This is a genomic window from Corallococcus sp. AB032C (genome assembly GCF_003668935.1).
Classification (GTDB): Bacteria; Myxococcota; Myxococcia; order Myxococcales; family Myxococcaceae; genus Corallococcus; species Corallococcus exiguus.
In genome coordinates, this window is the sequence record NZ_RAWP01000057.1 from 1 (window position 1) to 56,497 (window position 56,497).

Here is a 56,497-nt window from a genome sequence, read left to right on the forward strand (position 1 = left end):
GTCCGGTGGGCGTCCCGCTGGGCGAGCGCCGCGCCGATGAAGCCGGAGAACAGGGGGTGGGGGGCGAAGGGCTTGCTCTTGAACTCAGGGTGGAACTGGCAGCCCACGAAGTACGGGTGGTCCGCGAGCTCAATCATCTCCACCAGGTTCAGCTCCGGGTTGTGGCCGGAGATGACGAGCCCGGCCTCCTGGAGGCGGCCGCGGTAGGAGTTGTTGACCTCGTAGCGGTGGCGGTGGCGCTCCTGGATGGACTCCTGGGCGTAGAGCTTGTGCGCGACGCTGCCGGGCTTGAGCGCGCAGGCGTAGCTGCCCAGGCGCATGGTGCCGCCCTTGTCCTGCACCTTCACCTGGCTCTCCATGAGCGTCACCACGGGGTTCGCGGTGTGCTCGTCGAACTCCAGGCTGTTGGCGCCCTTCAAGCCCAGCACGGTGCGGCTGAACTCCACCACGGCCATCTGGAGGCCCAGGCAGATGCCGAAGAAGGGAATCTTGTTCTCACGCGCGTAGCGGACCGCGGCGATCTTCCCTTCGGTGCCGCGCACGCCGAAGCCGCCGGGCACGAGCACCGCGTCCACGCCCTCGAGCGTCTTCTCCGGCCCTTGAGCCTCCACGTCCTGGCTGTCCACGAAGCGCAGCTTCACGCGCACGTCGTTGGCGATGCCGCCGTGGAGCAGGGACTCGTTGAGGCTCTTGTAGCTCTCCGTGAGGTTCACGTACTTGCCCACGATGCCGACGGTGACTTCACCGCGCGCGGGCTCGTAGATTTTCCGGACGATGGTCTCCCACTTCTCCAGGTGGGGGGCGCGGCCCCAGATGTTGAGCACCTCCGCCAGCCGCTCATCCAGGCCCTGGCGGTGCAGCTCCAGGGGCAGCTCGTAGATGCTGCGCACGTCCGGGGACGTGAACACGTTGCCGTTGTCCACGTTGCAGAACATGGCGATCTTGTCCTTCAGCTCGCGCGAAATCTCCCGGTCCGTGCGGCACAGGAGGAAGTCCGGCTGGATGCCGATTTCGCGCAGCTTCATCACCGAGTGCTGCGTGGGCTTGGTCTTCACCTCACCCGCGGCGCCGATGTACGGCAGCAGCGTCAGGTGGATGTAGACGGCGTTCTGGCTGCCCACGTCGTAGCGCATCTGGCGGATGGCCTCGAGGAAGGGCAGGGACTCGATGTCGCCCACCGTTCCGCCGACCTCCACGATGACGACGTCCACGTCCTGGGCGGCCTGGCGGATGCTGGCCTTGATCTCATCCGTGATGTGCGGAATCACCTGGACGGTCTTGCCCAGGTACTCGCCACGGCGTTCCTTGGTGATGACCGCGTTGTAGATGCGGCCGGAGGTGAAGTTGTTGAGGCGGCTCATCCGGGCGTGGGTGAACCGCTCGTAGTGGCCCAGGTCCATGTCGGTCTCGCCACCGTCCTCGGTGACGAACACTTCGCCGTGCTGGAAGGGGCTCATCGTGCCCGGATCCACGTTGATGTAGGGATCCAGCTTGATGAGCGTGATGTCCAGCCCGCGGTTCTCGAGGAGGGCGCCAATGGATGCGGAGGCCAGTCCCTTCCCCAGCGAGCTGACCACGCCGCCCGTCACGAAGATGAACTTGGTTTTCTTGGAGCGCATGTCCCTTCCTGCCAAGAGGGCCAGGGGGCGTCAAATATTCTCTGACGCACGGACGGCCGGCTGGCCCCGACCCGCGAGGTCAGCCCTTCACTGCGCGTCCCAACCCCCCGGACGGGCCACGGCGAACTGCTGGGCGGTGGGCTGGCCGACGCGGAACTGGCGCAGGTCGCACCCCCGGCAACTCCAGCCTTCCCAGCCTTTCTTCACGACCTGGTGCAGGCAGGCGTCGTAGTTGGGACAAAAAAGATTGCGCTGGTCATCCACCGTCTCCTCGTCACGGAGGGCAGAGGGCAGCGGGATGGGACATGGCGTGATGGACACGGAAGTTCTCCGGCAGGCGACCCCTACGGTCGTGGATGGCACTTCCCCCCGGCGGCCACGAACCGGTGGGTGGACAGGACATTCCCGGTAGGGAGGGGGACGAAAAAAGTCGCCCCCGCCGGCAAGGACGGGGGCGACTCGTTACCGCAGGCGTCACTTCCGCCGGGGACAACCCGCGTTAGCAGGCCACCGCGACGGAGGTGGACGCCTTGATCTTGCTGTCGTTCAAGGCATCACCTCCTTTCTTGCGGCAGCAGAGATAATGCGCGCGCCCATTTCTCGCCATGGAGATGGCGGGGTGGGAGGAGGTCGTCCGGGGAACGAGCTTTCAGGCGGCGACGACCTGACGCTCCACGAGGCGGCGGTACAAGCCGTCCTGCGTCATGAGGGTGGAGTGGGTGCCGCTCTGCACCACGCGGCCGTGCTCCATCACCAGCACGCGCTGGGCGTTGGCCACGGTGGACAGGCGGTGGGCGATGATGAGCGTGGTGCGGCCCTGCATCAGCCGGTCCAGGGCGTCCTTCACCAGGTGCTCGCTCTCCGAGTCCAGGGCGGACGTGGCCTCGTCCAGGATGAGGATGCGCGGGTCCTTGAGCACGGCCCGCGCGATGGCCACGCGCTGCTTCTGGCCGCCGGACAGCTGCACGCCGCGCTCGCCCACCTCCGTGCGGTAGCCGTCCGGGAAGCGCTGGATGAAGTCGTGCGCGTTCGCGGCGCGGGCGGCGGCCTCCACCTCCGCGTCGGTGGCGTCCGGGCGGCCGTAGCGGATGTTGTCCGCGATGGAGCAGGAGAAGAGCAGGGGTTCCTGGGCGACCATGCCCACGTGGCGCCGCAGCCAGCTGGGGTCCAGGGACTTCAGCGGGCGGCCGTCCAGGAGCAGCTGGCCCTGGAGCGGATCATAGAAGCGGGACAGGAGGGCGGCGAGGGTGGACTTGCCGGCGCCAGAGGAGCCCACCACGGCGACGACCTCGCCCGCGTTGACGGTGAGGTCGATGCCCTGGAGCACCGGCACGTCCGGGCGCGTGGGGTAGGCGAAGTGCACGTCCCGCAGCTCCACGCGGCCTTCGACAGTGGCGGGGCGCTCGCCCTCGTTGGCGGGGATGGCGGGCGCGCGGTCCATCAGCTCGAAGACGCGCTCGGCGGCGCCGGAGGCGCGCATGAAGTCCGCCCAGAGGTCCGCCAGGGAGCCCAGGGAGACGGCCACGAGCATCGTGTAGATGAGGAACGAGGTGAGGGCGCCCACGGAGAGCTCGCCGTCCACCACCAGCCGGCCGCCGTACCAGAACACCACCACCGCGGCGATGTAGCCCGCGCTGGACGCGCCGCCCATGAAGGCGGCGGACTGACGCGCGCGGTTGCGGGCGACCTCGTAGGCGTTGCGCACGGTGTTGCCGTAGCGAGCGACCTCCGAGGGTTCCGCCGCGAAGGAGCGCACGGTGCGCATGCCGGACAGGCTCTCCTCGGCGACCTCGCTGGCCTTGGCGAGCGCGTCCTGCACGTTGCGCGACAGCCCGCGCACGCGGCGGCCGTAGACCATGCCGCCCACGGCGACGACGGGCACGATGGCGAGCATGAGGAAGGTGAGCGAGGGCGAGGTGTAGAAGAGCAGCACGATGCCGCCCAGGGCCTGCACGGCGTTGCGCAGCCCCTGGGAGATGTTCGCGCTCACCGTGTTCTGGAGCACGGTGGTGTCGGAGGCGAGCCGGCTGGTGAGCTCTCCGGTGCGGTGCGTGTCGAAGAAGGCCACCTCCTGGTCCATGAGGCGCCGGAAGAAGTCATGGCGCAGGCGCATGACCACGCGCTCGCCGGCGTTGGTGAAGAGGTAGAAGCGCAGGGCGGTGGCCACGCCCTGGACCAGGAAGACGGCCAGCATGACGAGCGCGGCCCTGTCGATGAGGCCGCGGTTCTTCGCGTTGAGGGCCTCGTCGATGAGGATGCGGACGCCCTGGGGGTAGACCAGGCTGGCGGCGCTGCTGATGAACAGGAAGAGGGTGGCGACCAGCAGCGTGCTCCGCTCAGGGCGGGCGAGCGCCAGCAGGCGGCGCCCGGTGACCCCGGAGGAGTGGCGAGGTGTCGAAGCGGTAACGGAGGGAGGCACCGGCGGAGCCTACCGGACTGTCGGGGGACGTGCAGCCCGGACGGTGTCCGCAGGGCCGGGATGCAGGCGGGTGGCCTGGGTGGTATTCCAAGGCACGTTCCACGCGAGGAGGGGCCATGGAGAAGCGCGTCTTTGGCAACACCGGGGTGGCGGTGCCCGTCATCGGACAGGGCACCTGGCAGATGGAGGACGACAACGCGGAGGCCGCCGTCCGGGCCCTGCGCGCCGGGCTGGACCTGGGGCTCACGCACCTGGACACCGCGGAGCTCTACGGGCAGGGGCGGGTGGAGGAGGCGCTGGTATCGAAGGCCATCGAGGGCCGGCGCGAGGAGGTGTACCTCGTCTCCAAGGTGATGCCGTCCAACGCGACGCGGAGGGGCACGGTGGCCGCCTGCGAGCGCAGCCTGAAGCGCCTGGGCACGGACCACCTGGACTGCTACCTGTTGCACTGGCCCGGTTCGCACCCGCTGGAGGGCACGGTGGAGGCCTTCGAGGAGCTGGTGGCGGCCGGGAAGATCCGCTCCTGGGGTGTGAGCAACTTCGGGGTGGAGGAGCTGGAGGAGGTGCTGGCGCTCGCGGGCAAGGGGCGCATCGCGTGCAACCAGGTGCTGTATCACCTGGAGGAGCGCGCCATCGAGCACGCGGTCATCCCGTGGTGCGAGGCGCAGGGCGTGGCGGTGGTGGCCTACAGCCCCTTCGGCAACGGGCAGTTCCCGTCACCCACCAGCGCGGGCGGCAAGGTGCTGGCGTCCATCGCGAAGGCGCACGGCGTGACGCCCTTCCAGGTGGCGCTCCAGTTCCTGGTGCGGCGGCCGTCGGTGTTCGCCATCCCCAAGGCGAGCAACGCGGCGCACGTGCGAGACAACGCGAGCGCCGCTTCGCTGAAGCTCACGGAGGACGAGCTCCAGCGCATCGACGCGGCCTTCCCGAAGGGTGACGAGCCGGACGAGCTGCCCGTCATCTGACGGCAGCGTGCTCGCGCATCACGGCTTCCACGCGGGCCACGTCCTCCGGCACGTCCACCGCCACGGTGCGCCAGGACACGCTGGCGCAGCGGATGCGCAGGCCGTGCTCCAGGGCGCGCAGCTGCTCCAGCTTCTCCGCCTCCTCCAGTGGGGTGGGGCTGAGCTCAGCGAGCTGGAGCAGCGTGTCCCGCCGGTAGCCATAGAGGCCCAGGTGGGCCCAGCGGCGCACGGGTGTGCCGGGCTCGCGGGCGTGCGGCACCGTGGCGCGGCTGAAGTAGAGCGCGTCGCCGTTGAGGGCGAGCACGGCCTTCACCACGTTGGGGTTGTCCACCTCCTCCGCCTCCAGGGGACGCACCAGCGTGGCCATGTTCACGGCTTCGTCCTGGAAGAGCTCCGCGAGCACCTTGAGGGCGGCGGGGTCCACGAGCGGCTCATCTCCCTGCACGTTCACCCACACCTCCACGTCCGGACGGGCGCGGGCGACCTCCGCGATGCGGTCCGTGCCGGTGGGGCAGGTGGGGCTGGTCATCACCGCCTTGCCGCCGAAGGACTCCACGACGTCGCGGATCCGCGTGTCGTCGGTGGCCACCCACACCTCGTCGAAGGCGCTGGCTTCCTGACACCGGCGCCAGACGTGTTCGATCATCGGACGGCCGGCGATGAGGGCGAGCGGCTTGCCAGGGAAGCGGGTGCTGGCATGGCGGGCGGGGATGACGGCCACGGTGTAGGAGGCGGGCATGGGCGGCATCTATCAGATTCAGGACGTCCCGCCGCGCTCGGGGAGGGGCTGACTGGCGCCCACCACTGGCCAGAACTGGCGCCATGCCTAGCTTCCGGGGCGACATGAAGAAGGTCATCCACATCGTTGGCGCGCGTCCCAATTTCATGAAGGTGGCACCCATTCACCGGGCCATCTCCGCGCGTACGTCCCTGCGGCAGCTCGTCATCCACACCGGCCAGCACTACGACGCGAAGATGAGTGACGTCTTCTTCGCGGACCTGGGCTTGCCTCCGCCTGAAATCCATCTGGGCATCGGCTCTGGCAGCCATGCCGAGCAGACGGCGAAGATGATGGTGGAGATGGAGAAGGTCTTCCTCCAGGAGAAGCCGGACCTGGTCTCCGTGGTGGGCGACGTGAACAGCACCATCGCCGCCGCGCTCGTCACGTCCAAGCTGGCGATTCCGCTGTCCCACGTGGAAGCGGGCCTGCGCAGCTTCGAGCGGCACCAGCCGGAGGAGATCAACCGCGTCGTCACGGACCGGCTCTCCGACCTGCTGCTGACGCCGTCGCGCGACGCGGACGCGAACCTCTTGAAGGAGGGCATCGACCCGAAGCACATCCACCTGGTGGGCAACGTGATGATCGACTCGCTCCTGTCGTCCAAGGAGAAGGCCGACCAGCTGCCCACGCTGAAGAACCTGGGCCTGACGCCGAAGGGCTACGTGGTGGCGACGCTGCACCGGCCGTCCAACGTGGACAACCCGAAGCTGCTGGCGGGCCTGCTGGGCGTGCTGATGGACGTGGCGAAGGAGCTGCCCGTCGTGTTCCCGGTGCACCCGCGCACGCGGAAGATGATCTCGGAGCAGGGGCTGGCTTCGAAGCTGGAGCAGACGCCGGGGCTCAAGCTGGTGGACCCCATGGGCTACCTGGAGTTCCTGTCCGTCACGTCGCAGGCGAAGCTGGTGATGACGGACTCGGGCGGCCTGCAGGAGGAGACCACCGCGCTGAACGTGCCGTGCCTCACCATGCGCGAGCAGACCGAGCGCCCCATCACCGTGGAGGTCGGCTCCAACGAGGTGGTGGGCACCGACCCCGCGCGCATCCGCGAGGCCGCGAACCGCGTGCTGTCCGGCGACTTCAAGAAGGGCCGCGTGCCCGAGCTGTGGGACGGCCGCACGGGCGAGCGCATCGCGGACCTGTACTCGCGCTTCCTGGGCGTGGAGACCAAGCGCGCCTTCGGGTGAGCTGACGCGTTCGTGAAGCAATCAGGCCGCCGGGTGCTCGCGTCTTCGTGCGCGGGGGCCGGGCGGCCTTCGTGTTTCAAAGCGTGGTAGAGCGTCGGGTCCGCCATGCGTGAAGACTCCGAGAGCGCTCCGGCCGTGCCCGACGGCTACGTCGACATCCCGTTCGTCGTGGAGCCGAACTACGCGGGGTGGCGGTTGGACCGGTACCTCTGCGAGAAGATCCGCCGCATGGACCTGGAGCGCGTGCGGGGCATCATCCTGCGTGGCGTCCTGTGTGACGAGTACCGGCTCAAGCCCTCCACGCCCGTGTATCCGGGGCTCACCTTCCGCATTCGCCGCCCCGCGAGCCAGGAACCCGTGACGCCCACGGAGCTGCCCGTCGTCTTCTCAGATGACTGGCTGCTGGTGTTGGACAAGCCGGCGGGGCTGCCCATCCACCCCACCGCGCGCTACCACAAGGGCACGCTGGTGACGCTCCTGCGCGAGCGCTTCGGTGAGCGCTTCGCGGAGCCCGCGCACCGGCTGGATCGCGAGACGAGCGGGCTGGTGGTGTGTGGCCGCACCACCGAGTCCTGCCGTGTGCTGGGTGGACTGTTCCTGTCGCGCGATGTGCACAAGGAGTACCTGGCGCTGTGTGAGGGCCAGCCTTCCGAGGACACCTTCGTCGTGGATGCGCCCATCGCGGAGGGCACGGATCTGATCCGCATCGCCGTGCGCATCGACCCGGTGGTGGGCAAGCCCAGTCGTACGCGCTTCCAGGTGCTTCAGCGCTTCACTCATGGCGGCGCGCCGTTCGCGCTGCTGCGCTGCTTTCCGGAGACGGGACGGCAGCATCAGATTCGCATCCACCTGCGCGAGGCGGGTTTTCCCCTGGTGGGCGACAAGATGTACGGGCCGGATCCGGGTTACTTCGACCGGTTCAGCAAGCACTCGCTGGAGCCGGAGGCGTGGGCCCGGCTGCGGTTGCCGCGCCATGCGCTCCATGCGGAGCGCATCACGTTCCCGCACCCGGGCACCGGGGAGTCCGTCACCTTCGCGTCGCCGCTTCCCGACGACTTGAAGGACTTCATCGCCGGGAGTTGATCGGCCCGGCCAGTTCACGCAGGAACGACGCGACCACCTCCGCCAGGCGCTCGGGTTGGTCATACGGGAGGCCGTGGCCGGCGTCCGGTATCTGTTCGATTCGCAGGCGTGGGTTGAGGCTCCGCAGCTCCGTTGCCATCTCGAGCGTGACGACGGGGCTGCTGTCCCCGATGACGAGGAGGATCGGGACGTCAATCGCGCTCATCACGTCGCGGTACTCGGGGTTGGGCGGCGTGAGGACGTCGAAGGCTTCCAGGTGGGTCTTCAGTCTCGCCTCGGCGAGATGCTCGATGAGCTCAGGCGAACGATGTGGCTGCCGGGCTCGGGCCTGTGCAACGAGCTCAGGTTTGCTGAAGCCGAGGGTCCGGCGGTGTTGTTCGGCGACGTCGCTGGCGTGCACCTCGCGTTGGCGCTCGGGGCTCAAGAACGTCGGGTCGACCAGGATGACGCCGCGGAGGCCCGCCGTCCCTCGACTTGCGACCACCGCGGCGGTCATGCCGCCCATCGAGTGGCCCAGCAGCACCGGACGCGAGAGCTCCAGGCCTTGGATGAGCCCCGCGACGTCGTCCGCGTGATCGTCGTACCGGTAGCCGTGGTGCGGCGTGCTCGAATCGCCATGCCCTCGGGCGTCGGGCATGACGACGTCGAATTCACCTTCGAGCACGCGCGCCACGGGAGTCCAGCAGGCGCCGCTCCCAATCAATCCATGGAGCAGGACGACGGGAGGTTTGGCGCCTCCCGTCCGGAGGTAGTGGAGGTCGATGCCGTTCGTTTCACAGACTCCACTCGCCCAGGTCGTCATGGGGCTCAGTGAACTTCAATCAGCCTGCCTTGCGGAGATTCTTCGCTCCGGGTACCACGCGCAACAGTTGCTCGGGCATCCGGTCCACGACCTGCTCCGTGAAGCGGGCGAAGATACGGAAGAGTACCGGCAACAGCACCAGCGTCAGCGCGCAGGCGGAGATGGTTCCGGACACGATGACGATGGCCAGGGGCTTCTGCATCTCCGACCCGATGCCGTTGCTCAAGCACGCCGGCACCAGGCCCAGGGCCGCCAGCGCTGCCGTCATCAACACAGGGCGCAGACGTTCGCGGCTGCCGTGGAGGATGGCGTCATCCAGTGACTCTCCGGCCTCTCTCCGCTCCGCGATGGCGCTCATCACCAACACTCCGTTGAGCGACGCCTGTCCGATGAGCGCGATGAAGCCCACCGCCGCCGCCACGCTCAGGGGCATGCCCGCCCAGTACAGACCGAACACGCCTCCCATCAGCGCGAAGGGCACGTTGAGCAGCGTCACCACCGCGCGGCCGAAGGAGTTGAACGCCTTGAAGAGCAGCAGCAGCGTGAGCACCAGCGCCACCGGCAGCACGGTGAGGAGCCGGTCCATCGCGCGCTCCTTGCTTTCGAACTCGCCGCCCCATTCGACGCTCATTCCCACGGGGGGCGGGGCTTCCTTCTGGAGCAGCGCCTGTGCGTCCTTCACGAAGGAGCCCAGGTCCCGGCCTCGCACGTTCATGCGCACGCCGATGTAACGCCGGCCGTTCTCGCGGTTGATGGAGGCCCGGCCGAAGCCGGTCTTCACCTTGGCCAGCTCGTTCAGCGGCACCAGCACGCCTCCCTCCACGGGCACCCGCAGGTGGGAGATCTTCTCCACGTCGTCCCGGCTGGACATGGGCAGGCGCATCACCACGTCGAAGCGGCGCTCGCCCTCCCAGAACTCGCTGAGCGGCCGGCCGCCCACCGCCGTCTGGAAGACGTGCTGGAAGTCGCCCAGCGACATGCCGTGGCGGGCCAGCGCTACCCGGTCCGGGGTCACCTGGATGCTGGGCACCTCACCGCTCTTCACGATGCCCAGGTCCGCGACGCCGTCCACCTTCGACAGCGTGCGCTTCACCTTCTGCGAATACTCCTGGAGCACCTGGAGGTCGTCGCCGAAGAGCTTCACCGCGAGCTGGCCCTGCTGGCCGCTGATGCTCTCGTTCACGTTGTCGCCGATGGGCTGGCTGAAGCTCACCTCCATGCCCGGGACCTCCGACACGGAGCGCTGGAGGACCTCCAGCACGTCGTCCAGTTTGGGTGTGCTCTTGGGCCACTCGGCGGGTGGCTTGAGCTTCACGAAGAACTCCAGGTTGTTGGTGAGCTTCGCGTCGGTGCCGTCCTCCGGGCGGCCGAGTTGACTGAGCACTCCGTCCACCTGCGGCGCCGCGCGCAGCAGGCCTTCGATTCGCGGCACCAGCTTGCGGCCCTCCGACAGGGAGATGTTCGAGGGCATCGTGAAGGTCAGGTAGAGGCTGCCTTCATTGAGCGCCGGGAGGAACTCGCTGCCCATGCGCGGGACGAGCGCTCCAGCGAAGAGCAGGCCCGCCGTGCACACCGCGACCACGGTGCCCGGGTGCTTGAGGCTCCAGGTCAGCACGGGGCCGTAGGCCTTGTCCGCGGCTCGCAGCACCGGTGATTCCCTGTGCTTCACCGGCTTGCGGTAGACGAACGACGCCAGCACCGGGATGAGCGTGACGGAGAAGACGAGCGCGCCCAACAGCGCAGCCACCACCGTGTTCGCCATGGGCGCGAAGATGCGGCCCTCCACCCGCTGCAACATGAAGATGGGCAGGTACGCCGCGATGATGATGAGCAGTGAGAACACCGTGGGGCGCACCACCGCCTTCGTCGCGCGCTGGATGCGTTCGAGCGGGGTTTCCCCCTCGTACTGGTGGCCGGACATGCGCGCCAGGATGCTCTCGATGATGACCACGCCTCCGTCCACGATGACGCCGAAGTCCACCGCGCCCATGGACAGGAGGTTCGCCGACATGCCGCGCATCTTCAGGTAGATGAACGACGCCAGCAGCGAGAGGGGAATCAGGACGCCCACGACGATGGCGGCCCGCAGGTCCAGCAGGAAGATGAAGAGGACCAGCGTGACGAGCAGCGCGCCCTCCAGGAGGTTGTGGCCCACCGTGCGCAACGTCGTGTTCACCAGGTCCGTGCGGTCGTAGAACGGATCAATGTGCGCGTCGTCCGTCTGGAGGCGGCCGTTCACCGCGGTCACCGCGTCACGCACGCGGGAGAGCACCACGGAGGGGTTCTCTCCCCGGCGCATCAGCACGATGCCCTGCACCACGTCACCGTCGCCGTCGCGGCTGACCACGCCCTGGCGGGGAGACCAGCCCTCGTTCACGTCCGCCACGTCCTTGAGGAACACGGGCGTGCCTTCGTGCGTGGCCACCCGCACGTCGCGGATGTCTTCCAGCGAGCGGAAGAGGCCCTCGCTGCGGATGACGAACTGTTCGGAGCCTCGCTCCAGCACGCCGCCGCTCGCGTTCTCCGAGCCGTCCTTCAGCGCGTCCTCCACGTCATCCAGCGTGAGGCCGAACGCCGCGAGCTTCACGGGATCCGGCTGGATGTGGATCTCCTTGAGGAGGCCTCCGTAGCTGACGACGTCCGCGACGCCGTCCACTCGCAAGAGGCCCGGCCGCACCACCCAGTCCTGGAGGGTGCGCAGCTTCATCGGGTCGCCCTTCGCGCCCTTGAGCGTGTAGCGGTAGATCTCTCCGATGGGCGTGGCCAGCGGGCCCAGGGAGGGCGTGAGGCCCTCCGGCAGCTCCGCGTCACGCAGGCGCTCCAGCACCTGGGCTCGGGCGAAGAGCACGTCGGTGTTGTCGTTGAAGCTCAGCGTCACGAACGACAAGCCGAACATGGAGAGGTTGCGCAGGCGCGTCAGGCCCGGGATTCCGTTGAGGGCGCGCTCCAGCGGGAGGCCAATCTGTCGCTCCACCTCTTCGGACGGCTGGCCCGGGTAGAGCGTGATGACGTTGACCTGGGTGTCGGTGGGGTCCGGGAAGGCTTCCACGGTGAGGTCGGTGAAGCAGAACCAGCCCCAGATGGCGGTGAGCAGCGTGAGGAACACCACCGCCGCGCGGTTCTTCAGACTGAAGTCGACGAGCTTTTCGAACATGGGCGTCTTTCGTTCCGTCGTGGGGACTTCAGTCCGCCAGTTCGATCTGGTTCTCCAGCAGCAGCGCGCCCCGGGCGACGAACCGGTCTCCGGAGGCGAGGCCTCCGCGCAGCTCCACCTCTCCGTCGCGGCGGCGGCCCGGCGTCACGGCGACCCGCTCCAGGCGGTTCGAGTCACGGGCGACGAAGACCACCGAGCGCGCTCCGTCCGTCACCACCGCGCTGTCCGGGACCCGCACGCGCTTGACGCCTTCGGGCGGCGTGGGCGTCACCTCCACGAAGGCGTTGGGGCGGAAGCGGCGGTCGTTGTTGGGGACTCGCACGCGCACCTCCACGGTGCGGCGCAGCGGATCCACCACCTCGGCGACGCGGTCCACCTTGCCGGCACGGACGATGCCGTCTCTCGTGGTGACCGTGACGTCCTGGCCGGGGGACATGTCCATCGCGTCCGCCTCCTGGAGATCCGCGACCACCATCACCTGATCCAGGTCCGACAGACGCACGAGCGGCTTGTCGCGGTCCGGCGTCACCTCCTGGCTGGCGACCATGTCCAGGTCCACCACCGTGCCGGAGCGCGGCGCCGTCACCCAGAAGAGGTTCTCGCCTCGGGAGGACACGCGGAGGCTGCCTTGCTTGGCTTTGGCGGCCTCCAGGGAGAGTTCGGCCTGGCGAAGCTCCGTCTGCGCGGCGAGCAGCTCCTTCTCCGGGGCGGCTCGCAGGGCCACCAGCTCCTTGAGGCGGTCCGCGTTGCGGCGCTTCTCCGCGAGCTCGGCTTCGGCTCCGCGCTGTTCGCGCACGAGCTCCGCGTAGGCCCCGGAGCGCACGCTGAAGAGGTCGTCACCCTGCTTCACTCGGTCGCCGGGACGCACGCGGACCTCTTCCACTCGGCCCGCGAGCGGGGCTCCCACGGAGGCGGTGCGTGCCTCGTCGAACTGCACCCGTGCGGGGGAGGGGAGCGGCGTGAGGGCGCTGCCCTCGGTGGCCACGGCGAGCTGCACGTAGTGCCACTGTGGCGCGCCGTCTGGCAGGTGCACCGTTTCGCCCTTCACGGTGGGGCCGCTGATGGCGGTCTCGCTGTCCGCGATGGAGTCGGTGGGGGCCAGCACGTAGAGCAGCACACCGGTGCCCAGCAGGCCCGCTCCCGCGAAGGCCATCCAGACCGGGGCTCGGCGCGAAGAGGTGGTGGTGGACGTCGGGGCGGCGGAGGTGTCGGGGGTGTTCATGGGGGCTTTCGGAAAGAGAGAAGATCAGGAGCGGGGGTTGATCAGCGCGTCCGGTGCGCGGGGGCCGACGGCGCTGGCACGAGCGATGGCGATGGTGAGGCGGTAGGCGGTCTGATCCAGGTCGGCCGCGTGCAGCACCAGCTCGCCGTAGGTCCGGCGCGCGAGGAGCAGGTCCTGCAACGCCGCGCCTCCTGCCTTCACCGCCGCGTCCAGGCGCTGCACCACGCCTTCGGCCAGCGGCAGCGTCTGCGTGTGGAGCTTCTGCCGGCGCTCCTGCACCGCTCGCAGCTGCTGGTTCAGGACATCCGTCTCCCGCGAGGCCTGGGCCGTGAGCAGCTCTCGCGCGGTCCTCGCGGACTGGGCGCTCGCGCTGGCGGCGTGCGCGTCCGCCTGTCCGTGGTCGAAGAGGGGGAGCGGAATCGACAGGCCCACGAAGAGGGAGTTCTTCTGGTTGCCGGAGATCATGAACTGGTCTCGCGTGTAGCCAGCTCGCACCGTCGGATCCGGAATCCAGCGGCGCTGCGCCAACGTCAGCGAAGACCGCGCGGAGTCCTCCTGCGCGCTGAGGGCCCGCAGGTCCGGCCTTGCTTCGATGGCGGCGGGGGCGGGCGCCTTGTCGAGCCTTGCCTGGAGGAAGGACATCGCCCGCTCGTGGTTTCCGAACGGCTCACACGGAACGCCCGCGAGCTGCGCGCAGGCGAGCAGCGCGTCCGTGAGCTTCACCCGCTCCTCTCCCAGCGACGTCTCCAACGACTGTGCCTCCAACGTGGAGCGGTCCACGTCCAGACCCGCGGCGTCGCCGTGCTGCTGCCTGGCGCGTTGCAGGTCCGTGAGCTTCAGCGCGTCGTCGGTGAGCTTCGTCAGCTCCGCGATGCGCACCTCCATGGTGGCCACGTCCGCTGCTCGCTCCAGCACGTCGTACGTGCGAGCCCTCAGCGCGGCGTGCACGTCCAGCGTGGTGGCGGACAGCGCCGCCTTCGCCGCGTCCTGACGTGGGCCGCGCTTGCCCAGCTCCACCAGCTCAGACAGGCCCACGACGTAGTTGGGCACGTCATCCAGGCGGCGCAGGCCCGGCGGGTTCGTGGCGCCGATGGGGATGGTGTTCATCGACACGTCCAGCTCCGGATTGGGCAGCAGGTGCGTGCGCTGATGATCCGCTCGCGACGCCGCGAGGCGGGCGCGGTCGTCCGCGAAGTCCGCGGAGTGCTCCCAGAGGAGCTCCGCCAGACCGTCGTCGTCCGGCAGGGTGGAGAGCAGCAGCGTGGCGGAGGAGGAGGGGTGCTGCTCGGCACCGGCGGTGAGGCCGAGCAGGGTGCCCAGGGCGATGAGTGCGGGGAGGGAACGGCGCAAGCGGCAGGCTCCGGTGAGAATCCGGAGGAGCCCCATCGCAAGCCGTGTGCCCGGCCTGGCCCCAGCAAATCCGCGCGGATGCGACGCCGCGCGACTTCAAAATCCTTTCAGCGCCCGCGACTTCAAAATCCTTTCATCGCGGGCACTGCAAATCGCTTCAGGTGTCACCCAGGCGCTTGAGGAAGGTCGGATAGGACAGCCCGAGCGCCTTCGCCGCCTCCATGCGCCGGCCGCCCAGCCGCTCCAGCACCCAGCGCACGTACGCCTGCTCCAGGTCCTCCATGGGCACGGGCTCCGTCACGCTGAAGGCTCCCGGCGCCACCGCGGCGGGCGCCTCCACCTTCACCGCGGCGCTCACGGAGGGCGTGCCGCCAAGCACCTCCAGCTCCAGCTCCGGTCCGGACTCCAGCACCAGCGCCCGCTCCAGGATGTTGCGCAGCTCGCGCACGTTGCCCGGGAACGCATACGCCGCGAGCCTCGCGCGGGCCTTCACGCCCAGGCTGACGTCGCGCCGGCCCAGCTCGCGGCCCAGGTCCGCGAGCATCCCTTCCGCCAGTGGGAGGATGTCCTCGCGCCGCTTTCGCAGCGGCGGGATGTCGATGCGGAACACGCCCAGGCGGAACCAGAGGTCCTCTCGGAAGTTGCCGCCCGACATCTGCTTGGGCAGGTCCCGGTTGGTGGCGGCCACGATGCGCGCGGTGCTCGTCTGCTCCGTGGTGCCGCCCAGCCGGCGGAACCTCCCCGAGTCCAGGAACGTCAGCAGCTTCGCCTGGAGCGGCAGCGGCAATTCGCCCACTTCATCCAGGAAGAGCACGCCGCCGTGGGCCACCTCCACCAGCCCGCGCCTCGCGGTGCGCGCGTCCGTGAAGGCGCCCTTCTCGTGGCCGAACAGCTCGCTCTCCACCGTCTGTTCGGGCAGGGCGGCGCAGTTGATGTGCACGAAGGGCGCGCCTCCGTCCTTCGACGCGAGCGCATGCAGGTGCCTCGCGAGCTGCTCCTTGCCCACGCCCGTCTCGCCCAGCAGCAGCACCGGGCTTCGCGGCGACGCGGCGATGCGCTCCAGCATCGCGAACACCCGCTGCATGGCGGCGGACGTGGGGGGCACCAGCCGGCGGCGGCTGGACAGCTCCGCCTCCGCCGTCTCCAACCGGTCCCTCAACCGGCTCGCGTCCACGGCCCGGCGCGCGCGCAGCACCAGGTCCGCCAGCTCCACGGGTTTGGCCAGGTAGTCCGCCGCGCCCGCTCGCACCGCGTCCACCGCGCTGGCGATGTCTCCGTGCGCCGTCACCATCACCACCGCCACGCCGGGCGCGTGCGCCTTCAGCTCCGGCAGGAACGTGAGCCCGTCTCCATCCGGCAGTCGGCGATCCAGCACCAACAGCACGGGCGTGGCCTTCGCCAACGACGCGCGGGCCTCGTGCAGCGAGTGCGCCACCGTGAGGCTGAAGCCCTCGCGCTGGAGCGCCACCGCCGCGATGGAGGAGAAGGCTCGGTCGTCATCCACCAAGAGGACGGGGAGGCTCATGGCCGGGGCACTCGGGGAAGGTGGAGGAGGAAGCGGCTGCCGTCGGGAAGGCGCTCGAAGGTGAGCTGTCCGCCCTGATGCTCCAGCGCCTGGCGCGTCATGGCCAGTCCCAGGCCGATGCCCTTGGGCTTGGAGGTGTGGAAGGGCTCGAAGAGGTGCTCCTCCACGCCCGGCGGTGGCCCGCCCCCGTTGTCCTCCACCGTCACCACCGCCGCGTCCGCGTCCAGGCGGGCGCGCACGCGCACCTGGGGCTCGGTCGCCTTGCCCAGGTCCTTGGCCGCGACCGTGGCCTCCATCGCGTTGCGCACCAGGTTGTCCAGCGCGGTGGTGAGGAGCAGCGGGTCGCACGACAGGGGCGCCGCGTCCAGGGGCACGTCCACGTCCACGCGCACTTCCCCCGCCTCCGGCAGCGAACGCAGGCCCTCCACCACGTCACGCACCAATTGGGACAGGTTCACGTCCACGCGGCGCACGACGGGCGGCTTGCCGAAGTTGAGCAGCGACGTGGCCAGGTGCGCCAGCCGGTCAATCTGGCCGTGCAGCGTGCGCACCACGAGCCCGCCCTCGCCCTCCGGGGAGACGAGGCCGGTGGCGGCCTTGAGGCCGTTGAGGGAGTTCTTCACCTCGTGCGCGATGAGGCTGGCGGCGCTGCCCAGCGCGGCCATCTTCTCCTGCTGCGCGGAGCGCGTCTCCACCTCGCGGAACAGGCCGTAGACGCGGCGCCAGTGGACGGTGAAGAGCACCAGCGTGCCCACCTGGAGCAGCGCCAGCACCAGCAGCTGCACGAGGAAGCGGTCGCGCAGGCCGGACAGGAGCGCGGTCTCGTCCGCGGCGAGCACCAGGTGCAGCCCCGTGCCGGGCACGGGCGTGGCGGTGAGGAAGGTCTCCGGCATCGCGTCCAGCGACGGGGGCCGGACGCCCTCGCGGATGAAGTCGCGCAGCTCACCGGACGCTCGCGACACGTTGGCCCACGAGGGTGGCGCGCTCGGCAGGAAGAGATCTCCCGAGGCGTTGAGGACGAGCAGCTCCAGGTCGTTGCTCAGGGGCCGTCCGCCCGGCAGCGCCGTCCCCGTGTCCAGCAGGCCCGCGAGCACCGCGGTCGTCTCGCCCGCGCGCACCACCGGCACCGCGACGACGAAGAGGGACGCGCCCGGCGCGATGGCGTCCACCACCGACGTCTGGCGCGCGAGCACCTGCTGGAACCAGGGGCGCGTGGCGAAGCCGTCCTGGGCTTGCGCCTCGTCGAGCGGCGGGTCGCTCCAGCGCAGCTTGCCCTGCGCATCCAACACCATCACGCCCGCGTGGAAGAGGCCGGCGCGGGGCGTGGTGAGGTCCTGGAGGTCCTCGGTGGGCAGCTCGCGCTTCACGTCCGGGCCCACGCCCTCGGACACGCGCAGGAGCTCCGTCTGGAGCAGCTTCAGGTGCAGGCCCAGCGCCTCCGCGTAGACGCGGGCCTCGCGCGTCATGCGGGACTGGAACTCCGCACGGGCCACGGCGACGTCACTTCGGTAGGAGAGCAGCGGTCCCGCGACGGCGACCGCGCCCAACAACACCAGGCCCGCGACGACGGAGCGGACGAACTGCCGCTCCGCCTGGGCGAGCCCGGGCCGACCCGAAGGCGCGGCTGACATCTCAGGCGCTGAGCTTGGTGGCACCCGCGCTCTGGGACAGCTTGTCGGTGAGGTACTGCCCGGAGAAGCACGCGGTGCAGTAGGTGCTCCGCGTCGGGTCGTCCACCGCGGTGCCCAGGCCCTCCAGCGACAGGTAGCCCAGGGAGTCCGCCGTCACGTACTTCGCGATTTCATCCGTGGTGTGGCTGGCCGCGATGAGCTCCGTGCGGCTGGGCGTGTCGATGCCGTAGTAGCAGGGCCACTGCGTGGGCGGCGACGAGATGCGCAGGTGCACCTCCACGGCGCCCGCGGCCTTGAGCATCTTCACGATCTTCCGGCTGGTGGTGCCGCGCACGATGGAGTCATCCACCACCACCACGCGCTTGCCCTTGAGCACCTGGCGCACGGCGGACAGCTTCAGCTTCACGCCGAAGTGGCGGATGGACTGCTGCGGCTCGATGAAGGTGCGGCCCACGTAGTGGCTGCGGATGAGGCCCACGTCGTAGGGGATGCCGCTCGCCTGCGAGAAGCCGATGGCCGCGGGCACGCCGGAATCCGGCACCGCGATGACCAGGTCCGCCTCCGCGGGCTGCTCGCGCGCCAGCTGCACGCCCAGGCGCTTGCGGACTTCGTAGACGCTGCTGCCGAAGAGCACCGAGTCCGGCTTGGCGAAGTAGACGTGCTCGAAGATGCAGCGGCCCAGCCGCGCAGCGGGCTTGAAGGGCATGCTGGTGCGCAGCACGCCGTTCTCGATGACGACCAGCTCGCCCGGCTCCAGCTCGCGGACGATCTCCGCTTCGATGAGATCCAGCGCCGTCGTCTCGCTGGCGAGCACGTACGCGCCTTCCTTCATCTTGCCCAGCACCAGCGGCCGGAAGCCGTTGGGGTCGCGCACCGCGATGAGCTTGTCCTCGGTGAGGAGCAGGATGCTGTACGCGCCCTCCACCCGGCGCAGCGCTTCCACGAGGCGGGCCTCGAAGGTGGGCTGCTTGGAGCGGGCGAGGAGGTGCATCACCACCTCCGTGTCCGCGTCCGACTGGAAGAGCGCGCCCTCCGACTCCAGCTCCGCCTTGAGCTCCACCGCGTTCACGAGGTTGCCGTTGTGCGCGATGGAGAACTGGCCGCCCGCGTAGTTCACGAACAGGGGCTGGGCGTTCTTGATGCCACTTCCACCCGCCGTGCTGTAGCGCACGTGGCCGATGGCCGCCTTGCCGGGGAGCCCTTCAATCACCGGCGCGGTGAAGATGTCGGCGACCAGGCCCATCTGCCGGTGCGCGCGCAGGACGTGCCCGTCGGACGCGACGATTCCGGCGGACTCCTGTCCGCGGTGCTGCAGGGCGTGCAACCCCAGGTACGTCAGGTTGGACGCCTCTCCGTGACCCACGATTCCGAAGATGCCGCACATGGCGCGCTGCCTTACCCCTTTCGACCGCGAAGCGGAACAGGAACGCACGCCTTGACGGTGGGTATTCCACCATCAGCCGACGTCGGCCCTTGTAGGCCAGGCAAGGTGCCGTTGCCTGAAAGGTAGGAGCCGCCTGGAAGCGCCGAAGGGTTACGCTGCCCTCCGGCATGTCCTCTTCCCGGCGCTCCTTCCTCCGCCCCTTGCTGCCCTTCGCCTTGCTAACGGCCGGGGCCGCCTACGCGCTCGCCTCCTGGAACTGGTGTGGGAGGTGGGAGGAGCGCACGCCCGAGGTGCTGTCACAGGTGCGTGGCGAAGGTCCCCTGCGCGCGGGCGCGGCGAAGGTGGCCCTCTCCCCGCCCTATCCGGTGGTGGTGGCGGGCTACGTCCCACCCCGGCCCGAGGCGAGCCAGGCCGAGCTTCCCCTCCATGCGAGGGCCCTGGTGCTGGAGGCCGGTGGCGCGCGCGTGGGCGTGGTGTCGCTGGAGCTGCTCCTGGTGACGCCGGAAATCACGGCGCGGGTGCGCGAGCGTGCCGCGAAGGCTGGAGTGAAGGAGGTGCTGGTGGTGGCCACGCACACGCACTCCTCGTTTGGAGGCTACGACGCGCGGTGGGCGGCCCAGCTCTCCGGCACGGGGCGCTACCGGGAGGCGTCCGTGAACGCGGTGGTGGAGGGCGCGAGCGAGGCGCTGGAGAAGGCCGCGGCCTCGACGAAGGACGTGACACTGGAGGTGGGCGGTACGGCGGACGCGGAGCTCGTCTATTCCCGCTCCGGTGGGGATGTGCCGGACGGCCAGCTCACGCGAGCCGTGTTGCGCGGAGCGGAGGGGCCCGTGGCGGAGGTGCTGGTGTTCGCCGGGCACGCCACGCTCGTAGGCCGGCAGCGGACGCTGTTGGATCCAGACTTCCCGGGCCGGCTGAGCGCGCTGCGCGAGGAGGCGGGGAGTGGCGTCACGCTGTTCGTGCAGGGCAGCGAAGGCAACGCGTCCGTGGCCTTCAACGAGGGCCAGGGCCCCGAGCGCGCCCTGGGCTTCGCGCGCAAGCTGTCGGCGCTGGCGGACGGCGCTGCCCCGGCGTCCGTGACGGAGCCGGTGCGGCTGGCGTTCGCGCGAGTCCAGACGGCGCTGCCCCGGCCGGACTCTTCGCGGCTGGTGCCCGCCTTCACCCGCGCGGCGGGGGACAACTTCCTGTGCGCTTCGTCGCCGCGCGAGGCGGAGGTGGATGCGCTGGCGCTGGGGCCCCTGGAGCTGCTGTCCATCCCGGGAGAGCCCACCGTGGGCGCGGGCCGCGCGCTGGCGGACCTCACCGGAGCGACGCATGTGCTGGGGCTCGCCAACGGCTACGTGGGCTATCTGGACACGCCTGAGAAGGTGCGCGAAGGGCAGGGCGAGTCCCGGCGCCAGTACTTCGGTCCCGCCCTGATGGAGCGCCTGGGCACCGCCGCGCGCGTGGCCTCCGGCGCGGTCGGCTTCTCTGCCGGGAAGTAGGCGCAACGGAGGCCCGTCCGCTCGCCTGCCCTGCGGACCTCCTGTCATCCGTCCGCTCCGGGCCCGCACCGTCGCTGACGGAGGGCCCGCTGCCTACCTTGGTCCTCGAAAGCGTCTTCACGCGACAGGGGGAGCAGGATGAGGTGGGAAGGCGGACGTCGCAGCTCGAACATCGAGGACCGGCGGGGCGGTGGATTTGGACGCCCGCTCGCGGTGGGCGGTGGCGCCGCGTCACTGGTGGTGGCCCTGCTGGTGATGCTGCTGGGCGGCGACCCGTCCGACGTTCAGATTGGCACTCGCACCTCCCCGTATTCGCAACCGGGCACGGGCGGCTCCGGGAACGTGGATCCGCGGCAGGAGGAGCTGAAGGACTTCGCCTCCGTCGTGCTCGCGGACACCGAGGACACCTGGCCCGGCCTGCTGGAGCCCCAGGGCGTGCGCTACGTGCAGCCGCGCCTGGTGCTCTTCTCGGACGCGGTGCAGTCCGCGTGCGGCATGCAGCAGAGCGCGGTGGGGCCCTTCTATTGTCCGGGCGACCAGAAGGTGTACCTGGACCTGAGCTTCTTCGACGAGCTGGAGAGCCGCTTCGGCGCGCCGGGTGACTTCGGCCGCGCGTACGTCATCGCGCACGAGGTGGGGCACCACGTGCAGAACCTGCTGGGCATCTCCCGCAAGGTGCAGTCCCTGCGCAACCGCACGAGCGAGGAGCAGGCCAACCAGCTCTCCGTGCTGACGGAGCTCCAGGCGGACTGCTTCGCCGGCATCTGGGCCCACCACGCGCAGAAGGAGCGGAACATCCTGGAGCGGGGTGACGTGGAGGAGGGCCTGGGCGCCGCCAGCGCCGTGGGCGACGACACCCTCCAGAAGCGCGCCCGGGGCTACGTCGTCCCCGAGTCCTTCACCCATGGCTCCGCCGCGCAGCGCATGACCTGGTTCAAGCGCGGCCTGGAGCAGGGGACGCTGGAGGCGTGCGACACCTTCAACGCCCGGCGATAGGTGGCGCGAAAGGCTCAGCGCGCCCGGGTGGCGCCCGTCCCAGGCATTGGCAGGCGCTGCTGCCGCGTGCCGATGAGCGGCTGCTGGAGCTGGTACGTCCCGTTGATCGGCTGCTGCAGCTGGTACGTCCCGTCGAGCGGTTGCTGGAGTTGATACGCGCCGATGAGCGGTTGCTGCAGTTGGTACGTGCCGACGAGCGGCTGCTGCAACTGGTACGAACCGGCGAGCGGTTGCTCCAGTTGATACGAACCGGCGAGCGGCTGCTGGAACCCGCTCTCCGCGGGCGGCTGATACCAGTAATTGTCCCAGAAGGTGCCGTCGCCGGAATCGCTTGTCAGTGATTGCCGGTCATCCGGGTTCTGCAAATCATTGCCGTCCGGGGCAGTCATCGCTTCGTCCTGCTGCGCCAGGGCGGTCACGGCCGGACCTGCCGCGAGCGCCACCACCAGGGTCACCAGGGGGCCAGTGCGCATGGGCGTCCTCGTTCTTTCCGTCGCGGGAGAGGGGAACCGCGCCGCGACCTCCTTCTCAAGATGACCGCGCGGGTCGGCTCCGGGGAGCGCGGCGCTCATGCCCACGGGCCTGACCGCGCGCCTGCCATGGGGCCGTGCGTCATTCGCATTCCGGACACATTGCGGACGATAGGCTTACCGCGTGCGCGTGCTTTTTTGAGCGTGACTGAAGGGGCGCCGCGTCAAAACACAAACGTGAAACTTGTGCTTGTCGCCAGTGTGTCTTTGCTCCGAGCATGCCGCCTTCCCGCTGCTTCGCGGGCCGCGGGCGCTTCCCCGTGGCCCATGCGGAGCGGCCTCGCGGAGGAACGACATGCCCCGTTTGCAGTGGACCCGCGCTACGCGCGCGACCGTTCTGGCCCTGGTGGGGGCCCTCTCGCTGACCGCCTGCTCGGATGACGACGACAACACGCCGGACTCGGGCGTGAAAGTGGACGCGGGTACGAAAACGGACGCGGGCACGAACACGGACGCCGGCAGCGACGCGGGCAGCGTGGACACGGGCATCCCCTGGGACGGCGGCAGCGCGGGGACCTTCTCCTGCGAGGGCAAGGCCCAGGCGACGCTGAACTTCGCGCCGGGTCAGGAGGAGGCGCTCCAGGACCAGGTGAACACGATGGCCGAGTGCACCACCATCCAACTGGCGGCGGGCACGTACACCTTCGACAACGCCATCACCATCCGCCAGAACGGCATCACGCTGGTGGGCGCGGGCAAGGGCACGAAGGGCGAGGGCACCGGCGGGGCGAGCAGCACGGTGCTGGTGTTCACCAACGCCGCGGCGAACTCCAACGGCCTGGACGTGGTGAGCAATCGCTTCACGGTGAGCGACCTGGCGGTGTGGAACGCGAAGAAGGACGCCATCCGCGTGGAGTCCTCCACCGACGTCGTCATGCGCCGCGTGCGCACGGAGTGGGCGGAGGCCGACAAGGAGAGCAACGGCAAGTACGGCCTGTACCCGGTGAAGTCCAAGTACGTCCTCATCGATGAATGCGAGGCTTACAACGCCGCGGACGCGGGCATCTACGTGGGCCAGACGGAGTACGCCGTCGTGCGCAACAGCGTGGCGAAGCAGAACGTGGCGGGCATTGAGATTGAAAACACGAAGTACGCCTACGTGCTGGGCAACACGGCCCAGGACAACACCACGGGCCTGGTGGTGTTCGACCTGCCGGGCAACCCCATCATGGGCACTGACATCCGGGTGAAGAACAACATCATCACCGGCAACAACCGGCACAACTTCGCGTCCGTCGCGGCCAGCAGCAGCACGGTGTCGCAGGTGCCGGCGGGCACGGGCACGTTCATGCTGGCGTCGCGCCGCGTGGAGCTGACGGGCAACACCTGGGGCAACAACAACACGGTGGACGTGGCGGTGCTGAGCGGCCTCACCATCGAGGACGACGTCGCGCTGTGGGCGGCGGGCGGCTTCAACTTCGCGAGCTCGGACGTCTACATCCACGGCAACACCTTCCAGGGTGGCAGCGGCGACAACGTGGACAACGGCAACCTGAGCCCGCAGCTGCGGCCCCTGGGCGCGGCCCTGGCGGCGCTCTACACCTACGGCGAGACGCAGGGCGCGAAGGGCGTGGAGCACCTGGTGTGGGACGGCGTGGACCCCTACGGCCATGCCCGCGCGGAGCTGAACCCCATCAACATCTGCTTCGCCGACAACACGCTGCCCACGGGCACCGTCAACGCCATCGCGGACCTGGACCTGGTGGCGGCGGGTGCGGCCGCGGCCACGGGCAACTTCGCGGGCGGGTGGGCCCTCACGCGGCACTACCCGGCCACGAAGGCGGAGTTCAACTGCTCGGGCTTCAGCCCCGCGCTGACGATTGGCGACTTCATCCAGTAACCGCGGTCAGGGAGCGTGACACCCATGTGGACGTCGTTCGTGAGCCCCCGTCTCTCCGTGGTGCTGCTGGCGTTGACGCTGGCGGCCTGCGGTTCCTCTGACCCGGAAGGCCCCGGGCCCACACCCGACTCGGGGACAACCGTGCCGGATGCCGGAACGGGGGACGCGGGGGTTCCCGACGCGGGTGAACCGGACGCGGGGACCGTGGACGCGGGGACGGATGCCGGAACGCTCGATGCGGGCAATCCGGACGCCGGTCCCGTGGACGCGGGGCCTCCGCTGGCCATCCCCAACACGCTGTCGGGCTTCGGGCTGTTCACCGGAAGCCCGGCGGACGGGGGACTCATCCCGGTGGAGGGCAACGTGCCCTACACCCTGTCCACGCCGCTGTTCTCCGACTATGCGGTCAAGTCACGCACCCTCTACATCCCCCCCGGCAAGACGGCGCACTACCAGCCGAAGGACGCGCTGGACCTGCCGGTGGGGACGCTCATCACGAAGACGTTCGCCTTCCCGGCGGACCTGCGGAAGCCGGACCAGGACGTGCGGGTCATCGAGACGCGCGTCCTGGTGCGCCAGCCCTCCGGCTGGGAGGCGTGGCCGTACGTCTGGAACGCGGAGCAGACGGAGGCCACGATGGTCCCCGGCGGTCGCCTGCGCGACGTGACGTTCATCGACCTGGAGGGGGAGACCCGGTCGTTCCGGTACTCGGTGCCACAGAAGAACCAGTGCCAGCAGTGCCACCACCTGGTGGATGAGAAGGGCGATCAGGTGATGCACCCCATTGGCGTGAAGGCGCGCTACCTGCACCGCACGAACACCTACGGCGGCGTGGAGCGCGACCAGCTGGAGTACCTGGCGTCGCTGGGCAAGCTGGACGGGCTGCCCGCCCAGGCGGAGCTGCCGAAGGCGCCGGACGCGTTCGACCCGCAGTCGGCGAACCTGGACACGCGGGCGCGCACGTACCTGGACATCAACTGCGCGCATTGCCACAACCCGAAGGGCACGGCGGGCATCACCAGCCAGCTGTTCCTCAACTTCGACAACACCAGCCTGTTCAGCCTGGGCGAGTGCAAGCGCCCGGGTTCCGCGGGAGCGGGCGTGGGCGGCGAGTTCGACATCGTCCCCGGCAACCACGCGGAGTCCATCCTCTGGTACCGGCTGCACACGGAGGAGTCCGGCAAGATGATGCCGCAGATTGGCCGCACGATTCACCACGCGGAGGGCGCGCAGCTCGTCGCGGATTGGATCGACTCGATGCCCGCGAAGACCTGCAAGTAGCGCTCAGGCGGCCGGTGACGGGGGCTCCTCCAGCCCCACGTTGCTGGACGCGCGGTTGTAGACGGCCAGGTCCAGGAGGCCCTCCTCGCGGGCCACCAGGATGGGCACCCGCATCTGATCGGTGACGTTGGTGAGGGTGCGCATCATGTGGAGCCACGTGCCGGCGCGGTCGCCCAGCGCCCACCCCGCGAGCGCGCCCAGCACGCGCTGCCAGAAGGGAATGCGGAACCAGCGGGCCCAGAGCTTCATCGCGAGACACCTCTCACACCGGTGGACCGGCAGACCCTGACCCCCTCGAGGGTCCGGCGCCGCGCTCCCCTGCGCGGGACGCCCCACATCATTGCGACCCGCTCCCCGGCCCCCTAGGCTCCTGCCCGCTTCTCCCCCCAAAGGAGTGTCGCCATGAAGTTCACGAGCAAGGACGTGTCGAAGCTGCTGGAGGAAGTCAGCGGGTCCGAGGACCTGATGGGCCACGCCTGCGCGACGTCGTACCTCAACGGCCAGAACTACACGTGGAATGGCACGCAGTGGGTGGGCACCTACTTCCCGCAGCTCAAGTACCCGGTGGGCGAGGACTCGAGCAGCTCCTGCTAGGCGTGTCGCAAGGCCCTGCCCCCATGAAGGTCGCCATCGTGGACAGTGGAGTGTCGGCAGGCTTCCTTCGCGGGGCGGGGCTGTCGCTCGCCGGGGCCGCGAGCTTCACGGTGGACCGTGAGGCGCGGCGCCTGGAGTCCCGTGTCCACTCGCGTGAGGAGCTGGCGGCCTGGCGTGGCGGCGACTCCGTGTTGGAGGACCTGGAGGACACGCACGGCCACGGTACCGCGGTGCTGAGCATCCTGATGGAGCAGGGCCGTCCCGGTGCCGACGTGGAGTGGTACGTCGCGCGCGTGCTGGATGGCCGGATGCGCGGCGATTCGCTGGGCCTGCTGGAAGCGCTGGAGTGGCTCACGCAGGACGTGCGGCCGGACCTCATCAACCTGAGCCTGGGCACCGTGGGCCGCGCCTTCGAGGCGCCCCTCACCGCGCTGCTGGACCGCGCGGTGGAGCAGGGCAGCGTGGTGCTCTGCGCCGCGGGCCCCGTGTCGGGTCTGCCGTCCGGGCTGCCGTCGGTGATGACGGTGGCGGACGCGGCCATGGCCCACGCGCTGAGGAAGGGGGACATCGTGGACCACGTCGAGGACGCGGCCACGGTGCGGCTGTACGCGGATGGCGCGTGGTGCGAGCGCCCCATCACGAGCAGCTACGCCTGTGCCCTCGCGGCGGCGCGGGTGCTGCGCGAGGGCTGTCCTCCCGGATGGCGGCGCGTCACCGCGTCACAGCGGACGCGGTGACCTTCGCCTCCGTGGACCTCAGGCCGGGACGCGGTCGTTGTCCTTGCGGTCCCAGTGACGGTGCTTCGCGAGCGCCTTCGCGAACGCGGTGGCCAGCGCCGCGCCGGCCCCGGCCTTGGAGCCCGCGACGACGCCGGGCGCGGCCGGGTCGATTTCACAGGCCTTGAGCAGCTCCTCCGCGTCCTTGGACGCGCCCACCGTCTTGCAGTGCAGGTAGGCCTCCTGCACGAAGTGGCGCGACTCGCCGTCCTTCTTCAGCGTGGCCACGCTCGCGGCGCCGCCGGGGATGAAGACGCCGTCGTACTCCACGGAGGCGGTGGTCATGGCGCTCTTGTCCACTGGCACCTCCTTGCCGTTGGAGGCCTTCACCGTGCCCAGGCGCCTGGCGATGACCTTCAGCTGCGCTCCCTGTGACTCCAGTTCCTTGCGCAGGGCCATCAGCTCGTCCGCGTCCACGCCGTCCGCGACGAGCACGCCAATCTTCCGCGTCTTGATGGACGGAGGCGTGGTCAGCTTCATGGCCTCCATGCTCAGGGCCTTGGACGCGGGAGGACCCTTGGGCGTGACGGGCGTGGCCTTGGGCGCGGGCAGGCCCAGCCCTTCCGCCACGGCCGACACCAGGAGGGCGTCGATCTTCGCGAAGTGCTCCAGCATGCGCTCCTGGATGGCCTTTGTCTCCACCTTGCCCAGTTCGAAGCGGCACGCGTCGATGAGGTGCTGCTGCTCCGGTTCGGACAGGCTGCGGAAGAAGAGGGCTGCCTGGCTGTAGTGGTCGTTGAAGGAGGCGGCGCGCTCGCGCACCTTCTTGCCGCTCACCTGCTCCGGGTGGTGCACGTAGCCACCCTGCTGCTGGCCCGCGAGGAACGGGCAGCCGCCGCCCAGCGAGTTGGGGAAGTAGTTGGCGCGGCCCATGTTGCTCGTGTGCCGGCCGAAGCCGTCCTGCTGGTTGTTGTGCACCGGCGCTACGGGGCGGTTGATGGGAATCTCCGCGAAGTTCGGTCCGCCCAGGCGCGTCAGCTGCGTGTCCAGGTACGAGAAGAGCCGCGCCTGCATCAGCGGATCATCCGTGAAGTCGATGCCCGGCACGATGTTGGCCACGCAGAAGGCGACCTGCTCCGTCTCCGCGAAGAAGTTCGTCGGATTGCGGTCGAGCGTGAGCTTGCCCACGGGCTGCACCGGCGCCACCTCCTCCGGGATGAGCTTCGTCGCGTCCAGCAGGTCCACGCCCATCGCCTGCGCGTCCTTCTCCTCCAGGATTTGAACGCCCAGCTCGTACTCGGGGAAGTCTCCCTGCTCGATGGCCTCGAAGAGGTCGCGGCGGTGGAAGTCCGGGTCCTTGCCGGCGAGCTTCTGCGCTTCATCCCAGACGAGCGAGTGCGTGCCCAGCAGCGGCTTCCAGTGGAACTTCACGAAGCGCGAGGTGTTCTTTTCGTCGACGAAGCGGAAGGTGTGGACGCCGAAGCCCTGCATCATCCGGAGGCTGCGCGGGATGGCGCGGTCGGACATGATCCACATGATCATGTGCATCGTCTCCGGGACGAGCGACACGAAGTCCCAGAAGGAGTCATGCGCGGTGGCCGCCTGGGGAATCTCGTGGTGGGGCTCCGGCTTGGCGGCGTGGATGATGTCCGGGAACTTGATGCCGTCCTGGATGAAGAAGACGGGGATGTTGTTGCCCACCAGGTCCCAGTTGCCCTCCTCCGTGTAGAACTTCACCGCGAAGCCGCGCACGTCGCGCGCGGTGTCCGCGGAGCCGCGCGAGCCCGCGACGGTGGAGAAGCGCACGAACACGGGCGTCTTCTTGGACGGGTCCTGGAGGAACTTCGCGCGGGTGTACTTCGCCTGGGATTCGTAGACCTGGAAGTAGCCGTGGGCGCCGGCGCCGCGCGCGTGGACGACGCGCTCGGGGATCCGCTCGTGGTCGAAGCGGGTCATCTTCTCGCGGAAGTGGAAGTCCTCCAGGAGCGTGGGGCCGCGAGCGCCAATCTTGAGCGAGTCGTCGGTGTGCTCGACGCGGATACCCTGGTCCGTGGTGAGGAAGTTGCCCGTGGGCTCCGAGCGGTCCCGCGCGAGCTGCTGGTCCTTGCTCTTCTCATCCACGCGCACCGCGTCCGGCTGTTTCTGTGAGGTCACCGCACTGCCTCCTGCGAAAGGGCGTGCAGGGTGCCGGACGCGGCGGAGGCCGCACGTCTTGTGTCCCGCGTCTGGGAGGTGCAGGACGCAAGACGGCGGCTGTGTCCGGTGGCGCTCGTTCGTGACGTTGGCCAGCGAGCGTCAGGCGTCCTTCGTCAGGCGCACCAGCATCTTGCCGGTGTTGTCGCCGCGCAGCAGGCCGATGAAGGCGTCGGGGGCCTTGTCCAGGCCATCCACGATGGTGGAGACGTCCTGGACCTTGCCCTCGCGCAGCCACTGGCCCACGTCACGCAGGAAGTCCGCCCGGCGGTCCGCGTGGTCCATGACGATGTAGCCCTGGAGGGTGAGGCGCTTGCCCACGGCGAGTCCCAGGTTGCGCGGACCGGGCGTGGGGGCGGTGGCGTTGTACACGGAGATGGCGCCGCACAGGACGATGCGGCCGTGGTTCTTCATCAGGCCGATGGCGGCCTCCAGGTGGTCGCCGCCCACGTTGTCGAAGTAGACGTCGATGCCGTCCGGGCAGGCCTTGGCCAGGGACTCGGCGATGGGCGCGGACTTGTAGTTGATGGCGGCGTCGAACTTCAGGTCGTCGCGGAGGTGCTTCACCTTCGCGTCCGAGCCGACGCTGCCCACCACTCGGCAGCCTTTGATGCGGGCAATCTGGCCCACGACGCCGCCCACGGCGCCCGCGGCGGCGGACACGAAGACGGTGTCGCCAGCCTTCGGCTTGCCGATGTCGAGCAGGCCCACGTACGCGGTCATGCCCGGCATGCCGAGCACTCCGAGGTACGCGGAGAGGGGGCCCACGGACGGGTCGGCCTTCTGGTAGTGCTTCGCGGGAGCGACGGCGTATTCGCGCCAGCCGCCGGTGCCGGCGACGACGAAGTCGCCTTCCTTGAAGTCAGGCGAGCGCGAGCGGATCACCTGGCCCACGCTGCCGCCGTCCATCACTTCGCCCAGCTTGAAGGGCGGGACGTAGGACTTCGCGTCGTTCATGCGGCCGCGCATGTACGGATCCACGGACATGAAGTGGTTGCGCACGAGGACCTGGCCCTCGGCGGGTTCCGGGACGGAGACCGTGGCGAACTCGAAGTTGTCCGGCGTGGGCTCACCGTGCGGGCGGGACTTCAGGCGGATTTCACGTCCCTGGAGCGGCGTGGCCATGAGGGGGCCTTTCGTGAAGATGGAAGGAAGCGCGGGCCTCTTAACCACCGCGTGGAGGCGCGGCAGGGAATTGGACGGGGAATCCGTGGAAGATGTGTAGGGTAGGGCGCCAGACGTGTGCCCTGTCATGTCGGACGGGCGTGCTACCTCTCCCCGTCATGGATAGAGTGATGGGCGGCGAGGAATGGGGAGACGTGATGGGAAAGAAGCCTGCGACCTATGCGGACCTGGAGGCGCTTCCCGACCACGTCGTGGGGGAGATCGTCGCGGGGGAGCTGTATGCAAGCCCACGGCCGACGATGCGGCATGGGACAGTTACCCACCGTTTGGGGGGCGAACTCCTGGGCCCTTTCGAGCGGGGGCGGAGTGGGCCCGGCGGGTGGTTCCTCATGGAGGAGCCAGAGCTGCATCTCGGAGGGGACGTCCTGGTTCCGGACGTCGCGGGCTGGAGGCAGGAACGGATGCCCGCTGTTCCCGAAACAGCAGCGACGTCTCTCGCGCCGGACTGGGTCTGCGAGGTGTTGTCGCCATCCACCCGGAAGCTGGACCGCGAGGCGAAGATGCCTGTGTACGCGCGCGAGGGCGTGCGGCACGTCTGGTTGATGGATCCGCGGACGCGCACGCTGGAGGTGTTCGTCCTGCGGGATGGACGGTACGTGGCGCTGCTCACGCATGTCGGGGATGAGCCCGTGCGGGCGGAGCCCTTCGGCGCCGTGGAACTGGACCTCGCATTCATCTGGGGCCGCACGATGAGCTGAAGGCGTGAGACCTCCAGGGTTCAGGAGTATCCACCCACCCTTGTACGTCAGACGGGCGTGCTACCTCCTCCCGTCATGGATAGAGTGATGGGCGGCGAGGACTGGAGGGAATCCATGGGAAAGAAACCCGCGACCTACGCGGACCTGGAGGCGCTCCCGGAAGGGGTCGTGGGGGAAATTGTCGCGGGGGAGTTGTATGCGAGCCCCCGTCCGGCATTTCCCCATCTCACGGCGGCTTCGTTCCTGATGGCGAAGCTGGGCAATCCCTTTATCTTTGGCCTGGGAGGCCCGGGAGGCTGGTACATCGTGCTCGAACCCGAGCTCAGTCTGGGAGAGGACGTCCTCATTCCGGACCTGGCGGGCTGGCGGCGCGAACGACTCCCTCATGCTCCGAAGGCCGTGGCCCTTGCCTTGGCTCCTGACTGGGTCTGTGAGGTGTTGTCTCCCTCGACGCGAAGCCTGGACCGCAAGGTGAAGCTTCCGGTGTACGCGCGCGAAGGTGTGCGGCATGTCTGGTTCATCGACCCGGTTCTTCGCACCCTGGAAGTGTTCCGATTGGAGTCGGGACAGTACGTGCAGCTGGCGACCCATTCTGGAACCGACTCCGTGTGCGCCGAACCCTTCGAGGCAGTGGCATTGAAGCTCGCCGTGCTCTGGGACGAACTGGACTGAACAAGACGGCGGGCGGCCGGCCGAGCACGGATTCAGGTGCGCTCGGGCACGAGGCGCGGGAGGCTTGGGCCCATGCCGCTGTCTGCGTTCTCGCTCCTCATCGCGCTGGGTGCCGTGCTCGGGCACCTGTATCTGTTCCGGCGGCTTGTGTGGAACCTCACGTCCCGCCGTGGGCCCCGGCTCGTTGCCGCGTTCGTGCTGGGCTTCATGACGCTCGTGCTGATTGCGCGGCGGTATCTGCAACGCACGCTTCCGGAGGCTCCTGGCGACGTCGTGGAGCTGGTGTCCTATTCGTGGATGGGCGTGGCGCTGTGCCTGGTGCTCGGGCTCGCGGGCGTCGACCTGGGACGCGCCGTGTTCGCTTTGGGACGCCGGCTTCGTCCTGCTCCCTCCGCGCCTTCCGTGGATGCTGAGCGGCGGCGCTTCCTGTCGCAGGCGACCGCGGGTGGGGCTCTTGCCTTGGGTGGAGGCCTGGCGGGGTATGGGAGCTGGCGCGCGTTCACTGCTCCGGAGGTCACGGAGGTGGTGGTTCGCATTCCGAAGCTGCCCCGCTCGCTGGACGGTTTCAGCATCGTGCAGCTCACCGACCTGCACGTGGGCCCCTTCATCCAGCGGCGCTTCATGGACGAGCTCGTGCGGCGGGCCAATGCGCTCAATCCGGACCTGGTCGCCATCACCGGTGACCTGGTGGATGGCACCGTGCCCCGGCTGGGCGGCTTCGTCGCGGCGCTCGGCAACCTCCATGCTCGCTATGGGAGCTTCTTCGTCACCGGCAACCATGACTATTCGTCCGGCGCGGAGGACTGGGTGGCCCATCTGGGCTCGATGGGCATTCCTTCGCTGCGCAACCGGCACGTGCGCATTGGCGACGCGGGCGGCACGTTCGACCTGGTCGGCGTCGATGACTGGCACGGCGGCCGGCGCCTGGGTCAGAAGGGCTATGACCTGGACCTGGCGCTCGCGGACCGCGACCCCGAGCGCGCCGCGGTGCTGCTCGCGCACCAGCCCGCCAACTTCAAGGTGGCCGCGGAGCGCGGCGTGGACCTTCAGATCTCCGGCCACACCCACGGCGGCCAGCTCTTCCCCATGACGGCGCTCATCGGGCTGAGCTGGGAGCACTCCGCCGGTCACTACCGGCACGGCGATTCACACATCTACGTCAGCCGGGGCTGCGGCTTCTGGGGGCCACCCATGCGGCTTGGCAGCCCCCCGGAGCTCGTCAAGCTGGTGCTGACTTCGTGAGGAACGCGTCCAGCGCGGCGTTCACCTCGTCCGGATGGTCCAGTTGGATCCAGTGGCCGGCGCCCTCCACCACCTGGTGCGCCACGCCTTCCCCCAGCCGGTGGAGGCTGTGCGGCGCGTCGTTGTCCGGCGCGACGAGCGAGAACTTCGGCCCCGGGTAGCGCGCGAGCGCCGCCGTCAGGTCGAAGCGCAGGCTGGAGCGCTGCACGGCCGTCACGGCGGACAACGGCGTCGCGTCCAGGTCCGCCAGCAGCCGCTCGCGCACGTCCGCGCGCGGCCCCGCCATCTGCGCCCAGTCCTGCCGCACCGCCTGCGCCACGTCCGGCGCATCCAGCGAGGCGATGTATGCGGCCACCTGCTCCTCGGGGTACTGGCGCGAGTCCGTCATCGGATCCACCAGGAACAGCCCCGCCACCTGCCGCGGGTTCTCCCCCGCGTACGCCAGCGTCACGCCCCCGCTGATGCTGTGTCCCACCAGCACGAAGCGGCGCAGCCCCAGCGCGCGCACGACGGCGGCGATGTCACCCGCGAGTGACTCCAGCGTGTAGTCCTCCGGCTCCGGCACGGTGGATCCTCCGTGGCCGCGCAGCTCCAGCGCGATGCCTCGGCGGCCCTGACGGGTCAGGTGCTCCAGCTGCGCCTGCCAGTGGGACGCGTTGCCCGCGAGCCCGTGCACGAAGACGACAGGCAATGCCTTGCCGCCGCCGCCGGTGTCCACCAGCCGCAGGTCGCCCGCGGGCCCCGCCACCCGGAAGTCGTCGAAGCGGATCCGCTGGGGCTCGAAGGCCTGGCCTTCCGCGAAGGGGACCTCGTAGTGGGTGACGTGCACGTCGCGGTCGATGAGGTAGCGGTCGTCCTCCGGGAAGAAGATGGCGCGCTCCGGCGAGTCCCCCGCGAAGCGCCTCACCGCGTCCATGGACTCCCACAACGTGACGAGGAGGAACTCCGCGCGCCCGTCCGCCACCTTGCGCAGGCAGTACGCCGCCAGGTTGCCCGGCGTGCGCCGGTAGTGCGTGAGGCCCGTCTGGTGGAGATAGGCGAGGTAGGCGTCGGCGTCCTCCGCCTTCGTCACCCCGCGCCAGGTGCGTGCGAGCATTCCAGGTTCCTCGTGCCCAAAAAGAATGGAGCCGCGCATGTAGCGCGCCCGGTGGGAGGTCGGCCACTCCTCGATGGCCCGGGCGTGGGCGGGACGACACCTGGTTCGGAGACTCAGCGAGGCTCGGGCGTCGCGGTGCTCGTGGCTCCGAACGCGGGCGGTGAGGCGTTCAGTGCTCCCACGGCGTAGGTGCCGTCGTAGCCGTCCGGGTCCTCCGCGTTCTTCTGGAGCGTGATGCCCGGGGCCTGCGCTTCGCCCCGGCTTCGCAGGGACTGCTGGCCACAGGTGTCCGCCGTCATGCCCCGGCAGATCCACGCGGAGCCCCCGGTGTTCGCCAGGTCGAGCGACACCAGCCCGGGCTCCGCTTCGAGCAACCGGTGCGTCATGAACTGGAGCTTCTCGTTCCAGGGCGCGCCCACGTCGCGACGCGCGTGCAGGTTGCCCACGAGCACGATGAAGATGTCTCCACGTGCTTCGCTCCGCGCCTGACGGAGCTGCGCCGCCATCGTGTCATCGCGGTCCTTGCCCCCCGCGTCGAACGCCACCACCCGCAGCGGCAGCCCCGCGTGCCTCAACTCCCTCGCGCGCTCCAACAGGCTCCGCATGGCTTCGCTGCTGCGGCCGTCCTGCACTTCACGGCGCCAGAAGGCACTGTCGGGGGGGCCTTCGGACTCGCCCGCGACGAACGCGTCCAGGCGCGCCTGCTCCTCCACCGGGAACTCCAACGCCAGCCGCACCGGCTGTCCCGCCGCCGCCGCGTGACATGCCAGCCGCGCCGCGAAGGCCGGAGCCTCCTGCGTGCCGTGAATCTCTCCCAACACGACGAAGGCCGCGGGCTTGAGCACCGCCTCCATGCCCGGAATCACCGGACCGCAGTCCGCCTTCGCCTGTGCCGCCGGTGCTTCTCTCGCCGTCCGGCACCCGGTCAGGAGGCAGGTGGCCAACAGCAGGGACGTCGGGAAAGAGCGCATGGGCGGGGAGCCTCCAGTGAGGAGAACGGGAAGTCCCAGTCTCCTCCAGCCCCGTGCCCATGGAAACACGACGGCCCGCCCCGGAAGACGGAGCGGGCCGGTGGTGGCCTCGTGCGTCAGCTCGACGCGATGGGGCCTGTCAGGCGGTGGGGACGACGACGCCCGGGCTCGACTGGCGCTGGGCCGCCATGAGCGCCGAGCGCTGCAACCACCCTGCGAGCCCCAGCATCGCGAGCCCCGAGGTGCGCAGCGTGCGCAACAGCTCCACCGCCTCCGCGGGATTGCCGGGCAACAGCGGCGCCAGCCACTCGCGCGCGTCGTAGAAGAGCCACACCGCGCCGGACACGCCCATGGCCCACCACACCCACGCGAGCCGCCCACCGCGCAGCATGTACGCGACGCGGAGGATGGGCGCGACGAGCAGGATGGTCGTCATGTCCGCCAGCGTGGACGCCAGCGCGATGACCGCCGTGCACGTGGCCGCGAAGCCCTGGCCCAGGTGGCCCACCGCCGCGACGAGCGCCGGCCCACCCACCGCCAGCGCCGCCACCGCCGCCACCGCCCACAGCAGCGACGCGCGGGAGCTGGGCGGAGGCTGCAGACCGGACTGCTTGTAGGTCCGAGACAGCAGCACCAGCGCGAACGTCGTGCACACGTTCGCCAGCACCACCACGCCCATGCGCACGGGCAGCAGCGGTGACTCCGTGAAGGGCACGTCCGGCACCGCGTGCATCCAGTAGCTGCGCAGGGCCGTGCTCACGAGCGACAGCACCGCGCCCGCCGTCAGCAGGCCCCACACGCGGCGCAGGTAGTCCCCCGCGCCGAACGACAGCGCCGCCGCCGCCGTGCCCGCCACCGCGAGCAGGCCCACCGTCCAGCCCGCCACGTCACCCACGAGCGCCAGCCGGGGCGCGTCCTGGAACGACGTGGCCACCGCGGCCAGGTGCACCAGCTGGAGCACCACGACGGCGCCCAGCCACGGCGCCATCCGCTTGAAGGCGCGACCCGAGGAGGACCGGGGGGCGTTCATCGCAGCTTCTCCATGGCCTTCGAAATCTCCGTGAGGGTGTTCGTCGTGCGCACCGCGCCGATGAAGACGTTGAGCATGGGCTTGAGGCCCTCCAGCACCTGCGGCACGTCCTGAACGCCCACCTGTTCCGGTGGACGCTTGAGGGCCCGCAACGCGGCGGTGTGGATGGCCATCTTCGCGGTGAAATCACCCAGGAGTGGCTCCAGGTGATGCATCAGCACGTCGTGCCAGCCGGGGGAGGCTGACGGGGAGGACGAGGAAGTCTGCACGTCACCTCCGCGGGGGGAAGACCCCCAGCGTAGGGACATTTCGAACCCGGTACGAGGGTTCGACTGCCCTCGAACCCGCAGAAAGTGCGGGGATGAGTCTGGATTCCCCGCGACCTCTGGAAAACGGTGCGACTAACGGCGGCGCGGCTTCTTCTCTTCGTCCGCCTTGGGGGCCGGACGGGGCTCATGCGGGCCCTTGAGGATGTCCTCGAAGTGGGACTTCTGCTTGCGGCGCTTGAAGAAGAGGGCGGTGCGGCCCAGGAGCTGCGCGAGCTCCGAGCCGGTGGCCTCGGCGATGCTGTCGGCGCCTTCGTGGCGGCCTTCCGGGCCTTCGTTGATCTTCACCTTGATGAGCTCGTGGTCGTTCAGCGCCTGCTCGATGGCGGCGATGACGCCCTCGGTGACGCCGGACGAGCCGACGATGACCACCGGCTCCAGGTGGTGGCCGAGGGCCCGCAGGTGGCGGCGTTCTTTCCCGGTGAGGGGCATGGGGGGTGTCTCCTTGAAAAGGCGCGCACCCTACTTCTTTTGCGACGCCATGCGGACCTCTCGCATCGCATCAATGTGGTCCGGTTGCAGCTCGACCGTCCGCTTGAAGTGCTTGAGGGCGCTGGCCGCGTCGCCGCACAGCTTGGCGATGACGCCCAGGAAGTAGTGGGCGGGGGCGCACCGCTCGTTGCGCTTGATGGCGGCCTGGATTTCGCGGAAGGCCTCCGGCTGGGCGGCCTTCTTGTCCGGGGCGACGAGGAAGCGCGCATAGCCCCGCCAGGCGAAGAACTCGGGCTCGTCGGCGTTGAGGGAGATGGCCTCGTTGAGCATCTTCACGGCTTCCGGGTACTTGCGCGCCTTCACCAGGATGCAGGCCTTCTGGAAGAGCTCTTCCGCCTGGAGGATGGCCTGGATGTCCACGCCGTCGCCGCCGCCGCTCTTGAGCTCCTCGATGTAGGCCGCGCGGCTCTTGTCGTCGGAGAGGGCGCGGTAGGCGTCCCCGATGTACGCGAACACCTCCGCCTTGAGCTTCTCCAGCTCCTGCGGGGCGCCCTGGGGCAGGGTGTCCGGGTGGTAGAGCTTGGCCAGGCGGAAGTAGGCGATCTTCACCGCGCTGCCTTCGGTCTGCTCGGTGAGGCCCAGCCGCTGGAAGTGGTTCTGGCCCTTCAGGGTCGCGGCGAGCTGGCGCAGCGCGGGCAGTTCGTCCGAACCGGCGGCGGGACCCGAAGCGGCCGGGGCCGCCGGAGCGGCGACGACGGGCGGAGCGGGCCGGGCGGCACCGGGACCCGCCATGGGAGCGGCTCCAGCAGGGGCACCCGGGGGACGAGCACCCGGGCCCGCGGCGGGAGCGGCTCCGGCTGGGGCACCCGGAGGAGGACGGGGCGCCGCACCAGGGCCCGCCGTGGGCGCGGCGGCCGGACGCGCGGCACCGGGACCCGCCACGGGGGCGGCACCAGCGGGGCGGGGCGCGGCACCTGGACCCGCCACGGGCGCACCTGGGCCCGCGACTGGCGTGGCACCCGGACCGGCGACGGGCGCACCGGGTCTGGCTCCGGTGTTCGCGGCGGCAGGTGCTCCGGGCGCGGCACCCGGGCTCGCGACGGGCGGACCGGCTCCGGCGACTCCAGGGCCCGCGACGGGCGCACCGGGTCTGGCTCCGGCGTTCGCGGCGGCAGGCGCACCGGGCACGGCACCCGGGCCGGGGGCACCGGGCCCTACGGTGGGCACGGTGCCGGACGGACGGGTCGGATTCCCCGCACCCACGGTGGGCACGGTGCCGGATGGACGGGTCGGATTCCCCGCACCCACGGTGGGCACGGTGCCGGACGGACGGGTCGGGTTGCCCGGGCCCGCCGTGGGGCCGGAGGCCGCCGTCTGCGCGCGCGAGGCCGCCGCGAAGGAGACGCCGTTCAGCTCCTTCAGCAGGAACGCCACGCGCAGCAGGTGATCCGTGTCCTGCGGCACGTCCTGGAGCAACTGCCCCAGCGAGCGCACCCCGTCGATGAAGGAGAGCGCGCGGACCTCGTGCGGCGTCAGGCGCAGCTCGCTGGAGGCCACCCGGCCCCCGGACTTCATGATGGGCATGGGCAGCACGAAGGCCAGCCGCCGCTTGAGGTCCGCAGTCGGCATGCGCCGCACCTGGTCGCTGATCAGCGCCCAGCGGTTGCCCAGCGGCATCGCCTTCTGCGCGGGCAGGTCCCGCGCCTCGAAGGTGAACGTGCCGGACTCCGCACGCAGCGCCTTGCCCAGGATGCCCAGCGCCCGCTGCGACAGCTGCGTGAACGCCGTCGCCGGCTGGAGCAGCCCCAACCCGAACAGCGCCGCGAGCAGGTCGCCTCCGAAGCGCTCCTTGGAACCCTCCGCCTGCTGGAGCTGCTCCGCCGTCAGGAGCCTCGCGCCCATCAGCGACACGCCCAGCGCGTCCTCCGCGTGCGACGAGTCCACGTACTCCGGGCTGCCCTTGCGGAAGTGGACCGACAGCGTGCGGTCCGAAAGCCCCAGCGTCAGCAGGCCCGTCTGCTCGCCCGCGGCGATGCGCCCATACAGCTGCAGGGGCGAGCACTGCTGGAGCTGCCCCTGCGGCGGCACCGTGTTGGTCCCGTCATCCGCCGGAGACTGCGGCGGCTGCGGAGCCGCCGCCGGAGCCGCTCCCGCGCCAGGTGCTCCCGCCGGACGGGCCGCCGCGACCGGAGGACCCGGAGGCCGCGCGGCCGCGACAGGACGTCCCGCCGCGTCGACGGGCGGACGCACGGCTCCAGGCCCGGGCCGCATCGCGCCAGGGCCCGCCATGGGCGGCCGGGTGCCAGGACCCGCGACGGGGGCGATTCCAGGGCCCGCCATGGGCACGGTGGCCGGACCCGCGACGGGCGCGGCAGGGCCGGGTGGGGGCGGAGCGATGGCCGCGGGCGTGGATTGCAGCAGCGACGCGGGCGCGCCGTCGCCCCACAGCTCCCGGGGGAACGCGTCCCGCACCTCCGGGAAGCGCCACGGGAAGGCGAACTGCAGGCCATCGCTGGAGACCTGGATCTTGCCCTGGATGGAGCCGCTGTCGATGAGCAGCTCGATGGTCGCGCCCGTCAGGGGCCCCCAGGTGGTGCCCCGATCGTTCCGCACCCAGTACTGCCGGACCTCGCCCTCCGCCATGTGCCGTCCTGCTCCCGCTCCCTGGACCGCCGGGAAGATGGAATTTTATCGCCGCCCGTGCCCGCGTCCAAGCAGACGACGTTACACGAGCGGCCGGGCGGGCGTTTCAGGGCGTGGCGCCCTCCATCGCCGCCAGCCCCACGCTGGCCAGACACGCCGCGTCCGCCTGCTGCTCGGCGGGCGGGTCGAAGCAGTACACCTCGCTGTCGAAGACCTTGCAGATGCCCGCCGGGGTCCCCGCGCAGGCCACCTTGCCGTACGCCGTGGTGCAGTTGAAGCCGCACACCGGGCCCACCTCGCTCAGCTTGCACTGGGGCGCCGGCAGGCCCTTGCCCCACGCGCAGAGCGCCGCGGGCGACGGGTCGAAGCAGGTGAGGTGGCCGTTCTGCGCCTTGCACACGCCCAGGGGCGTCTTCGCGCAGCGCACCCCTTCGGAGGCGTTCACGCAGTTGTAGCCGCACGCCATCGTCACACCGTTGCTGACGCACTGCGCGCGCGGCACCTGCCGGCCGAACACCGCGAACACCGCGGCGGGCGGGTCGAAGCACATCACGTTGCCACCCTGGCTGCGGCACGCGCCCGCGGGCGTCTTCGCGCACTGCACCTTGCCGAAGTCCGTGGCGCACCCGTACCCGCAGCCCACCACCCCGTCGATGGTCTTGCACTCCGAGTCCGGCAGCGCGGCGCCGTACGCCTTCACCACGTACGCCGGCGGGTCGAAGCAGGTGGCCTGTCCGTCGATGACGGTACAGCGGCCCTGGAGCGTCTGGGCGCACCGCACGCGCTGTCCATCCGACTTGCACGCATAGCCACAGGACACGTGCCCGTCGATGGAGCGGCACGTGGCGGTGGTCGCGTCAGGCGTCGAGGGCGGCGCGGCGAGCGTCAGCGCCAGCACGGTCATCAGGGTCGCGAGCATGGACCCCATTGACCCCCAAGCTTCGACCCCGCGCAAGTAAGGGTGATAAGCGGGGCGCCATCGTGGACATGGACGTCAGCGCAGTGCAGCTGGTGCTGTTGTGTGTCGCCGCGCTGAGCGCGGGCTTCGTGGACGCCATCGCGGGGGGCGGCGGGCTCATCAGCCTGCCCGCGCTCCTGGCGGCGGGCCTGCCCGCGCACGTGGCGCTGGGCACCAACAAGGGGCAGTCCGTGTTCGGCTCGGGCGCGGCGATGGTGCGCTTCGCGCGTGCGGGGCTGGTGGATTGGAAGCTGGCCCGAGCGACGTTCCCCTTCGGCCTGATGGGCGCGTTCGGCGGCGCGGCGCTGGTGCTGCTGCTCAAGCCGGAGGTGCTCAAGCCGCTGGTGCTGGTGCTGCTCATCGCGGTGGCGGTGTTCCTCGCCTTCCGCCGTACGCCGCCGAAGCGTGACGGCGTGGAGCCCTCGCCCCCGCCGCGCGCGCAGGCCATCGGCGCGCTCATCGCGCTCTGCCTGGGCACCTATGACGGCTTCTTCGGTCCGGGCACGGGCACCTTCCTCATCGTGGCGTTCTCGTCACTGCTGGGCCACGGCCTGGCGCGCGCGTCCGCGGACGCGAAGGTGGTGAACTTCGCCTCCAACCTGGCGTCGGTGGCGCTCTTCACGCTCCGGGGCGTGGTGCTGTGGAAGGTGGCGCTGCCCATGGCCGCCGCGCAGTTCACCGGCGCGTGGCTGGGCGCGCACGTGGCGGTGAAGGGCGGCGACCGGGTGGTGCGCGTCGTGGTGCTCGGCGTGGTGGCCGCGCTGGTGCTGAAGCTGGGGTACGACGTGTGGCAGGGCTGGGCGGCCTGAGAGGCGCGCTCAGGCCCGGCTTTCAGCCGATGTGCACGAGCAGGCACAGGCCGCGCTTCGCCACGGCGGCGGTGAACTTCTGGAGCTCCACGAAGTAGGAGAGCAGCTCCTCCAGCGGATCCACGTCCTCCGCCGGCTCCTCCTCGTCCCAGGTGCCGGGGTAGATGTCCTCCGCCTGGAGCGTCGCGGGGTCGAAGCGCTTGCGCAGGTCCTCCACGGAGGCCTTCTTCAGCGCCTCCGCCAGCGCCTTCACGGCGGCCACGTCGAACACGCGCGCGGTGCCTTCATCCGACGGGATGTCGCCCACGTCCTCGCCGCCGCGGACCAGGAAGTCCAGGGGCGGCGTGCCCTCCCAGGCCGTGCCGGTGAGCAGGTACTGGAGGCCGTGCCACGCCTCGCCGATGTCCAGCTCCAGGAACGCCACGCCCTTCGCGTCGCCGAAGTCCTCCTCGTCCTCCAGGAAGGGCTCCAGCGCTTCGGGCGCCTGGTGCAGGGACTGGCGCTGCGACTCGGTGGTGCTGCGCAGCGTGCAGAGCATCTCCATGGGGCGGCTACTCCACGACGACGAGCTTGGCGTTGTTCTCCACGGCGGTGCCTTCCTTGGCGAACACCTCCGTGACCTTGCCGGCCTTCGGGCTCTTGAGCTCGTTCTCCATCTTCATGGCCTCCACGACCACGAGCCCCTGGCCCTCCTTCACTTCCTCCCCGACCGCGACCAGCACCTTCACCACCTTGCCGGGCATGGGCGCGAGGATGACCTGACGGCCCTCCACGGAGAAGCTGCCCGCGGCCGCGCGCATGCGCAGCTTGCGCTCATCCGCGACGTCGGTGCGGTTCACCTGTCCGCGCACCAACGTTCCAATCTCGTCGCCGTTCTCCTCGAACTCGACGTTGTACGACTGGCCGTCCACCAGGAGCGACAGCGTGCCCTGGTCCACGGACAGCGCGTCCACCTGGAACGTCTTGCCGTTCACCGTGAGCCGGTAGCGGTCCTGGCCCAGTGACTCCAGGTCCACCGGCACCGCTTCCTTCTGGCCCTGCTGCTTCGTGAAGTAACGCATGAGGAAAGGTCCCTTCCGAAAGGCTTGCGGGAGGAAGAAGGTCAGCGGCGGCGGCTCTTCAGCGCCAGACGCCACGGGCTGATGCGGCCAGGGGCGTCACCGCCACCGGCGCGCGACGGCAGCGTCTTCGCGCGCTTCTGGTCGCGCTGGAACGCGTGCAGCGTGCTCGCGAGCAGCGCCACCTCGCTGAGCTTGGTGTCCTCCTCGCCCAGCAGCGCCGTGTGATGGCGGGTGAGGAAGCTGGTGTCGTAGTCGCCGCCCACGAACTCCGGGTGGGACAGGATGCCGTGCAGGTAGCGGATGTTGGTGGTGATGCCCTTCACCACGTACTCGGACAGCGCACGCTTCGCCCGCGCGATGGCCTCCTCGCGCGTGGCGCCCCACACGGACAGCTTGGAGATCATGGGGTCGTAGTAGTTGGGCACCGTGAAGCCCGCGAACACGCCCGAGTCGTCGCGCACGTTCGGGCCGCTCGGCACGCGCAGCGCGTGGATCTTGCCGGGGCTGGGCATGAAGTTGCGCGCTGGGTCTTCCGCGTACACGCGCACTTCAATCGCGTGACCGCGCGGCGTGGGGGCCTCGAAGAGGGGGAGCTTCTCACCCTCGGCGGCCTTGATCTGCATGGCCACCAGGTCCAGGCCGGTGACCCACTCCGTGACCGGGTGCTCCACCTGGAGGCGGGTGTTCATCTCCAGGAAGTAGAAGTTGCGGTGCACGTCCACCAGGAACTCCACCGTCCCTGCGCCCACGTAGTTGACGGCCTTGGCCGCCTTCACCGCGACCTCGCCCATCTTCGCGCGCATCTCCGGCGTGAGGATGGGGCTGGGCGTCTCCTCCACCACCTTCTGGTGACGGCGCTGCGCGGAGCACTCGCGCTCGTTCAGGTGGATGGTGTTGCCGTACTGGTCGGCGAAGACCTGGATCTCCACGTGGTGAGGCTTCTCCAGGTACTTCTCGATGTAGACCGCGTCGTTGCCGAAGGCGTTGAGCGCCTCGCTCTTGGCGGAGCGCCACGCGGAGTCGAAGTCGGCCATGCCCTCCACGCGGCGCATGCCCTTGCCACCGCCGCCGCCGGCGGCCTTGAGCATGATGGGGAAGCCAATCCGCTGCGCGTACTCGCGCGCTTCCTCGATGGTGGCGATGGGCTCGGTGGTGCCGGGGACGACGGGCACGCCCGCCTTGATCATGTTGGCGCGGGCGCGGGTCTTCTCGCCCATGGCGTCCATGGCGGCGGCCGGCGGGCCGATGAAGATGATGCCGGCCTTCTCGCAGGCGCGCACGAAGGACGCGTTCTCGGAGAGGAAGCCGTAGCCGGGGTGGATGGCGTCCGCGCCGGACTCCTTCGCGACCTCCAGGATGCGCTCCTGCACGAGGTAGCTCTCGCGCGAGGGCGGGGGCCCGACGAAGTATGCCTGGTCCGCGGTGCGCACATGCAGCGCGGAGCGGTCTGCTTCGGAGTACACCGCCACCGTGGCGATGCCGAGGTCCTTGCAGGTGCGCATCACCCGGATGGCGATCTCGCCGCAGTTGGCGACGAGCACTTTGCGGATCTTGGGCATGGGCGCCCGTCTAGCATGGGGCGCCCGGGATTGCCCGTTCCTACTTGCGCAGGTTCAGGTACTCATCCATCAGCTGCTTCGCCTGGGCGAGCTTCGCCTCCACGTAGCGGTCGTCCTCGTCCGGCTCCGAGGGCGGAGCGGGGTGCGCGGGGGCCTCCACGGCCTTGCCATCCGGCCCGAAGTCCACCGCCGCCGCCAGCAGGTTGCGCGCGGCATTCCCGCTGAAGAGGCGCGCCAGCGCCGTCGTCTCCACGTCCAGCCAGCGCGCGGCCTGGCGCAGGACGTCCAGATACTCACCCTCCATGGCGCGGGGCGGGCGGCTGGGGGCGGCCATGCAGACGCGTGCGTAGCTGTGCTCCCGGTCCACGTACATGCCCATGGAGCGGTCGCGGAAGTCCTTGGAGAGCGCCTGCGTCATCGCGTCCAGGTGCTCCTCGGGGGAGGACACCTTGCCGGACATCTTGCCGGAGACGAGGGGGATCTCCGCCACGTGCCAGCCGGTGTCGGCCATCGGCTCCGGACGGGGCTCCACCCACTTCACTTCGGGACAGGGGAGGTCCAGCCCCTCGCACACGCCCTTGAGCGTCTGACGCAGAGCGGTGAGGTTTCCTTCGACGTCGGAGAGGAAGAGAACGAGTCGGCGCTGCTGGGACACGTGGGGGGCTCCTTGAGTGGCCCCGTGAAAGCCCCGGCGTTAGCTGAGAATTTCCGGAAGTGACGACGCCCGCCTGCCCCCCAGGCGACGGGAGGCCTGCGGGCGGGCTCCGGGACTACTGCTACAGCGGGATGTTGCCGTGCTTGCGCGGCGGGTTCTCCTGCCGCTTGTCCTTGAGCATCTCCAGCGCGCGGATGACCTTGGCGCGGGTCTCCTCCGGACGGATGACCTCGTCGATGTAGCCCAGCTCCGCCGCCTTGAACGGATTGGCGAACTTCTCGCGGTAGTCGTCCGTGAGCTTCTTGCGCTCGGCGTTGGCGTCCTGGGCCTTGATCAGCTCGTTGCGGAAGATGATGTTCACCGCGCCTTCGGGGCCCATCACGGCGATCTCGGCGGTGGGGTAGGCGTAGTTGATGTCCGCGCGGATGTGCTTGGACGCCATGACGTCGTACGCGCCGCCATAGGCCTTGCGGGTGATGAGCGTGATTTTGGGGACGGTGGCTTCCGCGTACGCGTAGAGCAGCTTGGCGCCGTGGGTGATGATGCCGCCCCACTCCTGGTCGGTGCCGGGGAGGAAGCCGGGCACGTCCACCAGGGTGAGCAGGGGGATGTTGAAGCAGTCGCAGAAGCGCACGAAGCGCGCGGCCTTCACGCTGGCGTCGATGTCCAGGCAGCCGGCGAGCACCGCGGGCTGGTTGGCGACGATGCCCACGCTCTTGCCGTTCATGCGCGCGAAGCCGACGACGATGTTCTTCGCGAAGTGCTCCTGCACCTCGAAGAAGTGCTTCGAGTCGACGATGGCGCGGATGATCTCCTTGATGTCGTAGGGCTTGTTCGGGTTCGCCGGGACAATGGCCTTGAGCGACTCCTCGGCGCGGAACGGATCGTCCTCACACGGCTGCGAGGGCGGGTCCTCCTGGTTGTTGGAGGGCAGGAACGAGAGCAGCTCGCGCGTCATGGCGATGGCGGCCTGCTCGTTCTCCGCGGCGAAGTGGGCCACGCCGGACTTCTGGTTGTGCGTGAGCGCGCCGCCCAGGGACTCCTTGGAGACCTCTTCGTGCGTCACCGTCTTGATGACGTCCGGGCCGGTGATGAACATGTACGACGTGTCCTTCACCATCATGATGAAGTCCGTGATGGCGGGCGAGTACACCGCGCCGCCCGCGCACGGCCCCAGGATGAGCGAAATCTGGGGGACGACGCCGGACGCCAGCGTGTTGCGCAGGAAGATGTCCGCGTAGCCGGCCAGGCTCTCCACGCCTTCCTGGATGCGCGCGCCGCCGGAGTCGTTGAGGCCGATGACGGGCGCGCCCACGCGGGTGGCCAGGTCCATGATCTTGCAGATCTTCTGGGCGTAGGCGCCGGACAGCGAGCCGCCGAAGACGGTGAAGTCCTGGGCGAAGACGAACACCTGGCGGCCTTCCACGGTGCCGTAGCCGGTGACGACGCCGTCGCCGAGGATCTTCTTGTCGCCCATGCCGAAGTCGTTGCTGCGGTGGGTGACGAACTTGTCCAGCTCGCTGAAGGAGCCGGGGTCGAGCAGCAGGTCGATGCGCTCGCGGGCCGTGAGCTTGCCGGCCTCGTGCTGCTTGGCGATGCGGTCGGCGCCGCCGCCCTGCTCGGCCTGCTGCTCCATCTGCTGGAGCCGTGCGCGCAAGGGATCGTTCTCGGGGGTCGTGGCCATGGGAGGCCGCTCTAACACGATTGAAAGTCGCTGGCAGCGCTTCCCTTGCTCCTGGAGGGGTGGGCGAACGGCCGGGCCCGGTGTGCATGGGACGGGGACGGGACGGAAGTTCAGGATTTCCGACACGGCGTCTTCCAGTGGGGAGGCGGGCACAGGGAGGCTGGCGATGCGTGCGAGGCCGGGAGCACTGCAGGTGGGCTCATTCCGGGGCGTCCCCATCCGGGTCCATGTCTCCCTGTTGGTGGCGTTGCCGCTCCTGGCGCTGTCGTTCGGCGGGGCGCTCCAGCGGGCGGCGGAGACAGCGGACGTACCCCCGGGCGCGCTGGGCGGGCACCCGTGGGCGTGGGGGCTGGCGGTGGCGGTGGGGCTGTTCGTGTCGGTGCTGCTGCACGAGATGGCGCACACCTTCTATGCGCTGCGGCATGGCGGCGAGGTGCGCGGCATCACGCTGATGATTGTCGGCGGCGTGTCAGAGCTGGCGGAGGTGCCCAAGCGTCCCCGGGACGAGGCGTTGATGGCGCTGGTGGGCCCGCTGACGAGCCTGGGGCTGGCGGCGTTCCTGGGCGTGCTGACGTGGTTGGTGCATGGCCTGGGGATGTTCCAGGTGCAGTTCGCGCTCTTCACGCTGGCGATGCTCAACGCGGTGCTGGGAGGCTTCAACCTGTTGCCGGCGTTCCCCATGGACGGAGGCCGCATCGTGCGCGCGGCGCTGACGCCCCGGCTGGGAATGGTGCGGGCGACGAAGGTGGCCGCGGGGCTGGGGCGGGTGTTCGCGGTGCTGTTCGGCGTGTGGGGGCTGGTGACGCTGAACCCGTTCACGCTGGTGGTGGCGTTCTTCGTGCTGATGGGAGCGGAGGGGGAGTCGCGGCAGGTGCGGATGAAGGCGCTGCTGGAGCGCGTGAATGTGGAGGCGCTGATGACGCCGCGGATGGTGGGCGTGGACCTGGACCTGTCGATGCAGGACGCGCACTGGGCGCTGCGGCACGAGCACGTGAGCATGTTGCCGGTGACGAGCGCGGGGCGGCCGGTGGGGCGGGTGACGTGGGCGGCGGTGCAGGCGGTGCCGGAGGCGCAGCGCGGAAGCTACGTGGTGCGCGACGCGATGGAGGACGGGGTGGTGGCGGACCTGCGCGAGGACGGGTGGACGGCGCTGCGCAGGATGGCGGAGGCGCGCGTGCCCATGGCAGCGGTGGTGGATGAGGACGGGCTGCTCGCGGGGACGTTGGACTGGAATGACATCCAGCGGGGGCTGGCGCGGGCAGAGGAGGCGGAGCGCAACCGGTCTCGGACGGGGTGGCCGCGCGAGCGGACGGCGTAGGGCTCGCGTCCGGGATGGGACGCGAGCCTTCAGCCGGAACGTTCTAGAAGAAGTAGCTCCAGGTCTGCGCGGCGGTGCCGTTGCAGGCGTAGAGCTGCTGATTGGTCCCCGGCGCGGACGCGCCGCCGATGGAGTCCAGGCAGAGGCCGGAGACGGGGTTCTTCAGCGCGCCCCGCAGATGCCACCGCTGGCTGGTGGTGCCCGAGCACGTGTAGAGCACCGCGGACGAGCCCGCGGTCGTTCCCGCCCCATAGACGTCGATGCACTTGCTGGCGAGGCCGCGGATGGCGCCACCCGTCTGCAGCGACCACAGCTGTGACGCGCTGCTGTTGCAGCCCCAGAGCTGAAGGGCGGTGTTGTCCGCCGTGTTGCCGCTGCGCACGTCCAGGCACAGGCCGTTGACGTTCTTGATCTCCCCGTTGGTGGTCAGCGTCCACTGCTGGCCCACCGCGCTGGGATTGCAGTCCGCCATCACCACGGTCGTGCCGGAGGTGGTGGCGTTGCTGACCGTGCCCAGGCACTTGCCGTTGTTGCCGGAGATGACGGCCTTGTCGAAGATCCAGGTCTGGCCGCCCGCCCCGCTGCTGCACGTGTAGATTTGAATCTGCGAGCCGCTGGTGGTGGAGCCGTTGCGCACGTCGAGGCAGCGGTTCGCCGCGTTGAGCTTGATGCTGTTGTTGCTCTGCCGCGTCCAGGCCTGGGTGGGCTGGCTGGGGTCGCACCGGTTCAGCTTCGTCAGGGTCCAGTCGGCGGTGCTGCCGTACTCGGTGTCCAGGCAGTTGCCGGCGCCGCCCACGAGGGTGCCGGGCCTGCCACCATACACCTGACGCACGCCTTCGACGTCCAGCACGGACAGCTCACCGAAGTGCTTCCAGTGGTCGCCGTAGCAGTAGTTCATGATGGACAGCGTGTCGTAGGCGGTGACCTTCGAATCTCCCGTGGGGGTGAACCACGGCGACGACTCGGTGCAGGTGGGCTCCACGGTGCTCCTCTCGGAGCGGTCCTGCTCGTGGGCGAAGCCCAGCATGTGGCCGAACTCGTGAACCGCGTGGGCCTTGGTGCACGTCTCGCGGTTCACGTAGTAGCCGCTCGAGTTCTTCAGGCCGCAGACGGTGTTGGCCCACACGTCGTACGTAAGGTTCAGGGTCATCCCGTTGTAGACGCCCCCCAATCCCTTGCCGAGCCAGTTGGTGATGGGATTGGCGTCCGCGATGCGGATCCGCACGTCGCTATACGCGCTCGTGCATGCGCCCCAGCCGGTGAAGGCCAGATTGGCCACGCGCGCCCACTGGCCTTCCACGGCCTGCCGGGTCCAGTACCGGCCCATGTCGTCGGTCGGATCGCCATACGTGGGGTTCTCCCAGCAGACGGAGAAGGTCCGCTTGGGCCAGATGGTCGACGAGGCCAGGTACAGCTCTGCCTTGCTCGTGCCCAGTTGGGGCGCCACCGCTTCCACTTCTCCGGAAACTTCGTCCGCCGCTCCGCCACACCCCAGACCCATGGCCAGGCAGGACACGACCCACACCTGCTTCAACGACATGACTTCCCCCTCGTAACCCGCCGCCCGGTGAGGGCGGACGGGGAGGGCAGTCGTGTAACACTTCGAGTGCAGTGTCAGAAGTATTTTACAGTTTGCCGGGAATGACAGAATGCGTCAGCGCTGTGGGAAGGAGGGCTCCGGGTGAATCCGTCCGTCCCCGGCACGTCTGGGTGGGTGTCTCCCACAAGGAAGCCCCATGAAGAGCCTGCTGGTTGGAATGATGTTGGCGTCGACGCTGGGTGCCGGTCCCTCGAAGACGGTGGAGCTGGTGGGCACGGTGCACAGCGAGGACATCGGCAACCAGAGCTCCCGCCGGGCCACGTGGCTGCCCACGCAGCCCAAGCGCATCGAGCAGTTCGAGTTCCACCTGAAGCGCCCCATGAAGGCCGTGCAGCTGGAGTACCAGTGCCACCTCCAGGACACCGGTGATTCGGGGTGGCTGCCCGAGGGCACGCCCTGCGGAACACAGGGCGAGTCACGGCGGCTGGAGGCCTTCGGCATCCGGCTGCGCGGCGAGGGGGCGCACCTGTACACCGTGCGCTACTGGTGCAAGGTGGAGGGACTGGAGCGTCCCATGGGCCCGCTCACGGACGGCGCGATGTGCGGCACCACCGGCGAGGGCCGCAAGCTGTTGGGCATGCAGGTGGAGCTGGTGCGCAAGTAGCCGCGTTCAGTTCTTCTCCGGCAGCGACCAGTTCATCTGGAAGCGGTGCGCGCCGTTGGGGCCACTGTCCAGCCAGCCGGTGATGCTGTCGCTCTTCGCGAGCAGGGGGCCCAGCTCCGTGCTCGCGCCGAAGAACGCGGCAAGGCGCTCGTCGCCCATCACGTCCATCAGCGACACCTGGGACAAGCCTCGCGCCACCTTCTTCGGATCCAACGTGAACTCCACCGCGCGCTTCAGCGGCCCGCCCTTCTCCGGCAGTGACGCGAGCATCGTCTGCGTCACCGTGGAGTCGTTGCCGAACACCAGTTGCTTGCCCTTGAGCCGCACGTAGACGCTGCCGCCCTTGGCCTCCATCGCGTAGCCATCCTCCAGCGTCTTGGCGCCTGGGAACTTCGCCAGCGGGGCCAGCGCCGCCTTCACCGCCGCCGCGTCCGTCACCTCCGCCGCCAGCGCCTGCTTCGCCGCGAAGAAGCGCACCTCTGGCTTGCGCAGCGAACCACGCACCGCCACCGAGTCCACGCCGAACAACACCTGCCCCGTCAGCTGCTTCGCCAGCGCGTCCGTCACCGCCTTCACGTCCTCCGCCGGGCACGCGGGACACACTGTCCGCACCGCGCTCGCCACGGACTCCACCGCCTGCGCCACGCCCGTCGGCGCCACCTGCGCCCTGGCGAAGAGCAGGCCCGTGGGGGACATGGCGCCGTAGGGACTCGTGCCCTTGGCCTGGAAGGGCGGCAGCGGCAGCTTCGTCGTCGTGCCCTCCACCTTCAGCCCCGTCGCCGTGCCGTCCAACGCCAACACGCCGTCCTTCGTGGACAGGTACAGCACGCCCGGCACCGTGGCCATGCGCGCGTCCGCGGCCGCCGCCTTGAGCGCCACCAGCTTCGCGGCCTCCTTGCGGAGCGCGTCGTCCGAATCCGTGCTCAGGAAGGCGCAGGCCTCCTGGCCCTTGATGACGTAGCCGCCGAAGCCACCCGAGGCGCTCGGCGCGCGGAGCGTCGTCACGCCCTTCACCGTGCCCGCCTTCACGTCGCCGTTGCGCGCGAGCACGTTCGCCGTTGCTTCCTGGAACACCTTCACGTCCTTCACCCGCGTGCACGCGATGCGGCCGTCCTGCCGCATGGACACCGTCAGCGGCCCCGTCACGTCGATGCCCTGCGCCTCCATCACCTCCGGCTTCCCGAGGTCGAGCTGCAGGATGGGGTGCAGCTCTCCGCGCCAGGCCTCCGGGTTCAGCAGCTGCGAGTACGCCCCGGCCCGCGTCAGGAACGCGTTCAACCCCTGGAGCTGATCCAGCTGCGGGGCGTGGAGGACCGTGACCGTGGAGGCGGCGACGCGAGGCGCGGGTGCGGCCGCCAGCGTGGCGGCAAGTGCGAGGGCGAGCATGCCCCCACCTGAAAGCGACCCACGGCCCCTGTCAAGGCACTCCCACCCGGGACGCCCATCACCAACGTCCGCGCGGCGCCCCGCTGGCCCTACGCCGGCAGCCGCCCCGTGTTGGCCCAGTCAATCATCCGCTCCGCCAGCTCCTCCGCGCTGCGGCGCAGGTAGGCCAGCTGCAACACCTCGTCGTCCGTGCACGCCAGCGCCATGCGCACCCGCACGCCGTCCACGAAGCGCAGCACCTGCCCGATGCTCAGCGACGCCCGGTCCTCCAGCGCCCCCGCGAACCCCGCCACCTCCGCCTCCGCCGCGCAGCCCTCCGCCAGCAGCGCCGCCACCCACACGGACCGCGCCACCCGGTGCTCGCGCGCCCGCGTGTCCTGGAGCTGAAGACGCCACGGCTGCGCCTCCCAGTGCGCCGCGCCCTCGACGTTCTCCACCAGCTCCCGCCCGCCCTGCGTCCGCGATTCCATCGCTCGCATCATCCGTGCCCCCTCTTCCATCAAGACCTGGGTCCATCCACGGGCGTGACCGGCAGCCTTCCTCCCGTCCACGAGCAGGGCTCGCGAATGAGCGGCTTTCCGGAAAAGACGCACTCCACCTGTTTTCTTGCCCGCCCGGAGGGATGCGTGGACTGTCATTCGCGGACGCTCCCGTGCAGGTGGGAAAGCCTCTCGCCGGCGCCGTCTCCAACCCGCCGGCGAGAGGTCACCGGGGCGACCGGTGCCTTCCTGCTTTGAGGGATTGTCGCGAAGCGGCGCGAGTGGATTCTCGGACCCCGGTGCGAGGCGGGATGTTCACGTGGGGACAGTGAGCGGCCCTCGGGACGTATTGGGTCGGAGCCCGTCTCTCACGCATCGTTCGCAGTCCGGTTCCGGGGGACGGGGTGGTCGACCGCGTCTTTGTCGGGACCGTCACGGCCTTCCGGGGGGAAGCCACCATGTCGAACCTGCTCGACCTGCCGCGTCAGGCATTGATGGACCTGCGCTCGCGCCTCAGCCATCTGCCGCTCGTGTCCCACTTGCACAGACGGCACGCGCCCAACAGCCTGTCCCTGTCCAGTCCGGCGCCGCAGGACTCGGTGCTGGCGGATCCACAACGCGTGGAGATGTGGCGCCGCGCGGTGGAGCGCTACGTGCGCCCCAACCAGGTGGTGGTGGACGTGAAGGCCGGCACCGGCCTGCGCACCTTCCTCGCCGCGCACCAGAACCCGCGCAAGCTGTACGCGGTGGATGACTCGCGTCTGTTGGACACCACGCAATGGGTGGCCCGCCGCAACGGCCTGGACCGCATCGCCTTCGTGCGCGAGCCCACCTGGCACTTCCAGCCGCAGGAGAAGGCGGACGTGCTGCTGCATGAGCTGCTGGGAGATGCGCTGCTCGATGCGGGGCTCGTGCCCCGGATGCTGGACTTGCGCTCGCGCCTGCTCAAGCCCGGCGGCCGCATCCTCCCCAACCGCTTCGAGGTCTACGTGGAGCCCGTGCAGTTGCGCGAGGAGGCGTGCGTCCCGTTCATCTGGACGCAGCACCTGCCCCACGTGGACTTCCGCTGCCTCCAGTCGCTGCGCGAGGCGATGAGCCCGTCGTACTTCACGCGGCTGGTGCGCTCGTACGAGGTGGACCACCTGCTGTGCGAGCCGGAGCCCGCGTTCGGGTTCGACCTGGAGACGATGCGCGCGGAGGGGCTGCCCTCGCGCGTGCGCATCCAGCGGCCGGTGGAGGAGGACGGGCGGGTGGACGGCTTCTGCCTCTTCTACAAGGTCGCCTTCGACGCGGAGCTGGCCTTCGACGTGTCGCCCATGCGCGAGCGCAACACCACGGCGATGACGCTCCTGCGCGTGGAGCCTCGCGAGTTCAACCGCTACGACACGCTGGACTTCGAGCTGGAGTTGCCCAATCCGTCCGACCCGCGCACCTGGCGGTGGCAGTTCACCTGACGGCGGTGCCGGAGCCCGGAGTGATGCCCGGTGGACAGCCTGCCTGCCTCCGGGTGTCGCCGGAGGTGGGCGCACTGCCTAGCTTGCATGGCGCATGAGACCGTTCCGACTCCTCGTCCTGCTCCTCGTCTCCGCCGCCGCGCTGCCCGCGGCGGCCCAGGCCCCCCGCACCGTGGCGGGCGTGTGTGGCCGCACCAACTGGGTCTGTGTCGCGGAGTGCATTGACGCGGAGTGCGTCGACAAGTGCATGCGCGAGGGCTGCGAGGACGCGCTCAAGCGGCTGAAGGCCTGCACCAGCAAGGCGGCCTGCGCGCCGGATGACACGGCGTGCGCGGCGAAGTCGTGTGGCCTCACCTGCGAGAAGTCCTTCGAGCCCGCGCCCAAGAGCCCGGAGAAGCTGGTGGCGAACCCGTGCGAGGGCGACAAGGCACCCAAGGGCACGGCGGTCCCCAAGGAGCTGGTGGGCACGTGGGTGCTGTCCGCGGCGAGCATCCCGGACACGGACCAGGGAAAGGAGGAGCGCATCGACGTGCAGCCCCGGTCCGACTACGCGCGGGCGTTGCAGATCACGCCGAGCGGATGCTTCGTGATGCGGACGAAGCTGGATGACGCGACGCTCGGGCGCGGCAGCACGCTGGATGTTCGCGCGTGGGGCCGGCTGGAGGTGAAGGACAAGAAGCACCTGGCGCTGCGCACGCAGGACGGTCAGGCGGTGGGCCCGGTGTGCGGCAAGGAGCGCGTGGTGCCCTTGTCCAAGGGGAAGTTCAAGGGCGGGGACTTCACGTACGCCATTGAAGAGAAGGACTCGCTCGTGCTCACGGTGCCGGGCGCCACCCGGCAGACGTTCCAGTTCGAACGGGAGAAGCAGGAAGCGCCGGAGCCGCACCCCAAGCCTTGAGGAGGACCTTGCCCCCACCGGGGTGCACGGGTGAGAAGGACGCCATGGCAGGCCGCGAGCGGATGGCGAGCATGGACGCGGCGTGGCTCCAGATGGAGGAGCCCGCGAACCTGATGATGATCACCGCGGTGCTGTGGTTCGACGGCGCCGTGGACCTGGAGCGCCTGCGCGCGGTGGTGCGCGAGCGGCTGGTGGAGCGCTATCCGCGCTTCCGTCAGCGGGTGGTGCCCGGGCCGCTGGGCGCGCCGCACTGGGAGGATGCGCCGGACTTCGAACTGGAGGAGCACCTGTCCACGCTGCGCGTGCCGGAGTCGGCGGGACGCGCGGGGCTGGAGGCGCTCGTCGGGGACTGGCTGGGTGTGCCTCTGGAGCGCTCCCGTCCGCTGTGGCACTTCCACCTGGTGCGCGGTGCGCCGGGCGGGGATGTGCTGCTCGCGCGGCTGCACCACTGCATCGCGGATGGCATCGCGCTCGCGCGGGTGTTGCTGTCCCTCACGGATCCGGTGGACGCAGCCGCCGTGCCGGAAACCTGGGATGAAAGCCAGGAAGCGGTCACGCCTTCCGAACCGGAGCGGCGGCCAGGCGCTCCTGGCTGGCTGCGTTTCGCCCGGGGCGCCCGCTCCGCGCTGCGCAAGGGCGCGGAGATGGTGCGTGAGCCCATCCTCGCGGGCGACCTTGTTCGCGAAGGCGCGAAGGGCGCGGCGGCATTGGGGAAGCTGCTGGTGCTGCCTCCGGATCCACGCTCTCCCTTGCGCGGACCGCTGGGCCCCCGGAAGGTCGCCGCGTGGTCGGAGCCCATTGAGTTGGAGCGGGTGAAGGCCGTGGGCCGGACCCTGGGCGGCACGGTGAACGACGTGCTGCTCACGGCGGTGACGGGCGCGCTGCGGCGCTACCTGGCCACGCGGGACGCTCCGCTGGAGGACGTGCACGCGCTGGTGCCGGTGAACCTGCGGCCCATGGATGTGCCGGTGCCTCGCGAGCTGGGCAACCGCTTCGGCGTGGTGTTCCTGCGGCTTCCCATCCACCTGGCGGAGCCGCGCCGCCGCTTGCGCGAAGTGGCGAAGCGGATGGAGCACCTCAAGCGCTCGCCGGAGGCCGTGGTGACGTCCGGCGTGCTGGAGTTGCTGGGCCGCACGCCCGCGGCGCTGGAGCGCGCCGTCGTGGACGTGATGGGCGCCAAGGCGTCGCTCGTCGCCACCAACGTGCCCGGGCCGCGCCAGCCGGTGTCGCTCGCGGGCAGCCGGCTCAAGGGACTCACGTTCTGGGTCCCCCAGGCCGGCCACGTGGGCCTGGGGGTCAGCCTCTTCAGCTACTCGGGACAGGTGACCGTGGGCGTGGCCTCGGATGCGTCACGCGTGCCCGACCCGGGGGCCCTCGTCGCCGCGTTCCAGGAGGAGCTGGACGCGCTGGCGACGCTGGCCCCCTGAGCGCTATTTCGCGAAGAGCTTGTGCGGGTCGTACTTGCCGCGCACTTCCTTGAGCTTCGCGCGGATGGCGTCCGGCCAGGCGCTGTCGAAGTGCTCCGCGGAGTGGACCTTGCCCATGAAGTTGATGGTCATCTCCGGCGACAGCCACGGCTTCAGCTCCGCGCGCAGGCCCTCCGTGGCGCCGGGCAGCACTGTCTCGAACAGCGGCGGGTGCATGCCCACCAGGCCGACGACGAAGTTGCCGCCGCGGCCGCCCACCGCCGAGCCGCCCGCCACGTCCTTCTGGCAGGCGCCGCCCAGGTGCCGCAGCTCCAGCAGGAAGTACGGCGTCTGCACGCCCGCGCCCACGTGGCGCAGCAGCGTGGTGGCCAGGTCCTGGTCCACGTGGGTCAGCATCATTCCGTGGGTCCAGACGGGGCTGGGCTTGTCCGGATCATTGTGGATGCGCGCGATCTGCGTCACGGGCAGCTCGCCCAGCATGTCCATGTAGAGGGGCGCCAGCGCGCGCAGGGGCGCCGCCAGCTTCGCGCCCTCTTCCGTGGAGCCCGGGAAGGCGAAGCGCAGGTTGATCACCGTGCGCCCCTGCAGCGGGGGCGGGATGAAGTCGAACGGCGGGAAGCGCATGACGGCGATGCTCGTGGACACGCGCGCGTCCGCCTCCGACGTCCACTTCACCCAGCCGCGCAGCACGGCCTCGATGTGCTCCTCCGCGAAGAAGAGGCTGCCCGCGTAGAGCGAGCGCATCTCCACCAGTTGGAGCTTCACCTCCGTCACGATGCCGAAGCCGCCCTTGCCGCCGCGCAGGCCCCAGAACAGGTCCGGGTGGTGCTCCGCGCTCGCCTCCACCGTCTCCCCGTCACTGGTGACGAGCGTGTAGCCGACGACGTAGTCGGAGCTGACGCCATGGCTGCGCACCAGCGGCCCCAGGCCACCGCCGAGCAGGTAGCCCACCACGCCCACGTTCGTGGACGAGCCGGCGATGGGCGTCAGGCCGTGCTTCGCCGCCTCTTCGATGACCGGCTCCCAGCGCGCGCCCGCGCCAATGGTGGCGATGCGCGTCGCGGGGTCGATGCTCACGTGGTTCAGCGCCTTCGTGGAGAGGAGCACGCCAGAGGTGACGGGCGCGTACGTGCCGTGCCCCGTGGCCTGCACGGAGACGGGCAGCTGGTTCTCCCGGGCGAAGCGGATGGCCTCCGCCACGTCCTTCGTGGACTTCACCGCCACCACGTACTGCGGCGAGTGCGTGACGAGGACGTTGAAGCCGGCGCTCTCCGGGGCATAGCCCGCGTCGTTGGGGGTGTAGACGGGACCGCTCACGCGGGCGGCGAGGGACTGGGTCATGGGGCGTTGCTCCTTCGTGTCAGCCAGCCCTTGCGGGCCGGGAGGGGGACTCGGGTGCGCTGCGGTGCCGCGTCCAGGGCGTTCGAGCGCGAAGCAGCATAAACCTGGAAGTCAGGTCCGTACACGGAAGCATTCGGTGACAACACGAACCGGGGTTCAACGGGCCGGCCTCCCGGCACCCCTACAGCAGGCCGTGCTCCTCCAGCTTGTTGTAGA

General features: G+C 69.9%; 50 protein-coding genes (1 of these 50 cut by a window edge). 18 read left to right on the plus strand and 32 right to left on the minus strand.

Annotated elements, in window-relative coordinates; translation table 11 throughout:
* From D7X99_RS23915 to D7X99_RS23925, 3 genes are all read right to left on the minus strand, one after another.
* Positions 1-1,619, minus strand: a 1,619-nt coding sequence (locus D7X99_RS23915) for a CTP synthase (protein ID WP_121779801.1), incomplete at its 3' end; no start/stop codon positions are given.
* A gap of 87 nt (positions 1,620-1,706) precedes the next feature.
* Positions 1,707-1,940 carry a hypothetical protein gene (locus D7X99_RS23920; protein WP_121779802.1) on the minus strand — a complete coding sequence of 78 codons (234 nt, stop codon included), beginning with the start codon at positions 1,938-1,940 and terminating at the stop codon, positions 1,707-1,709.
* A 328-nt stretch (positions 1,941-2,268) separates the two neighbouring features.
* The gene (locus D7X99_RS23925; RefSeq protein WP_121779803.1) at positions 2,269-4,038 is read right to left on the minus strand and encodes an ABC transporter ATP-binding protein; all 1,770 of its coding nucleotides are present in this window, start codon (positions 4,036-4,038) and stop codon (positions 2,269-2,271) included.
* 116 nt (positions 4,039-4,154) lie between these two features.
* On the opposite strand from D7X99_RS23925, the gene D7X99_RS23930 reads away from it, so the two are divergent.
* Positions 4,155-5,003, plus strand: coding sequence for an aldo/keto reductase (locus D7X99_RS23930; RefSeq protein ID WP_121779804.1), 849 nt, complete (start codon positions 4,155-4,157; stop codon positions 5,001-5,003).
* Here D7X99_RS23930 and kdsB read toward each other — a convergent pair.
* Positions 4,996-5,742, minus strand: coding sequence for a 3-deoxy-manno-octulosonate cytidylyltransferase (gene kdsB / locus D7X99_RS23935; RefSeq protein ID WP_121779839.1), 747 nt, complete (start codon positions 5,740-5,742; stop codon positions 4,996-4,998). The two genes, D7X99_RS23930 and kdsB, sit on opposite strands and share 8 nt — an antisense overlap.
* Positions 5,743-5,846: 104 nt before the next feature.
* On the opposite strand from kdsB, the gene wecB reads away from it, so the two are divergent.
* Together wecB and D7X99_RS23945 are read left to right on the plus strand one after the other, a co-directional pair.
* Complete coding sequence (gene wecB / locus D7X99_RS23940) at positions 5,847-6,968, plus strand: non-hydrolyzing UDP-N-acetylglucosamine 2-epimerase (RefSeq protein WP_120598896.1); 1,122 nt, start codon at positions 5,847-5,849, stop codon at positions 6,966-6,968.
* Between the two features lie 105 nt (positions 6,969-7,073).
* Entirely contained in the window at positions 7,074-8,051 is a 978-nt protein-coding gene (locus D7X99_RS23945) for an RluA family pseudouridine synthase (RefSeq protein ID WP_121779805.1), read from the plus strand.
* On the opposite strand, the gene D7X99_RS23950 is transcribed toward D7X99_RS23945, so the two are convergent.
* The 7 genes from D7X99_RS23950 to purF all read right to left on the minus strand — a co-directional run bounded on the left by D7X99_RS23950 (position 8,035) and on the right by purF (position 19,119).
* Positions 8,035-8,853, minus strand: a complete 819-nt coding sequence (locus D7X99_RS23950) for an alpha/beta fold hydrolase (protein WP_121779806.1) — start codon at positions 8,851-8,853, stop codon at positions 8,035-8,037. The two genes, D7X99_RS23945 and D7X99_RS23950, sit on opposite strands and share 17 nt — an antisense overlap.
* A gap of 19 nt (positions 8,854-8,872) precedes the next feature.
* Positions 8,873-12,007 (minus strand): efflux RND transporter permease subunit, encoded by a 3,135-nt coding sequence (locus tag D7X99_RS23955; protein WP_121779807.1) that lies wholly within the window; start codon positions 12,005-12,007, stop codon positions 8,873-8,875.
* 28 nt (positions 12,008-12,035) lie between these two features.
* A complete protein-coding gene (locus tag D7X99_RS23960) occupies positions 12,036-13,229 on the minus strand; it encodes an efflux RND transporter periplasmic adaptor subunit (RefSeq protein ID WP_121779808.1) in 1,194 nt (397 codons plus the stop codon).
* Positions 13,230-13,253: 24 nt separating this feature from the next.
* Entirely contained in the window at positions 13,254-14,579 is a 1,326-nt protein-coding gene (locus D7X99_RS23965) for a TolC family protein (protein WP_121779809.1), read from the minus strand.
* Between the two features lie 157 nt (positions 14,580-14,736).
* Positions 14,737-16,104, minus strand: coding sequence for a sigma-54 dependent transcriptional regulator (locus D7X99_RS23970; protein ID WP_121779810.1), 1,368 nt, complete (start codon positions 16,102-16,104; stop codon positions 14,737-14,739).
* Positions 16,101-17,735 carry a sensor histidine kinase gene (locus tag D7X99_RS23975; RefSeq protein ID WP_216671945.1) on the minus strand — a complete coding sequence of 545 codons (1,635 nt, stop codon included), beginning with the start codon at positions 17,733-17,735 and terminating at the stop codon, positions 16,101-16,103. The genes D7X99_RS23970 and D7X99_RS23975 overlap by 4 nt, the downstream gene beginning before the upstream one ends.
* Position 17,736: 1 nt before the next feature.
* Positions 17,737-19,119: an amidophosphoribosyltransferase gene (gene purF, locus D7X99_RS23980; RefSeq protein WP_211484108.1), complete on the minus strand. Its 1,383-nt coding sequence runs from the start codon at positions 19,117-19,119 to the stop codon at positions 17,737-17,739.
* A gap of 167 nt (positions 19,120-19,286) precedes the next feature.
* Between purF and D7X99_RS23985 the strand changes: the two genes are divergently transcribed.
* Positions 19,287-20,603: a neutral/alkaline non-lysosomal ceramidase N-terminal domain-containing protein gene (locus D7X99_RS23985; RefSeq protein ID WP_121779813.1), complete on the plus strand. Its 1,317-nt coding sequence runs from the start codon at positions 19,287-19,289 to the stop codon at positions 20,601-20,603.
* Between the two features lie 138 nt (positions 20,604-20,741).
* Entirely contained in the window at positions 20,742-21,599 is an 858-nt protein-coding gene (locus tag D7X99_RS23990; protein WP_121779814.1) for a neutral zinc metallopeptidase, read from the plus strand.
* 14 nt (positions 21,600-21,613) lie between these two features.
* Here D7X99_RS23990 and D7X99_RS23995 read toward each other — a convergent pair whose 3' ends face one another.
* A complete protein-coding gene (locus D7X99_RS23995) occupies positions 21,614-22,072 on the minus strand; it encodes a hypothetical protein (RefSeq protein WP_121779815.1) in 459 nt (152 codons plus the stop codon).
* Positions 22,073-22,424: 352 nt separating this feature from the next.
* On the opposite strand from D7X99_RS23995, the gene D7X99_RS24000 reads away from it, so the two are divergent.
* Positions 22,425-23,969, plus strand: coding sequence for a parallel beta-helix domain-containing protein (locus tag D7X99_RS24000; protein ID WP_121779816.1), 1,545 nt, complete (start codon positions 22,425-22,427; stop codon positions 23,967-23,969).
* Between the two features lie 39 nt (positions 23,970-24,008).
* Positions 24,009-25,250, plus strand: coding sequence for an SO2930 family diheme c-type cytochrome (locus tag D7X99_RS24005; protein WP_233613678.1), 1,242 nt, complete (start codon positions 24,009-24,011; stop codon positions 25,248-25,250).
* A gap of 3 nt (positions 25,251-25,253) precedes the next feature.
* Here D7X99_RS24005 and D7X99_RS43860 read toward each other — a convergent pair whose 3' ends face one another.
* The gene (locus D7X99_RS43860) at positions 25,254-25,499 is read right to left on the minus strand and encodes a hypothetical protein (RefSeq protein ID WP_233613680.1); all 246 of its coding nucleotides are present in this window, start codon (positions 25,497-25,499) and stop codon (positions 25,254-25,256) included.
* Positions 25,500-25,652: 153 nt separating this feature from the next.
* Between D7X99_RS43860 and D7X99_RS24015 the strand changes: the two genes are divergently transcribed.
* Together D7X99_RS24015 and D7X99_RS24020 are read left to right on the plus strand one after the other, a co-directional pair.
* Positions 25,653-25,844, plus strand: a complete 192-nt coding sequence (locus tag D7X99_RS24015; protein ID WP_121779818.1) for a hypothetical protein — start codon at positions 25,653-25,655, stop codon at positions 25,842-25,844.
* 23 nt (positions 25,845-25,867) lie between these two features.
* A complete protein-coding gene (locus tag D7X99_RS24020; protein ID WP_121758483.1) occupies positions 25,868-26,581 on the plus strand; it encodes a S8/S53 family peptidase in 714 nt (237 codons plus the stop codon).
* 18 nt (positions 26,582-26,599) lie between these two features.
* Here D7X99_RS24020 and D7X99_RS24025 read toward each other — a convergent pair whose 3' ends face one another.
* Positions 26,600-28,714: a catalase gene (locus D7X99_RS24025; protein ID WP_169848351.1), complete on the minus strand. Its 2,115-nt coding sequence runs from the start codon at positions 28,712-28,714 to the stop codon at positions 26,600-26,602.
* 141 nt (positions 28,715-28,855) lie between these two features.
* Complete coding sequence (locus tag D7X99_RS24030) at positions 28,856-29,878, minus strand: NADP-dependent oxidoreductase (RefSeq protein ID WP_121779819.1); 1,023 nt, start codon at positions 29,876-29,878, stop codon at positions 28,856-28,858.
* Positions 29,879-30,075: 197 nt separating this feature from the next.
* On the opposite strand from D7X99_RS24030, the gene D7X99_RS24035 reads away from it, so the two are divergent.
* The 3 genes from D7X99_RS24035 to D7X99_RS24045 all read left to right on the plus strand — a co-directional run bounded on the left by D7X99_RS24035 (position 30,076) and on the right by D7X99_RS24045 (position 32,550).
* Entirely contained in the window at positions 30,076-30,636 is a 561-nt protein-coding gene (locus D7X99_RS24035; RefSeq protein WP_121779841.1) for a Uma2 family endonuclease, read from the plus strand.
* Between the two features lie 114 nt (positions 30,637-30,750).
* On the plus strand, positions 30,751-31,308 hold the full coding sequence (locus D7X99_RS24040; protein WP_121779842.1) for a Uma2 family endonuclease: 558 nt from the start codon (positions 30,751-30,753) through the stop codon (positions 31,306-31,308).
* A gap of 72 nt (positions 31,309-31,380) precedes the next feature.
* Positions 31,381-32,550 (plus strand): metallophosphoesterase, encoded by a 1,170-nt coding sequence (locus tag D7X99_RS24045; protein WP_121779820.1) that lies wholly within the window; start codon positions 31,381-31,383, stop codon positions 32,548-32,550.
* Here the strand turns inward: D7X99_RS24045 and D7X99_RS24050 are convergent.
* The 7 genes from D7X99_RS24050 to D7X99_RS24085 all read right to left on the minus strand — a co-directional run bounded on the left by D7X99_RS24050 (position 32,528) and on the right by D7X99_RS24085 (position 39,967).
* On the minus strand, positions 32,528-33,646 hold the full coding sequence (locus tag D7X99_RS24050) for an alpha/beta fold hydrolase (protein WP_233613682.1): 1,119 nt from the start codon (positions 33,644-33,646) through the stop codon (positions 32,528-32,530). The genes D7X99_RS24045 and D7X99_RS24050 overlap by 23 nt on opposite strands.
* A 113-nt stretch (positions 33,647-33,759) precedes the next feature.
* Positions 33,760-34,617, minus strand: coding sequence for a hypothetical protein (locus D7X99_RS24060; RefSeq protein WP_121779821.1), 858 nt, complete (start codon positions 34,615-34,617; stop codon positions 33,760-33,762).
* A 139-nt stretch (positions 34,618-34,756) separates the two neighbouring features.
* On the minus strand, positions 34,757-35,647 hold the full coding sequence (locus D7X99_RS24065; RefSeq protein WP_121779822.1) for a hypothetical protein: 891 nt from the start codon (positions 35,645-35,647) through the stop codon (positions 34,757-34,759).
* A complete protein-coding gene (locus D7X99_RS24070; protein WP_233597397.1) occupies positions 35,644-35,916 on the minus strand; it encodes a hypothetical protein in 273 nt (90 codons plus the stop codon). The genes D7X99_RS24065 and D7X99_RS24070 overlap by 4 nt, the downstream gene beginning before the upstream one ends.
* A gap of 132 nt (positions 35,917-36,048) precedes the next feature.
* The gene (gene yhbY, locus D7X99_RS24075; RefSeq protein WP_120580376.1) at positions 36,049-36,405 is read right to left on the minus strand and encodes a ribosome assembly RNA-binding protein YhbY; all 357 of its coding nucleotides are present in this window, start codon (positions 36,403-36,405) and stop codon (positions 36,049-36,051) included.
* Positions 36,406-36,435: 30 nt separating this feature from the next.
* A complete protein-coding gene (locus D7X99_RS24080) occupies positions 36,436-39,048 on the minus strand; it encodes a DnaJ domain-containing protein (protein ID WP_121779823.1) in 2,613 nt (870 codons plus the stop codon).
* A 106-nt stretch (positions 39,049-39,154) separates the two neighbouring features.
* Complete coding sequence (locus tag D7X99_RS24085) at positions 39,155-39,967, minus strand: hypothetical protein (RefSeq protein ID WP_121779843.1); 813 nt, start codon at positions 39,965-39,967, stop codon at positions 39,155-39,157.
* 68 nt (positions 39,968-40,035) lie between these two features.
* Here D7X99_RS24085 and D7X99_RS24090 point away from each other — a divergent pair, with 68 nt between their 5' ends.
* Positions 40,036-40,815, plus strand: coding sequence for a TSUP family transporter (locus D7X99_RS24090; RefSeq protein WP_171805361.1), 780 nt, complete (start codon positions 40,036-40,038; stop codon positions 40,813-40,815).
* Positions 40,816-40,837: 22 nt separating this feature from the next.
* On the opposite strand, the gene D7X99_RS24095 is transcribed toward D7X99_RS24090, so the two are convergent.
* From D7X99_RS24095 to D7X99_RS24115, 5 genes are all read right to left on the minus strand, one after another.
* Entirely contained in the window at positions 40,838-41,359 is a 522-nt protein-coding gene (locus D7X99_RS24095; RefSeq protein WP_120599640.1) for a YfbM family protein, read from the minus strand.
* 7 nt (positions 41,360-41,366) lie between these two features.
* Positions 41,367-41,876, minus strand: a complete 510-nt coding sequence (locus tag D7X99_RS24100; RefSeq protein ID WP_121779844.1) for a biotin/lipoyl-containing protein — start codon at positions 41,874-41,876, stop codon at positions 41,367-41,369.
* A 41-nt stretch (positions 41,877-41,917) separates the two neighbouring features.
* Positions 41,918-43,435: an acetyl/propionyl/methylcrotonyl-CoA carboxylase subunit alpha gene (locus tag D7X99_RS24105; protein WP_121779825.1), complete on the minus strand. Its 1,518-nt coding sequence runs from the start codon at positions 43,433-43,435 to the stop codon at positions 41,918-41,920.
* Positions 43,436-43,475: 40 nt separating this feature from the next.
* A complete protein-coding gene (locus D7X99_RS24110; protein WP_121779826.1) occupies positions 43,476-44,090 on the minus strand; it encodes a hypothetical protein in 615 nt (204 codons plus the stop codon).
* A gap of 121 nt (positions 44,091-44,211) precedes the next feature.
* The gene (locus D7X99_RS24115) at positions 44,212-45,774 is read right to left on the minus strand and encodes an acyl-CoA carboxylase subunit beta (RefSeq protein WP_121779827.1); all 1,563 of its coding nucleotides are present in this window, start codon (positions 45,772-45,774) and stop codon (positions 44,212-44,214) included.
* Between the two features lie 166 nt (positions 45,775-45,940).
* Between D7X99_RS24115 and D7X99_RS44525 the strand changes: the two genes are divergently transcribed.
* Positions 45,941-47,092 (plus strand): site-2 protease family protein, encoded by a 1,152-nt coding sequence (locus D7X99_RS44525; protein ID WP_121779828.1) that lies wholly within the window; start codon positions 45,941-45,943, stop codon positions 47,090-47,092.
* A 43-nt stretch (positions 47,093-47,135) separates the two neighbouring features.
* Here D7X99_RS44525 and D7X99_RS24125 read toward each other — a convergent pair whose 3' ends face one another.
* On the minus strand, positions 47,136-48,632 hold the full coding sequence (locus D7X99_RS24125) for a ricin-type beta-trefoil lectin domain protein (RefSeq protein ID WP_121779829.1): 1,497 nt from the start codon (positions 48,630-48,632) through the stop codon (positions 47,136-47,138).
* 196 nt (positions 48,633-48,828) lie between these two features.
* Here D7X99_RS24125 and D7X99_RS24130 point away from each other — a divergent pair, with 196 nt between their 5' ends.
* Positions 48,829-49,296 carry a hypothetical protein gene (locus D7X99_RS24130; protein WP_121779830.1) on the plus strand — a complete coding sequence of 156 codons (468 nt, stop codon included), beginning with the start codon at positions 48,829-48,831 and terminating at the stop codon, positions 49,294-49,296.
* Positions 49,297-49,302: 6 nt separating this feature from the next.
* Here the strand turns inward: D7X99_RS24130 and D7X99_RS24135 are convergent, their stop codons facing one another.
* Complete coding sequence (locus D7X99_RS24135) at positions 49,303-50,682, minus strand: hypothetical protein (protein ID WP_121779831.1); 1,380 nt, start codon at positions 50,680-50,682, stop codon at positions 49,303-49,305.
* Positions 50,683-50,771: 89 nt separating this feature from the next.
* On the minus strand, positions 50,772-51,164 hold the full coding sequence (locus D7X99_RS24140) for a hypothetical protein (protein WP_121779832.1): 393 nt from the start codon (positions 51,162-51,164) through the stop codon (positions 50,772-50,774).
* A gap of 455 nt (positions 51,165-51,619) precedes the next feature.
* Between D7X99_RS24140 and D7X99_RS24145 the strand changes: the two genes are divergently transcribed.
* From D7X99_RS24145 to D7X99_RS24155, 3 genes are all read left to right on the plus strand, one after another.
* Positions 51,620-52,615, plus strand: a complete 996-nt coding sequence (locus tag D7X99_RS24145) for a class I SAM-dependent methyltransferase (protein ID WP_121779833.1) — start codon at positions 51,620-51,622, stop codon at positions 52,613-52,615.
* A 94-nt stretch (positions 52,616-52,709) separates the two neighbouring features.
* Positions 52,710-53,513: a hypothetical protein gene (locus tag D7X99_RS24150; RefSeq protein ID WP_121779834.1), complete on the plus strand. Its 804-nt coding sequence runs from the start codon at positions 52,710-52,712 to the stop codon at positions 53,511-53,513.
* A 44-nt stretch (positions 53,514-53,557) separates the two neighbouring features.
* A complete protein-coding gene (locus D7X99_RS24155) occupies positions 53,558-54,940 on the plus strand; it encodes a wax ester/triacylglycerol synthase family O-acyltransferase (RefSeq protein ID WP_121779835.1) in 1,383 nt (460 codons plus the stop codon).
* Positions 54,941-54,943: 3 nt separating this feature from the next.
* On the opposite strand, the gene D7X99_RS24160 is transcribed toward D7X99_RS24155, so the two are convergent.
* Positions 54,944-56,281, minus strand: coding sequence for an FAD-binding oxidoreductase (locus D7X99_RS24160; RefSeq protein ID WP_121779836.1), 1,338 nt, complete (start codon positions 56,279-56,281; stop codon positions 54,944-54,946).
* A gap of 181 nt (positions 56,282-56,462) precedes the next feature.
* On the minus strand, positions 56,463-56,497 hold the 3' end of the coding sequence (locus tag D7X99_RS24165; protein ID WP_121779837.1) for a sigma-54 dependent transcriptional regulator. It continues 1,357 nt past the right edge of the window; only the last 35 of its 1,392 coding nucleotides appear in the window; the start codon falls outside the window, past its right edge — the gene reads right to left on this strand; it ends in the stop codon at positions 56,463-56,465.

Excerpts from the sequence above, each read along its gene's own strand:
- D7X99_RS23930 (WP_121779804.1), top strand. The coding sequence starts at position 4,155 with ATGGAGAAGCGCGTCTTTGGCAACACCGGGGTGGCGGTGCCCGTCATC.
- kdsB (WP_121779839.1), bottom strand. The coding sequence starts at position 5,742 with ATGCCCGCCTCCTACACCGTGGCCGTCATCCCCGCCCGCCATGCCAGC.
- wecB (WP_120598896.1), top strand. The coding sequence starts at position 5,847 with ATGAAGAAGGTCATCCACATCGTTGGCGCGCGTCCCAATTTCATGAAG.
- D7X99_RS23945 (WP_121779805.1), top strand. The coding sequence starts at position 7,074 with ATGCGTGAAGACTCCGAGAGCGCTCCGGCCGTGCCCGACGGCTACGTC.
- D7X99_RS23950 (WP_121779806.1), bottom strand. The coding sequence starts at position 8,853 with ATGACGACCTGGGCGAGTGGAGTCTGTGAAACGAACGGCATCGACCTC.
- D7X99_RS23955 (WP_121779807.1), bottom strand. The coding sequence starts at position 12,007 with ATGTTCGAAAAGCTCGTCGACTTCAGTCTGAAGAACCGCGCGGCGGTG.
- D7X99_RS23960 (WP_121779808.1), bottom strand. The coding sequence starts at position 13,229 with ATGAACACCCCCGACACCTCCGCCGCCCCGACGTCCACCACCACCTCT.
- D7X99_RS23970 (WP_121779810.1), bottom strand. The coding sequence starts at position 16,104 with ATGAGCCTCCCCGTCCTCTTGGTGGATGACGACCGAGCCTTCTCCTCC.
- D7X99_RS23975 (WP_216671945.1), bottom strand. The coding sequence starts at position 17,735 with ATGTCAGCCGCGCCTTCGGGTCGGCCCGGGCTCGCCCAGGCGGAGCGG.
- purF (WP_211484108.1), bottom strand. The coding sequence starts at position 19,119 with ATGTGCGGCATCTTCGGAATCGTGGGTCACGGAGAGGCGTCCAACCTG.
- D7X99_RS23985 (WP_121779813.1), top strand. The coding sequence starts at position 19,287 with ATGTCCTCTTCCCGGCGCTCCTTCCTCCGCCCCTTGCTGCCCTTCGCC.
- D7X99_RS23990 (WP_121779814.1), top strand. The coding sequence starts at position 20,742 with ATGAGGTGGGAAGGCGGACGTCGCAGCTCGAACATCGAGGACCGGCGG.
- D7X99_RS23995 (WP_121779815.1), bottom strand. The coding sequence starts at position 22,072 with ATGCGCACTGGCCCCCTGGTGACCCTGGTGGTGGCGCTCGCGGCAGGT.
- D7X99_RS24000 (WP_121779816.1), top strand. The coding sequence starts at position 22,425 with ATGCCCCGTTTGCAGTGGACCCGCGCTACGCGCGCGACCGTTCTGGCC.
- D7X99_RS43860 (WP_233613680.1), bottom strand. The coding sequence starts at position 25,499 with ATGAAGCTCTGGGCCCGCTGGTTCCGCATTCCCTTCTGGCAGCGCGTG.
- D7X99_RS24015 (WP_121779818.1), top strand. The coding sequence starts at position 25,653 with ATGAAGTTCACGAGCAAGGACGTGTCGAAGCTGCTGGAGGAAGTCAGC.
- D7X99_RS24020 (WP_121758483.1), top strand. The coding sequence starts at position 25,868 with ATGAAGGTCGCCATCGTGGACAGTGGAGTGTCGGCAGGCTTCCTTCGC.
- D7X99_RS24030 (WP_121779819.1), bottom strand. The coding sequence starts at position 29,878 with ATGGCCACGCCGCTCCAGGGACGTGAAATCCGCCTGAAGTCCCGCCCG.
- D7X99_RS24035 (WP_121779841.1), top strand. The coding sequence starts at position 30,076 with ATGGGAAAGAAGCCTGCGACCTATGCGGACCTGGAGGCGCTTCCCGAC.
- D7X99_RS24040 (WP_121779842.1), top strand. The coding sequence starts at position 30,751 with ATGGGAAAGAAACCCGCGACCTACGCGGACCTGGAGGCGCTCCCGGAA.
- D7X99_RS24045 (WP_121779820.1), top strand. The coding sequence starts at position 31,381 with ATGCCGCTGTCTGCGTTCTCGCTCCTCATCGCGCTGGGTGCCGTGCTC.
- D7X99_RS24050 (WP_233613682.1), bottom strand. The coding sequence starts at position 33,646 with ATGCTCGCACGCACCTGGCGCGGGGTGACGAAGGCGGAGGACGCCGAC.
- D7X99_RS24060 (WP_121779821.1), bottom strand. The coding sequence starts at position 34,617 with ATGCGCTCTTTCCCGACGTCCCTGCTGTTGGCCACCTGCCTCCTGACC.
- D7X99_RS24065 (WP_121779822.1), bottom strand. The coding sequence starts at position 35,647 with ATGAACGCCCCCCGGTCCTCCTCGGGTCGCGCCTTCAAGCGGATGGCG.
- yhbY (WP_120580376.1), bottom strand. The coding sequence starts at position 36,405 with ATGCCCCTCACCGGGAAAGAACGCCGCCACCTGCGGGCCCTCGGCCAC.
- D7X99_RS24080 (WP_121779823.1), bottom strand. The coding sequence starts at position 39,048 with ATGGCGGAGGGCGAGGTCCGGCAGTACTGGGTGCGGAACGATCGGGGC.
- D7X99_RS24085 (WP_121779843.1), bottom strand. The coding sequence starts at position 39,967 with ATGCTCGCGACCCTGATGACCGTGCTGGCGCTGACGCTCGCCGCGCCG.
- D7X99_RS24090 (WP_171805361.1), top strand. The coding sequence starts at position 40,036 with ATGGACGTCAGCGCAGTGCAGCTGGTGCTGTTGTGTGTCGCCGCGCTG.
- D7X99_RS24095 (WP_120599640.1), bottom strand. The coding sequence starts at position 41,359 with ATGGAGATGCTCTGCACGCTGCGCAGCACCACCGAGTCGCAGCGCCAG.
- D7X99_RS24100 (WP_121779844.1), bottom strand. The coding sequence starts at position 41,876 with ATGCGTTACTTCACGAAGCAGCAGGGCCAGAAGGAAGCGGTGCCGGTG.
- D7X99_RS24105 (WP_121779825.1), bottom strand. The coding sequence starts at position 43,435 with ATGCCCAAGATCCGCAAAGTGCTCGTCGCCAACTGCGGCGAGATCGCC.
- D7X99_RS24115 (WP_121779827.1), bottom strand. The coding sequence starts at position 45,774 with ATGGCCACGACCCCCGAGAACGATCCCTTGCGCGCACGGCTCCAGCAG.
- D7X99_RS44525 (WP_121779828.1), top strand. The coding sequence starts at position 45,941 with ATGCGTGCGAGGCCGGGAGCACTGCAGGTGGGCTCATTCCGGGGCGTC.
- D7X99_RS24125 (WP_121779829.1), bottom strand. The coding sequence starts at position 48,632 with ATGTCGTTGAAGCAGGTGTGGGTCGTGTCCTGCCTGGCCATGGGTCTG.
- D7X99_RS24130 (WP_121779830.1), top strand. The coding sequence starts at position 48,829 with ATGAAGAGCCTGCTGGTTGGAATGATGTTGGCGTCGACGCTGGGTGCC.
- D7X99_RS24135 (WP_121779831.1), bottom strand. The coding sequence starts at position 50,682 with ATGCTCGCCCTCGCACTTGCCGCCACGCTGGCGGCCGCACCCGCGCCT.
- D7X99_RS24140 (WP_121779832.1), bottom strand. The coding sequence starts at position 51,164 with ATGATGCGAGCGATGGAATCGCGGACGCAGGGCGGGCGGGAGCTGGTG.
- D7X99_RS24145 (WP_121779833.1), top strand. The coding sequence starts at position 51,620 with ATGTCGAACCTGCTCGACCTGCCGCGTCAGGCATTGATGGACCTGCGC.
- D7X99_RS24150 (WP_121779834.1), top strand. The coding sequence starts at position 52,710 with ATGAGACCGTTCCGACTCCTCGTCCTGCTCCTCGTCTCCGCCGCCGCG.
- D7X99_RS24155 (WP_121779835.1), top strand. The coding sequence starts at position 53,558 with ATGGCAGGCCGCGAGCGGATGGCGAGCATGGACGCGGCGTGGCTCCAG.
- D7X99_RS24160 (WP_121779836.1), bottom strand. The coding sequence starts at position 56,281 with ATGACCCAGTCCCTCGCCGCCCGCGTGAGCGGTCCCGTCTACACCCCC.